Origin of the sequence: Neobacillus muris, from assembly GCF_943193175.1 — a bacterium.
GTDB classification, from domain to species: domain Bacteria; phylum Bacillota; class Bacilli; order Bacillales; family Cytobacillaceae; genus Neobacillus; species Neobacillus muris.
The window spans coordinates 1-54,450 of record NZ_CALPDF010000031.1; the positions used below are offsets into that span (position 1 = coordinate 1).

A 54,450-nucleotide genomic window follows, 5' to 3' on the forward strand; every position below is an offset into this window, starting at 1 on the left:
TTACTCCAAAATGAGCTCCATTCTGCAGATAACAGGAAAATGTCCCCTTATTTTATTCCGTTGGTTACTTAATTAGAGCAAGTATTCTTTTTTAAAGGAAGTTAGATGAAAAGCATTGGTGCTTTAATTTTTATTTTCCCTCATTTAGATACATTACCCTTTTTAGAGAAAAACAAAGTTAAAGCAATTCATGTGATACTTATTTAGGTTATAATAGAATTTTAAAGGGGGGTGCTTACAGATGGAGAATCACAGAAGATTGTCTGGTACTTCTTACACTCATGCAAAGCCTATTATTGGAAAGGCGATACTTTGCATGGGGCGAAACATTTAATTTATCGCTAAAAAGGCTTTTCTGATATTTTGGCTTTGCACCTTATTTTATAAAAATCAAAATAAGGGGCGGGCATAATGAAATATATTAATGCAAACAAAGTTTTACCTGAGAGTCTAATTCTGGAAATTCAAAAGTATGTCCAGGGGGAAACTGTTTATATTCCTAAGCAGGAAACGGAGTATCGAAAATGGGGAACTTCAAGCGGAGCTAGACAGCTGCTTGACCGCCGCAATGCCTCCATTAGACATTCTTTTATCAACGGAAGCAGTATCCAGCAACTGGCTGAGGAATACTACCTTTCTATTGAAACAATTAAGAAAATCGTTTATTCACATAAAAAGTAGGAGAACAGCACTGGTGAAAATTTATCATCAGTGCTGTTGTTATGTAAAAAACGTTTCTAAGTCATTCTCCCCATTTTAGAGGTTCGCTGCACTGTTTAATATAAGTATAGGAGATAGCATCAAATTGATTGGAGATAGACGTCATGACAGAAAAATTTATGAAAAATGAACAGCTGAATTTTATAAAAAAACAGATTGCTTTAATTAAGGACAGCCAAAAAAAGAATGTACCCCAAACCGTTTTAGCTGCTGTGATTGACTTAGCCAATGCCAAAATCCTTGACCTCTTTCCAAATATACCATTGGAGCAACAAGAAATGCTGGATCTTTCCAAACTGAAAACGGATAAAGAATATGATCAATATATCGGCCATCTTTCAGAATTTATGCTGTCTTTTCCTACTATATCTGAGCCGCAGCTGAAAAAAATGTTTCCGAAACATAAAAAATTAAAGCTGCCTGATTTATCAAATATAGATCACAGCAAGCTGACTTATTTGAGTTGGAATGACCTCAGATCTAATAAAAAATTTATTGTCTATGGGCTGGATGGAAAAATGGCTGGAATAGAATGCGAATTTACGCCGGCTAGCAAAAAGAATTTTTGTTCCTTCTGTCATTGTTTTGGAGAAGTTGTCTATGTCTCCACTGTAACAAAAGCGAAAAAGGCAAAAAATCCGGATTATTATAAATCCATCGGGAATCTTATTTGCGCCGACAGCAGCGAATGCAATAAAAAAATAACGAATGTCGAATATTTAACAACTTTTTTAAGAGAATCACTGGGGATTGAAAAATAAATATAGGACTGAAGAAGAAATAGAGTATCTAAAATCATGATACATTTGTCTTAGAAATTGCTGAGAAAGGGTTATCTTCCTCAATAGGAATTTTTTTGGAATAAGCCGCCATTAAGACCTCTATTATAAAGAAAAACACATTGAATTGGGAATTCAGTGTGTTTTTCGGCAGCTTCTCAAATGGTTCACTGAGGCTTAACAGCTATAAATTCGTCAATAGTTTCAGGGGTGTGTTTACCTTCTTTTCCTCGGAAAAGGTCGATATTAACGGTCACATCCATACAACCAAGATAAGTTCCGTTCTTATCCCGTACAGCCATGAATTTTTGGTAAATTTGACCGGATTCACCAGATCGTTTTGGGAACCAAAATTCCCATTCATCGCGTGTTCCTGAATGAAAATCATTCAACATTTTTTCAACGTGATGAGCCACTTTTGGGTGAAGCTCAAGCACATGGCGGCCAATTGCTTCTTTACGGCGGCCATGGATACGGTTTGGATTATTTGAATACCAGCGAAAAATATCGTTAGCATCGCAAAAACCCATTTCAAACGGTAAAAGATTAATAATTGAATCCAAAGTGCTTGCTTTAATTGCACCAGTTTCAAAACTAATGACAGCTTCAGGACTAATGAATTCTGACAATGTATCTCTAGACATTTAAAAGCCTCCTTTATGGAATCTCCCTTTATGTGAAGAATATAATCGTTCAACTATTAGTGAGAAAAAACCCGCTAATTTTAGGTGCTTATTACCTAACCTCATTAATAATGATAGCATTAATAATAATTGCGAATTGTGATATATCTCACAAGGATTTTTTTAAAATTGGCCCCTTCCTCTAGGTTGGGGCCTTTAAAATTGTTCATATTGTAATAGTGATGATTGAAGATATAAATTAATTATTTTAATATAATAAAATATAGTAGAAACCAATTTCAACATTTACTTCCTTTCGTTGAAAAACCCAGTTAGTTGAATCAATTTGCTTTCCTTAAAATGTTGTTATATTATTTTAAAATACTTTTTAAATTTGATAACATCTCCCTTTTTTCTAATATATTAAACTGGTAGTATTTTCCTCTTTAATCAAATTTGCCTTGCTGAAACGAAGATTTTTAAAAAACATTATAAAAAATAAGAGTATACATTCATGTTGAATGTATATGATAACTACAATTAGGGGGGAAATGTGTGGCAAACACAAACATAACCAAAAAGTTAACTCTAGTATCCCTAGTATTAATGATTTTTACTTCTGTTTATGGATTCAACAACATTCCAAGATCATTTTATAAGATGGGTTATGCCGCTATTCCTTGGTTCATATTCGCAGCTATAACCTTCTTTGTTCCTTTTGCATTAATGGTTGCTGAATTTGGTTCCGCCTTTAAAGAGGAAAAGGGCGGTATTTACTCATGGATGGAAAAATCCATCGGTCCTAAATTTGCATTTATTGGAACGTTCATGTGGTATTTTTCTTATATCACTTGGATGGTTAATGTTGCTTCCAGTATGTGGGTTCCAGTGTCGAATGCAATTTTTGGAGAAGATACAACGCAAAGCTGGACTGTATTTACTCTTCACGGGCCTCAGGTTCTGGGGGTCTTAGGAATTGTATGGATTGTTATCGTCACCTATACATCGACAAAGGGTCTGGATAAGATTAAGAAAGTAACTTCTTTAGGCGGAACTGCAGTCTTGCTGCTGAACGTATTTCTTTGGATTGGTGCAATAGCAGTGCTTATAGGTAATCATGGACATTTGGCACAGCCGATTACAGGCCTCCATTCATTTACTCAAACACCGAATCCGATATACGCAGGAGATATTATTGCCTCATTAGCGTTTGTAGTATATGCCCTCTTCGCTTATGGCGGACTGGAAGCAGTAGGAGGTTTAGTGGACGTAACAGAAAAGCCAGAAAAAACGTTTCCGAAAGGAATTCTTTTATCTGCAGCTATCATCTCTGTAGGGTATTCATTAGGAATTCTATTAATTGGAATATTTACAAACTGGGTATCCGTTATGGGGATTAAGAATGTAAACCTTGGAAATGCAAGTTATATCGTTATGGCTAATTTAGGTTACTCACTAGGTACCGCGTTTGGAGCAAGCCATGCTGCAGCTGCAGCTCTAGGCGCAGGGGTTGCAAGATTTATTGGAGTTTCAATGTTCCTGGCACTGTCCGGTGCGTTCTTTACTTTGATGTTTTCACCGTTAAAACAGCTGATTGAAGGAACTCCCAAGAAATTATGGCCAGGAAAGATTAGCGAAACAAAGAATGGGATGCCTGTTTATGCTATGTGGATTCAAGCTGCCATTGTTTGTGTAATAATCGCATTAATCGCTTTCGGTGGAAGTACAATGGCTACATTCTTTAACATACTCGTTTCGATGACGAACGTGGCAATGACAATACCGTATATTTTTATCACACTTGCATTCCCGTATTTTAAGAAAAAGGTGGAAATTAATAAGCCGTTTATCGTTTATAAAACGCCATTGAGCGCAAATATTTGGACATGGATTGTTGTTCTAACAGTTGGACTTGCCAATTTCTTTAGTATCATACAGCCAGCTTTAGAAGGAGATAGGCAAACAACCATATGGAGTGTGGCTGGACCAATTATTTTCTCAGCTGCTGCATGGTTCATGTATAGCAGATATGAAAAAAAACAATATATAGAGAAGCCAAGGCAAAAGAAAATAAGTTAGTCAAAATTCAATGGAAGCCATCTAGTCAAGACCCGTCAATCTTAAATAGATGGCTTCCATTATTCCTCTTATTGATTAAGCTTACATTCAATCGTCAAACCGGATAATATACATCGCTGAATCTTTGCCCTCGCCATTTAGTAAAAGTGTTCCTTCCGAAGTAAATCGCGGCTTCACTAGACGTTCCTTTATTGAGGGGAAGCTTGAAAGTAAGGTTAGCTTTTCTTTTTTCTTCATAAATAATTGCACTGTATCGCTTTCTTCATCGGCAGCAGACAGTGCAAAATGTGTGCCATCTGTTGCATAGGCATTTGCTGCCGCTGGCTGTTTCAAAATAGTAAGCTTGCCTGTATTCATATCTATTCCGCCAACTGCGCCTGTTTCTTTCCCATTCCACAGATAAGCGAATACAGTGTCCTTTTTCAATAGAATGTTCTCTGCTATTTTATAAGGGAATGTATAAGAGCCTATTTGCTTATGCAAATTCAGATCATACACATAAACAACCGTTTCTGACTTATGGTTAGTTGTAAGAGTTTCTGGAATCACGATTAGGTTTTTATCAATGGAAGGCTGACTATTACTGCTTTCCCCGTTTATTTCATGCAGCACATTTTCCTTTAATGTATCTAGTGCTATCGTATAGTAACTAGGCTTCCCTTGATCTATCCCCATGTAAATGAGCGTATCTCTATACAAATATAAGCCATTAAAATATTGATTTTCCGCCATTTTTAATTCATGGGTCTGCCGATTTAAGATGTGGATTACTTGTTTGTTATTTTCAGGAGATGCCCATATAAGCCATTTGGAAGATGCGGCCAACTCTAATACTCTGCCGACTTCCCTTGTATCGATTAGTTGTTTAGATTCATTTTTTTCTAGGTTAAATGAATAGATTCCTTGTTCTGTACTATAAATCAGCTCGCTGGACGTATCGATGTAAAAGGATTTAATCAAGGAATCATATGGCACATTTGGAATAACCACTTTCTTAATAGAAAAATGATTCGTATTCCCTTGAAAAGTATGCTCTAAATAAGGAGATGCGATGATGATACAAAGGAAACAGGCCAAAATGGTGATGAAGGCAGGTCTCCGGAAATTCCTTTGAGGCTTTGCTTCCATCTGCTTCATTCGGTTTCTGGTTTTCTCGATAATACGGTTTCTATTCACGTCTATATTTTTTAATGGATTCAATCGGTAATTACTCATGTAAAAGCACCTCCCAATCTTCATGTACAAGCTTCTTTTTTAAAAGCTCCTTACCACTCTTTAATCTAGATTTCACTGTACTTTCTGGGCTATTGACCATTTGCGAAACCTCTTTAATCGTTAAATTCTCTAAATAATAATAGACGATTGCTTCACGCTGTTTTAAAGGTAATGATAAAATGGCTGAATCTAATGTGGTCAATTCATCCGTTTCAACGAGGGAATCCTTATGTATAGTGGTTTCCTTTAGAAACAATTTATTTTGAATGAGGATTTTTTTATAGGACCAGCTTTTCAAATAATCTTTACAAGTATTAGCGGTCATTTTTGATAAATAGGCTTTCAACTCTCCATGCTCTTGATAGTTCGAACAGTAAAATTTAATAAAGACTTCTTGAACAATATCTTCAGATAATTGTTTATCTTTTAGGTAATAATAGGCTATTCGGAACAGTAACTCTGTGTATTCCAGCATTGCTTTTTCTACAAGCATAGGATTCTGCATTTTCAGTAAAAACCTCCCTTCAAGACATAAACGATTGTGACCTTTGGAAAGACGATATTAATTTCAATAAATATGAATTCGAGTATATGAAAGTTTAGATGATAATATTGAGTACACAAAGGATAAAGACTTTGATGAAATACAGGTTAAAACAATGATTATTGATTATTTGAATAAATGTGGAAGGTTATGTGGCATTTCATCTACAAGTAGTAAACGTATTTACAAAGTTTATTGGAAGTAGAAACGATAGTTTTAGAAGGCAAGAGCAAGATTTATAAGACTAAAATAGTATTTATTTTACTAGTATTAAAAAAAATGGAGTGATGTCACCAAGTTTGGACCGATAAATGGACTGATATAATAAAAGCTTCAACAATTAATGGGTCGATTAATAGATTGATTGTTCCGTAAAAGTAAGTTTGTATTTTTGTTTTAGTAACTACTCATATAGAGGAGGTTCGTTGAAATTATCATAAGTAAATGAGGCTATCCAACTCCTAAACAAATATAACATTTTATAGGGACGCTATATAAATCGAAGATCTACACTACAATAAATAATTAATATAGATCTTAAACTTAAAGAAAAATTACCGATAATATATTTGAACACCATTTGTTATTGCTATCAAATATTGTATAAATTATTTTAAGGATATTCAATTTAAGGGTAATGGCGATTTCTTCATTGTTATAAATTTGAAACGAGAATTCAATTTCAAATTAATTTATAAGAAGAGAAAATTATAGAATCAAACTAAGAATATATTTTTTAGAAATATATTAACTCAGATTAATATCATCTTAAGGGAGAATCAATTTGTGCATTATAATATTATCGATTTTGATCAAACATTGTTTAATACGAGAGAGGCATTACTTGGGGTTTATCAAGAAGCATTCACTAAATATGGTTATGAATTAAGGATAGATGACTTCAGAAAATATGAGGGGGAAAGTATAGATGGACTTTTAGAACATTATAATGTCTTAAATGAGCATAGAATCCTGATAAAAAGTTACAAAAAAAGCGAATATAAAAGATTCTTTAAGTATATAATCCCCAACTACTCATTACTAAATCTTACAAATAAAATTATAGTATCTAACGCACATTCAAAAGATATATTGGACATACTAAATTACTATAAAATTAATGATGTTTTAGAAGTTATAGGGAGAGACAAAATAACTTTATTAAAGCCAAATCCTGAATGCTATATTAGTACGATGATGAAATACGGTTTGGAGAATTCATATACGATATATGAAGATTCAGATTCGGGAATGGCAGCTGCTAAAAAGGCCATCAGGTTTTTAAAAAACAATCAGAGGGCAAACATAATCCATATATATTTAAAAACAAATATTTTAAAAGGTGGCAGTGGAGAAAAAGTCAGATTACAAGAAAATATAGTAGATAAGGTAAGTTGTAGTAACTTTGGATTAGTCGAAATGAGGAAAGCTGGTATAAAAACTCCAAATATTATTTTTTATAATGAAGAGAAAATAATTATGGAATATATTAATGGTACGACACTATATAGTAAATATAATCATGAAATTCACTCTAAGAAATTAATAAATTTAATTGAAAATATAAAATCTATTCCTCAAAAGAAAAGTTATGATTTTGATACGTATATTGAGAGAGTTCTTTACCATAAACTACAATTTGAGTATGAAAAAGAGTTAGTGGATATTTTTGACAGAGCAATCGATTTATTAAGAAGCAATATTGAATTTTTTAGTTCCAATAAATCATATTGTCATGGTGATTTAACTTTAAATAACATTGTAGTTAAATCAAATGATTTTTATCTAATCGACCCTAATAATTCTAAAAGGATGTACTCTTCTTGGTTATTGGATGTATCTAAATTGATGCAGTCATCAAGAAATTATGAGTTTATTTTTGGATTATCTTATAAAAATAATAAAGTTCAAGTTGGGAAAATTAGAGAACTCATATTTTTAAGATATCATAAAATATATGGGAAATTATTGTTATTAGAATTAACGCATTGGTTAAGAATGCTTAAGTATAAACAAAAAAATAATGAACATTTCAAACAATGTAAAAATATATGTATTGAAATAATAAAAGAGATGGATTTATATGATCATAATAATAGACATGAGGAACTAAAGGTAGATTAAAACCAGGGTTTATATAATAGAAATTTAATACAGAGTGCAGGTGCTTAAATTGATTAATTCAGCAATAATTCTTGCAGGTGGTCTAAGTCAAAGATATGGAAAAAATAAATTATTGGAAACCTTTAATGGAAAGACATTAATAGAGTATAATATTGACTTTTGTTATTTTAATAACATTACTGATATCCATATTGTTTATTATGATGAGAAAGTTTATGCATATTTAAAAAATAAATTCTCTAAAGAAATAATAATGAAAAATATTACTCTGCATAAACGGCCAGACGAGCCCGTTGGAACAGGAATGTCACTTTTGACTCCAATAAATTTAATATCTGATCGATTTATTATTTTGTTTGGAGATAACTTTTATAAAGGTAGAATTGAGGATAATACTGATTCTTATAATGTAGCAACCTATAAATATTTTTCTTATGACTCATCAAATTTAAGATTTGCTGCTATTCAGGGTGATAGTATAATTGAAAAGCCTCATTCCGTTTTTGAGGGGAAATATTTTGTTGGTTACATGATTCTCAATAGAAAAGATATTTTAAGTATCCCTTATTCTATTTCGGGGAGAGGGGAAGTTGAGATAACAGAAATATTTAATAGATGTCCGAGAAAACAATTTAGACCATTGAATATTGATTGGGAAGAAATAACGTATGTGGAAGATTATAATAAAATGCTTAAATTAATTATGATGAATGGGGACTAATTGTTTTTTTGATTAGCTTCTAGGTTCCATTTAGGTCAAGCAGAGGGAAGTTGTTTTTTAGAATTTCATTAGCATGTTGGATTAAAGGGTGTCTTGGTATACAAAATTACAAATACTAAAATAAATATTGTTTGGATTGTATCCCATGTTTTTCTATTTTTAAAGAATAGTTTTATAAATTTAATAAAAATTAATGGAGTGTGGTTTTTTATGCTTCTTTCTCTTTGTATTCCAAATTTTAATGGGGAACAAAATATAGCAAGAGCAATCCAATCATGTAAAAATATCAATTTAGCAGCATCTGATTTCGAAATATTAGTCATTGACAATTGTTCAAATGACGATTCTGTAAATATAGTACGTTCCTTAAAAAATGAATTCCCTAATTTAAGACTTGTTATTAACGAGCAAAATATCGGTAGGGTGGAAAATTGGAACCGATGTTTTGAGTTAGCAAAAGGAAAGTATGTTACTTTTCTTTCAACCAATGATGAAGTTCATCCATATACTAATGTAATGAAATATCTTAACACCCTCGAACAATATCCAGAAGTGTCCTTACTAATGACAGATGTTTATTATAATCACACTGATCACCAATGGATTTATCCAAATTACAAAATGGAAGCTATTATTGATGTCAAAAGTTATATTCAAAAAACTTTTTTTGAAAATTTAGAATTTTTTTCGCTAGGCATTTTAGAACAGTGCTTTTTTAAAGTGGATATCATTCGAAAAAATCATTTAAGATTATCAGATGAGATACCAAGGACGACTGATAGAGTTTTTATTCACCAGGTTATAAAACATGGGAATGGATCTTTCATATATATATCTGAATTATTTTGTAAATGGAATCTAGATGGTAGTCGTTTCCATTACAATGCTCATAATAAAGCACCGGATTTTGACCTATTTTGGGGGAATGAGTTTAAAGCAAATATGAAAATTTTATTGGCAGAAGGATATAACGAAAAAGAGATATTTGAAATATTTTTGGCTCACCGATACTATTATGAGTTCAGGAAAAATAGTGGCGATCAGGTTCCTGAAACGAGGCAATTAGAACGTTATGAATATTTTCTTAAGAATGAAATAGAAAAGCGGGGAATTAATATTTCTTACGAAAATGTAATTCACCGATTAATCCAGAAATTATAAAGTCTACACGGAGTAAGATGAATGATCTTATACAAACGATTGTGATATGAAAAACATTTATATACTCTTTTGAAAAGAGAAATAACATCATTTTTGTGTTTTGCGGGGAACCTTACCATAATTAGGGACAGTCCTTAATTTTAAAAACTATTAGATAATTGAAGGAGAAAGCGAACATAAGTGATAAACATAACCATTCCAAAACCAACTGTTACTATTACCAAACAGATTAGTCCTGAACAGAGTAATATTTATGGATTTACTGATTTTCATCTTATCCCTAGAAATAATGGCGGTATTTTTATGTTTTATAACCATAATCAAGAGCTATTATTCGTTGGTAAAGCAAGGAAGTTGCGGCAAAGAATAAAAAAACATTTCGAGGATGCTGTATCACCGATTAAAATGCATAGAGATGAAATCACTAAGATTGCAGTTTGTGTAATCGAGGACCCTGTCCATAGAGAAATTTACGAAACATATATTATTAATGAACTGAAGTCGAAGTACAATATAGATAAGGTATTTTTTAGATGAAATTTTTGTATAAAGGCAATGGGTTGTGCGAATAAGCCAAACCTATTGCCTTTATTAATTGAATCTTAAAGGATGGAACACAATTTGGAAACGAAACACTCAAAACCAATAAAGTATATATATACCTATGCTTGTTATGAAGAGGAACGGAATTTATGTGCTTTGGAAATGCGCTCATTCTTTGGGGAGGATTCACAATCGGCCATTTTGGAAAGCCAGATCAAAATTAATCCTAGCCGCAGTCCGTTTATTAAAGGAAGAATGGCGGTCATTTATGAAGGGCAAAGCTTTGAAAATCTCCTCCAACAAGCAGCGTCCATACAAGTAACGGGGGAAACATTTAAAGTGGTTTATGTAAAAACGGGCGGATCAGTAGAAGCAGGCTTTGAGAAGCGGCGGGCTATTGAGAAAGAAATCGGGTTACATATCAATGGTATAGCTGATATATATGAGCCAAAACGCTTATTTGGTGTCATGTATATTAATGGAAGATGGATATTCGGTGACTATGTAAAAAGTGAATCTGTGTGGTTTCGCCATCAACAGAAGCCGCATAGTTACTCCACTGCTCTTAGCACACGTGTCGCAAGAGCTATTGTGAATATTGCTATTCCAGATCCAAGAGGGATAAAGGCAATTGACCCTTGTTGTGGTATTGGTACCGTACTAGTGGAGGCCTTATCCATGGGAATTGATATAGTTGGAAGTGACAGAAACCCTCTTATTCTTGGTGGTGCCAGAGAGAATATCTCCCATTTTGGATATTCCGGAGAAGTGAAATTAGCTGATATAAACAATGTCACCAATCAATACGACGTAGCAATTATTGATTTACCCTATAATTTGTGTTCTGTAATATCTCCGGAGGAGCAGCTCAAAATTCTTCAAAGTGCCCGCAGGATTGCTAAGAAAGTCCTAGTAGTGACTGTTGAACAAATTGATGAAGTTCTGAAAACCGCTGGATTTGGCATTATTGACCGTGCTGTTGTTAAGAAAGGATCATTTGATCGTGAAGTGATTGTCTGCAGGTAAATCCTTTGATCAAATGTTCCTTTTCATCACAAAATATGCTCTCTAGTAATTAACTGCAAGTTATCTTCTGTTGCTTCATCTCATTTGCAGATAAAAGGTCCCGCACATCAGCAATCAAATAATCATAAATCGCTAAAAAGTGAGGCATAATAGATCCAAACTGACTGGAAGGAATTGGGCGTTTATTGAAGACATTTATCAAGCGATCCAGAAGAGAAATGTCCTCAATAGCCCTTCTTGAGGACATAGGTCTAACGAAATAAAGGTGAAATGTCTTAAATAGCCCCTTGCTAATTCCATTTAAATTTTCGTGGCTGCAGCGTTCTTTCGCGTGAACAGGATCCCCAGAATAATCGCTAAGACCGTTAAAATGATGGTTAACAGCAATGTTTTCAAATAATATTCATTATTTGTTTCAGCAATCAACTGAACGCTGTAATCAGCTAGTTTCCACGGTGAAATATGCCAGTATTGGCCAATCAGGGATTCAATCATGATGGCAACTGGAAGGGCGATAATCGTGCAGGCCGTAGCTAACGCGGTCTTAAACATAGCGCTAAACATAAGAGCAACCGCTGATGCAAATAAAATCCATACACAATAAGACATGACCATTTCCATAAAGACAATAAATTTTACTGAACCATATAAAATGGATGTATAATACAGGCTGCCTGCGTAGCCTAAAATGGCACTGATCATTCCAAGTGCGCTTGCGGCCGTCCATTTGCTCATAAACAATGCCATAAAGGAAATCGGCCTCACATAGATAAGGGTGGCGGTACCGCTTTGCCGTTCGCGATTAATCATCCCGGCGACCGTAATGACGAGTACAATAAGGCCTAAAGATTGGAATTGTCCAGTGGAAGCCTTCAGAATATCGATTGGCGCATACTCCGGCAATGTAACGGAGAAACCTTCTGGCAAATTGCCGACAGCATTTAAAATGTCTTCCATATAATAATTCGTTAACGGATCGGAAATGCCTAGGAAAATAAATAGCAGCGGCATCCACAAAAATTTAAAACTGCGCCAGCTTTCACGAAATTCCTTTTGAAGCAGTATAGTGAAAGTCCTCATTGTCCCACCACCTTCATAAAAATCTCTTCCAGTGTCATCGTGACTCGTTCCACTTTTTCTATTGAAAATGGCAAACCAATAAGCTGGGACATTAATTGCTGCATCGTAGGAACGTTCTCGTTTATTTCGATAAAGACATCACAGTCTTCCACGGCGGTTGGCCATGGTGATTGTGAAGCAAAGTGCAATGCCTCGCCCTTGCTTGAAAATTGAACCTTATAGCGGAATGAGTCAAATTTTGCACGTATATCCTTTAAAGAACCTTGCTCTACCAATCTCCCTTTTTGTAAAAAGAGCAGCTGGCCGGTCATTTCTTCAGCATCATTTAAAATGTGTGTCGAATAAAGAATGGTTGATTGCTGCTGCAATTGTTTTAATAGAATCATCATTTCCCGTCTGCCGACTGGATCAAGCGCGGAAACGGGTTCATCTAACACAAGCAGCTTTGGTTTGTGGACAATGGCTTGAGCTATACCAAGCCGCTGTTTCATTCCACCTGAAAAGGCGGCGGTTTTTTTAAATTTATCGTTCTTTAATCCAACAAAATCCAGCACGCTTTCGGCTTGTTTTTTGGCATGCCTGCTTGGTACACCATTTAGCTTTGCCGCCATTTCGGTAAATTCCAAGGCTGTTAACCAAGGATAAAAATGAGGGTATTGGGGCAAAAATCCAATTTCCCTCCGAATATCTTGGACATTTTCCATCCTGACGGATCCATTTGTAGGTTTTAACAAACCGGTCAGCATCGATAAAGCAGTTGTTTTTCCGGCGCCATTAGGCCCAATTAAGGCAGTGGAAGTACCCGCTTCAAGCGTGAAGGACAAATCTGCTACTGCCTTTTCTGTACCATAAACCTTCGAGAGATGCTCCACGGTTATCATGAGGTTTTTCTCCCAAAAATGAAGTAAACAATCGGTCCGATGATATTGACGAGTATGATCACAATCGCCCAAACCCATTTTGGGCCGTTTGTTGCATGAATACGAATTAGATCGATGAGGGCAACAATAAGCAAAATCGCTTGGATAACAAGTAAAGGGGCAATTAAAGCCCAATTGATAGCTGCCATTATAAAGTCACCTCAATTTTTAAATAATCGGCTAAATGACGAATCATCGCTTGATAGCTTGGTTGTTCTTTTAAAGGATCAAATACCGGATTTTGTGCAATCGTATGAACTAGATCCCGTTTGATCGATTGCTCATCACGAGGGGCTTCGCTGCTTAGCTGGGATGTATTTTCAATCCATTGTGATAATAAATAGAAGTAGGAATTTCCCTTTAGCTTAATGGGAAACTGAATTTTTTTACAAAGCTTTACATAACTCTGCAGCATCTTTATTGCCTGGTCCCATTGGCCCTTCATCGTATAAACGGTTGCAGCTCTGTAGTAGAAAATAAGGACAGCATTAAAATGTAGATTTTCTAAATCATATAGACGGATGAGACCTTGAATTTTATCGATCGTTTCATCTATATAATCAGTATTCTCCAATTCGAGCATTAAAGCTTCCGTTGCATTTGACAGGAGCTGCATTACATTTTGATAATAGCTGATTTGAATAATTTCTTTTGCTTTTTCTGTATGTCCGAGCATGGAATGGGCTGTGGCAATCAGATGGTCTGCACCGAATTGTATTTGAACATCCTTCCCTAGCAGGGACAATACCTTTTCTGGCTTCCCTAGTTGTAAATAGGCGAGGGCTTCCAGCATCGTTGCTTCATTAGCTAATGCGAAATCCCCGCTTAACGTTTTGACTCGTTCACAAAGCTGCAGGACACGGTCCAGAATAGATTGGTGGTCAGGAGACTTTGGAAAGTAGTTTATATACAGTTGTGCCATTTTAAGCACAAATGGAAAACAGGAGTAATATTCACTTAATAGATCTTCTATTGATTGTTCCACTTCGTCAAATTCTTTTTCAGAAAACTGCTCTGCCAGCTGGGAATATATTCGGGTGATTTGTTCCTTTGTCAATTGAGGCTGGTAGCCTAATAATTTGTCGATGGAAATGTTAAAGTAGGCTGCCAATTTTGGCAATAACGTAATATCAGGATAGCTTTGGCCCTTTTCCCATTTGGAAACGGCTGCCCTCGATACGCCCACATATTCAGCAATTTGTTCTTGGGTGACCTTTAGTTCTTTTCGACAATTCGCAAACATGATTGAAAATTGAAAGTGTTCCATCATAGTCATCTCCTCTTGCCTTAACTATAATGGAAAAAAAGTTGATTTAGTAGCGAATGTAAGTTACATTTTGGTGCATTTGTCAACCATAAGTTGATTTTTGCAAAAGATCGCTGGTCCGATACGGTTACAATGGGCGGTTTCGACAAGGAACAATTTGCTAAACGTTTTAATCTTCCAGAAAACGTCTTTCCTATTACACTGATTGCCATTGGCAAAGCCCTTGCACCGGCATTTGGCACTTCACGCCTGCAAATTAATTCGTTCATCGCTTTTTATGAGTAAGCCCTGTATCTGATTGGTGAGCCATATATAAAGCAAACAAAGTCAACAGAAATTGTTGGCTTTTTTGTTTGGATCTATGCATCCATAATGGAATAAATGTGGTGAAGAACAAGGCTTGTATTTTTCATTGCCAGTCCCCCTGAAGAGATTGAGAAATTAATAAGTTCTTACTAATTTTAACAGGCAAGACGACTATTACCTGATAATACCCATTCTAATGTATCCAGGTACGTAAAGTAATTCCTGCCTAAAAGCTGTAAGATATTTTATTTTATAAAATATTCAAAAATGAAATGGCTTTCTTTTTTGGATGGTGATATAATCTAGCTAAATTAATCTAAATAATAAAATGATGTTTTATAATATAAAACAAAATGTCTGAAAAGGAACATAAAAGAGTGCTTTCTGAATTAAACGCGGGAGGATCATGGAAGATGGCCAAAATACAAAATCCAGTATTAAAAGGTTTTAATCCTGACCCGAGCATTTGCCGGGCGGGTGACGATTATTATATTGCTGTTTCAACATTTGAATGGTTCCCTGGAGTTCAAATCCATCATTCGAAGGATTTGATCCATTGGCATCTCATCTCACGTCCGTTAAATCGGATTTCATTAATCGATATGAAGGGAAACCCCAATTCCGGCGGCGTTTGGGCACCGTGCTTAACCTACGCTGACGGGAAATTCTGGCTGATTTATTCCGATGTGAAAATGCATTCCGGTGCATGGAAGGATACGCACAACTACTTGACCACCTGTGAAACGATTGATGGGGAGTGGAGCGACCCCATTTATTTAAATAGTTCAGGCTTTGACCCTTCCCTTTTCCACGATGTGGACGGAAGGAAATATATCATCAATATGCTATGGGACCAAAGAACCTATAAGCATTCCTTTGGGGGCATTGTCCTGCAGGAATACTCCCATGCGGAAAAACGGTTAATCGGCAAGCCAAAAGTTATTTTTGAAGGAACGGACATTAGACTGACAGAGGGTCCGCATTTATATCATATTGACGGTTACTACTATCTGTTGACTGCAGAAGGCGGTACAAGATATGCGCATGCTGCCACGCTGGCAAGATCCAAGAGTATTGAAGGGCCATATGAGCTGCATCCTGACCATCCTCTCCTTACTTCTTGGCACGATCCCAGAAACCCGCTGCAAAAATGCGGGCATGCCTCCATCGTCCAAACCCAAACAAATGAATGGTATTTAGCCCATTTAACTGGCAGGCCGCTTGCTCACGAAGATAAGCCAGTTCTGGATTATCGCGGTTTTTGCCCGCTTGGAAGGGAGACTGCCATTCAAAAACTTGAGTGGAGAGATGGCTGGCCGTATGTGGTAGGAGGAAAACAGGGATCAGTTGAAGTGGAAGCTCCTAAAATGGCAGAGGTGAAATGGGAGCGGGATTATGAAGCAGTGGATCATTTTGACAGTCCAACGTTAAACCATCATTTCCAGTCATTGCGAATTCCATTAGCGGAAGAGATCATGTCCCTGACAGACAGGCCGGGAAATTTGCGCCTTTATGGAAAGGAATCATTAACCTCTTGCTTTACCCAAGCGCTGGTGGCAAGGCGCTGGCAGTCCTTGCATTTTGATGCAGCCACAGCGGTTTCGTTCCAGCCGGAGACATTCCAGCAGTCAGCAGGCTTGATCTGCTACTACAATACCGAGAACTGGACATCGGTCCAAATTACCTGGGACGAAGAAAAAGGCAGGATAATTGACATTGTGAGATGCGATAACTTTGCTTTCTCCCAGCCGCTTCAAGGTTCAGAAATCCAAATTCCGGAATCGGTGGAGTACGTCCATTTCAAAGTGAAAGTCAGGGAACATGCCTATCAATTCTCGTATTCTTTTGACAACGAAACATGGAACGACATTTCTGCAATCTTCGAATCTTATAAACTGTCAGATGAGTATGTCCGGCTTAACGGATTTACCGGCGCGTTTGTAGGCATGCATTGCCAGGATACAAGAGGAACAAGCCGGCCGGCTGATTTTGATTATTTTGCCTATCAAGAACAATAATACATTTCTTTGAAAGGAAGGGAATCAAGATGGAATGGCTTCAGGTGAAAAATAATCGAATTGCGGATTCAATAGGGAATCCCATCCAACTTAGAGGCACGTGCATTGGCGGCTGGATGAATATGGAGGACTTCATTAACTGCTACACTGGAACCATATCATATTCCTCTATGGGTCGGGGAATTTGGCTCTGTTTATAATGGGCCAGAAAATGAAATTCCAGACCGCTTAAGCGTAATGGACGATCAAATTGGCATTTTTGAAGATTTTGGCGCTCATTGGACAACTTGGACGTATAAAGATGTTGGTGTTATGGGATTGGTGACACTTGTTCCGAAATCGGAGTATATCGAAAGGCTTTCCTCCATTTTTATAATGAAACATGCCTTAAATACCGACGATTGGATGATTTGGCTGCCAGGCTATAAGGCAAGGCAGTCAGTGGAGGACCTGGCTTACCATTTGGAAGCGGTGGTTAATCCGGAAATGTCGAACGCCGCTAATCTTTCCAGCCTTTCGCAAGCTATTCTCACGGTTTATGCTGGGGCGTTGATCCAGCCTGAATATGCAAAGATTTTTAAAGATTTATCTGAAGAGGAAATCGATGTGATCAAGCAGTCGTTTGCCTTTAAAAACTGCAAGATCAATGAAGGGCTGCTAAACATACTGAAAAAATACACAAACGCAAAAGTTCGGTTGGGAAAAAATGACTAGGATGAAGGCTGATTTCAAATGTTTTTTTTCAGGATCATTTGAAATCAGCTTTTGCGATGATTAGCATTCAAACTATTGGATTTGCTTAAAAGCTAAAGGAGGATGACGATGGCGATTAACTCCATTTATGGCGATAGCCAATCAATCTATGATATAAGGACACATGCAGCTGGGCCTGAGGGTTCACTGCCATTGACTCCTGAAATGTTAAGAGAACGGCCCAGCGGCGATATTTTTGGGATGACCATGAATGCTGGCATGGGCTGGGATCCAGCCAAGCTCCTTGGAAAAGAGGTGCTGATCATTGGCACATTGGGCGGCATTCGCGATCAGGATGGGACACCGATTGCCTTAGGCTTCCATACCGGGAATTATGAATTAGGACTGCAAATGAGGGCGGCTGCAGAAGAAGTTGCCAAATGGGGCGGAGTTCCCTTTGCATCCTTTGTAAGTGATCCATGTGATGGCCGCTCTCAAGGGACACCAGGCATGTTTGACTCGCTTCCCTATCGAAATGATGCTGCGATTGTCATGCGGCGCTTGATTCGCTCCCTGCCAACTGGACGCACGGTCATAGGTGTGGCAACCTGCGATAAAGGCTTGCCGGCGACGATGATCGCACTCGCTTCAATGCATAATCGGACAACGATCCTCGTCCCAGGCGGATCTACTCTTCCGCCCACTGAAGGGGAGGATACCGGCAAGGTTCAAACGATTGGGGCAAGGTTTGCCAATCATGAGCTTTCATTGGAGGAAGCCGCAAGACTAGGCTGTGTGGCGTGCGGGTCTTCTGGAGGAGGGTGCCAGTTCTTAGGAACAGCCGGAACAGCTCAAGTGGTTGCAGAGGCATTGGGCATGGCCCTGCCTCACTCAGCGCTGGCGCCATCTGGCCAGACAGTTTGGGAAGAAATAGCGAAACAGTCGGCACGTGCAGCGCTGGAAATGGAAAAGAAGGGAATCACCACGAAGGAGATTCTGACAGATCAAGCGATTGAGAATGCCATGGTACTTCACGCTGCCTTTGGGGGATCGACAAACTTGCTGCTGCATCTCCCTGCTATAGCACATGCAGCTGGCTGCAAGGTACCAACGGTGGATGATTGGGAGAGAATCAATAAAAAAGTGCCTCGTCTTGTAAGCGTGCTGCCAAATGGGCCGGCAAACCATCCAACCGTTCGAGTATTCTTGGCTGGGGGCGTGCCAGAAGTGATGCTTCATTTAAGAAAATTAGGTCTTCTGCATGAAGACGTTCTTACCGCGACAGGGGAAACGCTGCGGACAAACCTTGAATGGTGGGAAACTTCTGAACGCCGCCATAAATTTAGGCAGCTATTAGTGGAACATGATGGAGTCCAGCCAGACGAAGTCATCATGAGTCCGGCCCAAGCAAAAGCACGAGGTTTAACGTCCACTGTAACCTTCCCAAAGGGAAACTTAGCGCCAGAGGGCTCCGTTATCAAATCAACTTCCATTGACCCATCTGTAGCCGGTGAGGACGGGGTTTATCGGCATACGGGGCCGGCGAAGGTATTTACCTCTGAAAAAGCAGCCATCAGGGCTATCAAGATCGGTGATATTAAAGCCGGGGACATCATGGTTGTCATGGGCGGCGGACCGTTAGGAACCGGAATGGAAGAAACCTATCAATTAACATCTGCCTTAAAACACTTGTCGTATGGAAAACACGTATCGTTGATTACAGATGCCCGCTTTTCAGGCGTCTCAACGGGAGCATGTATTGGCCATATTGGACCAGAGGCATTAGCTGGCGGGCCCATTGGCAAATTGCGTGATGGCGACATCATTGAGATTATTGTCGATCGGGAAAATTTGGCCGGCTCTGTTAACTTCATTGGCACAAATGAGAAGAGATTGCCAATGGAAGAGGCCGCGAGAGTATTAGAGGAACGTGACAGGCATCCAGAACTTAGGCCAGATCCTGGGCTGCCGGATGATACCCGTTTATGGGCTGCGCTTCAATCTGTCAGTGGAGGAACCTGGAGGGGCAGCGTTTATGATACAGACCGAATTATTGAAGTATTAAATGCTGGCATGGAAGCATTGACGAAAAAGAAAGAATCAGAGGCAGTTAAATCATTTTTATAGCTGGCACAAGGAGAGGAATTTATGAAAAAAGCGAGTTTTTTAACCCCTGTTGTTACTGCCTTTGATGCTGAGGGAAATTTGGACCAACAGGCAAACAAAAGGATTTATGACTTTTTAATGAATAATGGTATTGACGGTTTAGTCATTATGGGCAGCACGGGTGAGTTTTTCTCGATGCAGGATGCCCAAAGGAAAGAATTAATTGATCTTGCAGTCAGCCATGTCAATCATCGGGCAAAAGTGTATATTGGAACAGCCTGCATGTCAGTGGAGGAGACGATTATTCTTTCGAACTATGCAGTGGCTGCTGGCGCGGATGGTGTCATGATTATCAGTCCCTATTATTTTGCGCTTTCGGATGAAAGTGTCGAATATTATTATGATCAAGTGGCACAGGCGGTGAACGGAGATGTTTATCTATACAATTTTCCTGCCAGAACTGGCCATGATTTGTCACCAGAAGTCACGCTTAACCTGTTAAGAAAACATAAAAATATTAAAGGGTATAAAGATACGGTTACGGAAATGGCACATACCCGAAAGTTAATTCAAACTGTACAGAACGAATTCCCTGACTTTATCATTTACTCAGGGTTTGATGAAAATTTTGCCCATAATCTTCTTAGCGGTGGAAATGGCTGTATCGGGGGACTTTCTAATATATTTCCAGAGGTATTTTCCGAATGGGTGAGGGCCATCAATGAAAAAGATCTTGAAAAAGTCGCTGCAGTCCAGAAAATAGTGGACAAAATGATGAAGCTATATGATATTGGCACACCATTTATACCGATTACGAAAAATGCGATGATCCAGAGGGGGATCCCATTGCAAGGATTTTGTCAAAAACCGTTACTCCCTCCTGATCAAAAACAAACAGATGCCATTCAGGCACTTTTGCAAGAAATCGATGCTTTAATGGCTGCTGTTCTGCCAGATGTAACAATGGTGCTTTAGCCAGCCTTTAATCACATAAAAAAACGGCGTGATAAACTGGTCCCAGCTTACACGCCGTTTTTTTGCGCAAAATTCTCTTCCATAAACTAGGAAAGAATTTATCCCTTTTCCGCTGCCTAATAAAAAATAGTGTACATTCAGTTGTTTCTTTCCTAGAATATATCTGAAACAAATTTATCAGATGAGTATCATAGTTTGATTACTTAAAAATCATCGAGCGTATTACAATTGCTTCTGCCAACTCAAAGTGCAATAATTTTATCAAACTAATACTCCATGGGATAATAGAGAAGACAGAAGTTTTCCTGATAGCTATTTTGAAAGGGAGGAACACGCAATATGTCAGAAGAGTATCGCTCTCGTACAGAGCGAAGAAAAATACAAGAACAAAAGCAAAGAGCTTCAAAACAACAAGGGAACAAGAAACCTGGAAAAAGTGTCTGGAAAAAAATATTCTATATTTGTCTGACCCTAGGGCTTGTCTTGCTCCTAGCGGGTGCCGGCGCTTTTCTATGGATTATTAAAGATGTGCCGAAGTTTGATGAAACGTTATTAAAAGATCCGTTATCATCTGAGGTATATGCTGCTGATGAGAAAACTTTAATCGCCGAGATCGGTACTGAAAAGCGGGATGATATATCGATTGATCAAATACCGGATGTCCTCAAAAATGCGGTGTTGGCGACAGAGGATGCCCGTTTTTATGAGCATCATGGAATTGATGTGAAGCGGACACTTGTTGCCGTTTTTACGAATATCACTTCTGGTACTTCTCAAGGCGGAAGCACAATTACCCAGCAAATTGTGAAAAATTCACTTTTATCGACCGAGAAAACCGTGACACGTAAGGTGAAGGAATGGTATTTGGCCATCCAATTAGAACGAAAATTTACAAAAGATCAAATTCTAGAAATGTATTTTAATAAAAATTTGTATGGCAGTGATGTGTATGGGGTCGCAAAAGCAGCAGAACGCTTCTTCGGATTGGGTCCGGATGAGCTGGATCAATTGACGCTTGAACAAGCGGCCTTGCTGGCAGGGATTCCGCAAAGCCCAAACAACTATATTCCTACTGTGGAAAGCAATCTTCCGAATGCAGAAAAACGAAGAAATATGGTTCTTCAGTATATGGAAAGACATGGCTATATTTCTGAATCAGAAATGAAACGGGCACAAAGCACGCCGATTGCAGATACGTTAAATATTCAGCAAAAACAGACCAATAAATACCAGGCATTTGTAGATACGGTGATTCAAGAAGTTCAGACCAAAACAAATGCGAATATCTTTGAAGACGGGTTGAAAATTTATACAACCATTGACCCGGAAATCCAGCAAATAACCGAAGATGTGCTATCTACCGATGAGTATATTAGCTATCCAGAAAATGATAAATTGCAATCAGCAGTTGTCATTTTGGATACACAAACGGGTGCCATCAAAGCGATCGGCGGCGGGAGAAATTATCAAACCGGCGGCTATAACTATGCCACAAAGATTAAGCGCCATCCCGGTTCAACGATTAAACCGATTCTGGATTACGGCCCAGCCATTGAAAAATTCCAATGGTCGACGGGACATATTTTAAAGGATGAACCGTATGAATACTCTAATGGGACCCCGATCCGCAATGCCGGCCGGTCTTATGCTGGAGATAGAACCATCAGGGATCATCTGGCACAGTCGAGAAATATTCCGGCTTTAAAAACGTATCAAGAAGTAGGAGCAGACTATGCAACGGATTTTGCCAATAGTCTAGGTTTCCCTATTACAGATGCACAAAAGGCAAATGAATCGAATGCTATTGGTGCCATTGATGCCGCATCCCCGCTGATTATGGCGGGTGCATATGCCGCATTTGGAAATGGCGGTTACTATATTGAACCATATACGGTTTCAAAAATTATCCATGCAGATGGAACAGAAGAGAAATTAGCTTCTAGCAAAAAGAAAGTGATGGAGGATTATACGGCCTTCCTCATCACGGATATGCTGCGGACAGTTGTGGATTCCGGCACAGGGACCATGGCAAATATTCCCAGCCTTGATTTAGCGGGCAAAACGGGGACCACCAGCTTCGATCAATCGGCCATAGAGAAATATGGGTTACCAAATAATGCAACGCGGGACGCCTGGTTTGTCGGATATACGCCGCAATACACCGGAGCGGTTTGGACAGGCTACACCGAAACGAAATCGAAGGATGACTATTTAGGAACCAATAGTGCGAATTTTTCTAAGCAGGTGTTTAAAGCAATCCTGTCCCGGACAGATGCAAGCAAGGAAAAATTTAAACAGCCAAGCAGTGTGGCGAAATCTGGGAATGAATACTATGTAAAAGGCGGGGAAAAACCGAAACCGCCGAAGCCGGATAAACCGACAGATGTGAAGGCAGCCTATGATGAAGCTTCAGACAGCATTTTATTAACCTGGAATCACACATCTGAAAATGGTTCCGAAACCACCTTTGAAGTTTCTTACACCGTGGATGGAAAAACAACCAGCTTGCCGGCTGCGAGTGACAGGCAAGCAGTTCTGCAAAGCCCTGAAAAAGGAAAGACCTATGTATTCAATGTGGTTGCGGTTACGGATGGCGCCAAGAGTGATGCTGCCTCAGCTTCCTTAACGGTTGAAGGGCAAGAAGAAGTGCTAAAAGGTCCAAGTGAATTGCAAGCTAAATATGATAAAAATTCGAATCAAATTGTGATCACTTGGAAAAACAATAATGCCAATGCCCAAAATGTAAGCTATACAGTTACATATTCGGTAAATGGCAATACCCAAACATTAGCGACAACATCAGGTACAAATGCAACATTGAGCAGCCCGCAGCCAGGCCAAAAGTATGTCATTTCGGTTGTGGCTTCCAATGATGCAGGAACCAGTGAGCCGGCTTCAACCTCTATTACAGTAGAGTTTAAAGAGAAAAATGAAAACAACAACAATGGGAATGTTGGAGAGGCAGAAACAGGGAATGAAGATGCGAGAAAAGCCCATCCTTAGTGTGCTAAGTGAAGAAGGGGCTGTCCATTAAGGGGTCTGACCCCTTGCTTTTTGGACAGCCCCTTCTTTTTCAGTGTCAAATGGAGTTCTCTATTTGAGAGAAAAGTATTGCTTGTGGCAGAAAATATGATAGGATTTTTTTAAATATATAAACAAATAAAAAAATCAATAAGGTCTTGAATGGAAACCAACTTTAAAAGTAATTGAAGAATATGCCGCAGCTTGGGAAGGCTGGCAGGCGTATGCTGTATTTTATCTATGGAGGTCCTTATATGAACAGCAGAGTATATAAACTAGATTACGAATCGCCGATTGGGGTTTTAGAAATAATCGGAACAGAAGAAGCAATTGGTTCAATCCTATTCACTGAGCGGGACAAAGCAGTCAACCTCCTTCAAGAGGAAACGCCAAAGGTTTTAAAACTTTGCTTTCAGCAGCTGGATGAATACTTTAAAGGCATTCGCCATGAATTCACATTCCCCTATCAAATGGAAGGGACCGACTTTCAAAAAACAGTATGGAACGCCTTAAAGGCCATCCCTTACGCCGAAACGGGGTCCTATAAAGATATTGCTGTTTCCATTGGCAATGAAAAAGCCATCAGGGCGGTCGGCAGTGCAAACGGCAAAAACAAGTTAAGCATTGTCATCCCTTGTCATCGAATTATCGGCTCAAATGGAAAATTAACCGGTTATGCAGGAGGGTTATGGAGAAAAGAATGGCTTCTGCAGCATGAGAGGACGTTTAAAGATGCTCCGAAATAAGAAAAGCCCTGCCTAATGATTAGTGCAGGGCTTTTCTTATTTTACATGGCGATGATAAAGGAAAATATGGAGTTTTATTGAATTAATATATATACGAGAATGGAATTTGATGGTGGCAGAGATCATTATAAAATGATTATTACGGGGTGATTATAGTGAAGGCTGCTGTTAATAAAGATTGGCTGATTGAACAATTGAAAAACAAGGATGTCAAAGTTGTGGATTGCCGGTTTGAATTAGGAAAACCGGATAAAGGGGAAAAGCTTTATCAAGAAAGCCATATCCCGGGTGCCATCAACAAATTTTGGGCCGAAGGATTGGAGCAAGGCAGATTTAAACATAGCGAAGAACAGAAAAAAAGATTTGCCGAGCTGGACCAGGCTGAGCCTATTATTGTTTACTGCGGATCAGGCGTAACAGCCACCCCCAATTACATTGCCTTCAAAATGGCAGGTTTTCAAAATGTAAAACTATATGCAGGAAGCTACAGTGATTGGGTTTCTTATAACGAGAATCCAGTGGCAAAAGGGAAAGAATCCTACTAGGTCTTTTAAGAATTAGTGGAGGATCAGGTGACGCTTTCCTGCAACTTAAGTATAATTTATATAAAAAGGGAAACGGGACGTGAGTATAGGGTGAAAAAAATAACAGTGGAAGACTTGGTCCAGAAGTTTTCATTGAAAGTCCTGGCTGGTGAGGGTCAACTGCAAAAACCAATTACACAGCCGCGGGTGCATCGGCCGGGCCTCGAATTTGTCGGCCACTTTGACTTTTTTCCAACGGAGCAAGTCCAAATTCTAGGCAAAAAAGAAATTACCTATCTACATAAGTTAACGAAAGAGGAACGGAAAATTCGAATTGGAAATATTGTCCACTATCATCCGCCCTGTTTTATTGTAACAGCCGGTCAAGAGGGGCTGACCTATTTGATTCACCATTGTACAGAGCAGGGCATCCCCTTATTAGTAACAAATAAACCTGAGACAACCTCAGAGTTCATTCCCAAATTGGATGCGTTTTTGGTGAAGGGGTTAGCACCAGAGATGGCGGTGCATGGAGTTTGCATGAATGTGTCTGGAATTGGGATCTTGATTCGGGGAGGCTCTGGTGTAGGAAAAAGCGAGACCGCTCACACTTTAATTCGCCGGGGGCATCGGTTGGTGGCAGATGATATCGTTGTTTTAAAGAAACTAAGTACGCAAACTATTTTAGGAACCCATAATGAGAAAAATAAGGAGTTTTTGGCACTCCGGAGCATTGGGCTGTTAAATGTCGTCCGCTTATACGGCCGCAAGGCTTTTCAAGATGAGACCCGAATTGCGCTTGATATTCATTTGACTAAGTGGGAAAAAGATGCCTTGTATAATGATTTAGAACAGGAAATTCATGACACCGATTATATGGGTGTTAAAATTCCTTCAATCGAAATCCAGCTCCAGCCTGGACGTGATGTGGCAGGGCTAATTGAGGCAGCAGCCAATAACTTTTACTTGAAGCAGCAGGGCTACAGCGCTGCCGAAGAGTTTATGAGCCGAATTGAGGCAGATATGGCCAAATCTGGTATGGAATAACTATTTTAAAAAATGGAAGAACACTGATCCTCTTCTGAATGTGGCACCGTTTATCGGTGCTTTTTCATGTTTGCCAAGTTTAAGGATTCCATGGAAAGACTTTTCACTTTTTTAAATGCTTTAAATAGTTTATAATTATCAGATAATAGCAGTATAATAATTTTATACTTTGAATCGTTTTACTTGAGACAAAAAAGGTATGTTTTGAAGGGTTATCTAGCTTTTTTGAGCAGAAGCCATATCTTTTTTGCCAATATAGGGGATAAGGAAGGATATCATGAGCAGCATACAGGGGAAAACAGATGTTATCTTAATCGGTGCAGGAATCATGAGTGCAACATTGGGGTCATTGTTGAAAGAGCTGGCACCGGAATGGGAAATCAAAGTGTTTGAGAAACTTGAAAAACCAGGAGAGGAAAGCTCGAACGAATGGAATAATGCGGGAACAGGGCATTCGGCTCTGTGTGAGTTGAACTATACGGTTGAAAAGCCGGATGGATCCATTGATATTGGCAAAGCGATCAAAATAAATGAACAGTTTCAGCTTTCAAGGCAGTTTTGGTCCTATCTTGTAAACAGCAATCTTATCCAGAATCCGCAGGACTTCATCAGGCCGCTGCCCCATATGAGTCTAGTGCAAGGGGAAACGGATGTTACTTTTTTGAAAAAACGTTTTAAAGCGCTTTCGGATCATCCGCTGTTTCAGGGAATGGAGTTTTCTGATGACCCTAAAAAGCTAAAGGAATGGGTTCCGCTCATTATGGAAGGCCGCACGTCGAATGAACCGATCGCGGCAACAAAAATCGACTCTGGAACGGATGTCAACTTTGGTGCGTTAACACGGATGCTGTTTAACCACTTGAAGAGCCAAAATGTCGAAATTAACTATAAGCATAATGTGGAGGACATTAAACGCACGGAGGATGGCTTATGGGAATTGAAAATTTGGAACATGGCTACAGGCAACATTGAACGCCATACAGCCAAATTTGTCTTTATCGGTGCTGGCGGCGGAAGTCTGCCTTTACTGCAAAAAACCGGCATCCCTGAGTCAAAGCATGTAGGTGGATTCCCGGTAAGCGGACTATTTATGGTTTGCAGCAATCCGAAAGTGATCGAGCAGCATCATGCCAAGGTTTACGGCAAAGCGAAGGTTGGCGCGCCGCCGATGTCTGTTCCGCATCTTGATACAAGATTTATCGATAACAAGAAATCCTTGCTGTTCGGGCCGTTTGCCGGATTCTCGCCAAAGTTTTTAAAAACTGGCTCCAATTTAGATTTGATTGGCTCCGTAAAACCGAACAACGTGCTCACAATGCTGGCGGCAGGCGTCAAAGAGTTATCATTGACCAAATACTTGATCCAGCAAGTGATGCTATCAAAAGAACAGCGCATGGAAGAATTACGGGAGTTTATTCCGAATGCCAAAGCTGAGGATTGGGATATCGTGGTGGCCGGCCAGCGGGTGCAGGTGATCAAGGATACAGAGGCAGGCAAAGGAACCCTTCAATTTGGCACGGAAGTCATTACGGCTGCTGACGGCTCGATCGCCGCCTTGCTCGGCGCTTCTCCGGGAGCCTCTACTGCCGTTCACGTGATGCTCCAGGTAATAGAAAAATGCTTCCCGCAGCAAATCGAAGCGTGGGAAGAGAAAATTGTCGAAATGATCCCTTCTTATGGGGTTTCCTTAGCGGACAATCCTGTGCTGCTTGAAAAAGTTCATGCCTCTACAGCAAAGGCACTTGACCTAACCGAAAAAGAATTGGTTTACCATTAATTCCCTTCGAACCTTTGATCCATCTGCGGATTGAAGGTTCTTTTCATAAAAAGGGGCTGTCCTTTTTGGTTTTTGGACAGCCCCGGGCATTTTCCGGCGTTTAATCGCAGATGACCGGTTCTAATGGGTCTCTTTCAGTGTTAACCGGGTTATTATATTTAATTCAAAGCGGCAACTTCCTTTTTATTATCCGATTTAAGATAAACAAGCGCAAGCAGCATCGATGGAATCGAGCAGGCAATCATGCCGATGAAGGCATATCTTGGCTCTATTTCAAACAAATAACCGCCGAAGAATGTGAACACTGCCGTTCCCCAGCTAAGCGCCAATGCTGAATACAAGCCCTGTGCTTTCGGCACTTGTTCATATGGAATGTTTTGAATTAAATATTTCATAAACGCATAATGTCCCATGGCAAATGAGAAGGAGTGCAAGGCTTGTGCGAAACTAAAAACAATAACATTCGGAAAAGCAAATACCACTATCCAGCGTACGGTCGAACCAAGCGCTGCCAGGGCAAGCAAGGCGCCTGCCGAAAAATGCTGGAACAGCCTGTCTGCGATTGAGAAGAATATGATTTCCGCCAGCACCGCTATGTTAATGATCATGCCAATGAAATAACGGGGTGCATCGATATCCTGCAAAAAGAGGTAGCCATAGCTGTAATAAGAGGCGTGGGCTGATTGCAGCAAGATCACAATCACAAGCACCAAGCCAAAGTGTTTAATCTTAAATAGCTTCAGCATGCCAGCCTCTTTTGTTTGAAGCTTTTGCGGCTTTTTCGATAAAACCAATGGCGCACCCATGAACCCAAGACCCACAACTGCCAAAATGCCAATTAACAGTGCCCATAAGATCACTTCATCGCCAAGCCATCCAGTAAAGACAGTTAAAATGATTCCGGCCGCGACAAACCCGATGGACCCCCAAGATCTGCTTTTTCCATAATGCTTTAATTGATTGCTTTGAACAAGGACTCCAGCTGCGCTGTCCAATGCCGGCATCAAGGTTGGGTAAAAAATATTTATCAGCAGGGTAACGAAAAGCAGGGCAGAAAACGAATCGGCAGGGATATAACACAGAATGGCGAGCAGCGTGCCAATGGCCATTCCATTCAATAAGGCCTTGCTGCTAAACTTACCCGAAAAATAAGGGAAGGCAAATAAGGTGGAAAGTCCGCGGACTATCATCCCCAGGCTCATAATTAAGCTCGCTTGTGCAACCGAAACCCCTTTTGTCTCGACCATCCATCCCGTCCAGTAGGGCAAAAAGACGCCCCAGGTCATATAAAAACTAAAAAATTGTTTGCTCATCCAACGTTGCGTATTCATTTCTGTATCCCTCCATTGATTGCATGATATCATGGAGACAGGTACGATAATAGGAGATATCTCATACTTTGGGGTGAAAGATGGAAATTTATAAAGGTGAAAAAAGGCATCGTTATTTGGAAAGGCACCCGATTTCCCAGTTGTTTTCCTGTCCGATTGAGGAATTTATTGAGGTGCATGAATATAAGCGGGATGAATGGATTATTCGCGAAGGCATGCGGCCGGATTTTTTATTTTATGTGATGGGGGGAAAAGCAAAAATATATGTGACGCATCAAAACGGGAAGGTTTCCCTGATTAATTTTATTAATCCCCATGATTATATTGGAGAGATGGAATTATTAAATGATGTGTACTATACAAAAGGGATTCAGGCCTCCACGAAAACCATTTGCTATGCCATCCCCTTTTCCTGCTGCCGTGACCAGTTGTTGGAGGATGTGAAATTTCTTCGTGAGCTGACCAGGGTATTAAGTGTGAAATCGACTGCCATGTCTGCGAAGTATGCGCAAAGCCTTGCTTTTCCGCTTGAAAACCGGCTGGCCGATTTTATTTTGCAAACGGCTGATGGCCCAATTTATAAGGAAAAGCATGTGATGGTTTGCGATTTTTTAGGTGTTTCCTATCGCCACTTATTGCATGTTATACGGCAATTTTGTGAGAAAGGGTATCTGCAAAAGGAAGGCCGGCACTATCGGATCCGTCTGCCAGACGCGCTGCAGGGGCTCGCTGAAATGCTGAAGCATGAATAACATTATGCCATTTAAAAAAAGAAAAAGGCCTGGCATCCAATTCCAGGTCTTTTTTGATGATGGGGGTGAGATTAATAAACGGTTTCCCTTTGAGCTCGCAGCATTCTGTATAAAAATATGGAGCAGAACGAACAGAGGAGGGCCATCGCTGCAATAAATCCATAGCCTGCCTGTAGGCCAATCAGTTCATTTCCAAAGCTTTTTCCAAAAAACTCATTTACACAATCAATAATAAAGCCGATAAGCAAATTTCCGATCACACTGGCTATTCCCATTAGCGTGACAGTAAACGTAATCGCGGTCCCAACCCCTTTTGCATGACGTTTGGCAAGCAGGGCCATAACGGTAGGATAGATCGGGGCAATGCCGATTCCGGCAATAGCAAAAAGAATGGCTCCGATTTCTCCGATGAAAATGGCTGCCAAACTGCACAAACCTGAAAAAGCAGAAAACAGCGTAATGGAGAGAGAGTAGCCAATTTTGTCTGTCATCGGACCCGCGAACAAACGAGAGAGGGTAAAAAATAAGAAAAATAGTGAAAGCATACCGGATGCCCGTGTTAACGGCCAATCATAGGCGTGTTCTAAATAATAGACAAGCCAGCTTCCAACAGCCAATTCAGAAATCACTCCAAACGATAGCACCGCCACAATCAACCAGGCAATCGGGTCCCGCAATAATCCGCGAAACGATGCTGCTTCTCCATCGCTTTGATGTTCCCCGGGAAACCTCCCAATAAGCGAGGGAATAATCGGCAAAACCGATAAGGAAAGAAGGATCAAGTACATCCCGCGCCATCCAAGCTCACCGCCCGCTAAATCCCAGCCCATCATCGAGGCACCGATGATGGGAGCCCCAATCGAACTGAGGCCATAAAAAAAGTGAGCCAGATTCATCATGGTCCCTGTATTTTTGGTGAAGATCCGGGCTGCCATGATGCCCAGGCCAATCTCGAGGATTCCGTTCCCTACGTACAGCAGGAAGTAGGACGCTGTTAAGGAGGGATATCCTTTAGACAGGTACATAAAGACTCCCGCCAAGGTCATCGAAACAAAAGCCAGAATTCCTGTAAAGCGGATGCCAATTTTATCAGCAAGGACAGAGGTAAACGAGCATGCCAGCAAATATCCCAAGGAATTCAAGGCAAGCAGGACACCAAGCTGGGACTCATTCAGGGAAAATTCAGCCTGCATACTTGGCAGGGCGGGCCCCTTAATATTTTCTGATAGGCCGAAAATAAGGAAACCGCCGAAAACAACAAATAATAAAATCCAACGATTGATTCTAGGATTCTTCAACCAAGCATTCCTCCATCAGATGACTTCATCTCTTTTTATATGTATGACTCTATTTTAAAGTAAAAGGGAGGATTTGTTTAATAAAATGATAGAGAGATTGGAGGAGGAGACAGCAAAAAAGCCGCAGGATGCTGCCAGTTAGACAGCGCTGCGGCTTTTTATTAATTCCGGATGAGGTAATCGAAAGCGCCTAATGCGGCATTCGCACCTGATCCCATTGAAATAATGATTTGTTTATAAGGGCTGTTTGTACAGTCACCTGCAGCGAACACACCAGGGATGGTGGTTGCCCCGCGATTATCGACCACAATTTCACCCATTCTCGTACGTTCAAGCGTGTCAGCTAACCATTCTGTATTTGGCACAAGACCAATTTGAACAAACACACCTTGCAATTCAATATGGTGTTCTTCGCCTGTTTCACGGTCAATATAGGTAAGTCCGTTTACTTTGTCAGTACCGGTGATTTCCTTTGTTTGGGCGTTCTTGATGACCGTTGCATTAGGCAGGCTGTTCAGACGTTCCTGCAGAACAGAGTCAGCTTTCAATTCTGAAGAAAATTCAATGACAGTGACATGCTTAACAATGCCTGCAAGGTCAATGGCTGCTTCAACACCAGAGTTGCCTCCGCCGATAACAGCTACATCTTTTCCGGCAAATAATGGGCCATCACAGTGAGGGCAGTATGCCACACCTTTGTTCTTGAATTCCGCTTCCCCTGGGACATTTACATTGCGCCAGCGCGCACCAGTGGATAGAATGACCGTCTTGCTTTTTAGAACAGCGCCGTTTTCAAGTTCGACTTCAATCAAGTCTTTCTTTTCCAAACGGGCAGCACGCTGTGAACTCATGATATCCACATCGTATTCTTTCACATGCTCTTCAAGACTTGCTGCAAGCTTAGGGCCTTCTGTATATTTTGTGCCAATAAAGTTCTCAATGCCAAGGGTATCGAGGATTTGGCCGCCAAAGCGCTCAGCCACAATACCAGTGCGGATGCCCTTGCGTGCTGCATAGATTGCTGCACTGGCACCGGCAGGACCGCCGCCGACAACAAGCACATCATATGGCTCTTTATCAGCAAGCTCTGAAGCATCTGGACCATTGCCCATCTTAGCAAGAATATCCTCCAGAGTCATTCGGCCGCTGCCAAAGGGTTCCCCGTTAAGGAATACAGTCGGCACTGCCAAAATGTCTTTGCTTTCAACTTCTTCTTTGAACGCAGCGCCATCAATCATGGTATGGGAAATGCCAGGGTTGAGGACACTCATTGCGTTCAATGCCTGCACCACATCTGGACAGTTGTGGCAGCTTAGGGATACGTAAGTTTCAAAGTGGTATTCACCTTTGATAGCCTTCACACGATCAATTATGCTTTGGTCAACCTTCGGTGCTCTGCCGCCCACTTGAAGGAGAGCCAACACGAATGAAGTGAACTCATGTCCAAATGGAAGGCCGGCAAACGCAATGCCAGTGTCTTCGCCAGGGCGGTTGACACTAAAGCTTGGCGTTCTTTGAAGGGTTGTGTTTTCTACTTTTATTTTAGAAGACATGGTTGAAAGCTCATCCATCAGCGCCAGCATGTCGTTTGATAACTTATCTGAGCCGGCACTGATTTTAAGCAGCACATCGTTTTCTAACAGTTGTAAATACTGATTTAATTGTGCCTTAATATCTGCTTCAAGTATCATTTAGAGCACTTCCTTAAATTTTACCTACAAGGTCAAGGCTTGGTTTAAGAGTTTCAGAACCCTCTTTCCATTTTGCAGGGCAAACTTCGCCAGGATTGTTGCGGACATATTGTGCGGCTTTGATTTTGTCAATTAATGTGCTGGCATCACGGCCAATGCCATCTGCATTGATTTCAACAGCTTGAATCACGCCGTCTGGATCAATGATGAATGTGCCGCGGTCTGCAGCGCCTTCTTCTTCTCTTAATACATCGAATTGGCGGGAAAGGACATGGGCAGGGTCACCGATCATGCCATATGTAACCTTGCCGATTGCTTCTGAAGTTTCGTGCCATGCTTTATGTGTGAAATGAGAATCTCTTGATACAGAGAATACTTCAACGCCTAGTTGCTGCAATGCTGGGTACTGCTCTTGAAGGTCTTCAAGCTCAGTAGGGCAAACAAATGTAAAGTCAGCTGGGTAGAAGCAAACCACTGTCCAATGACCTTTGAAATCCGCATCCGATACTTCGATAAATTCACCATTTTTGAAAGCTTGTGCTTTGAAAGGTTCTACTGCTTTTCCAATTAGAGACATAATAATATTCCTCCTAAAATGATTTATTAACATTATAGACTGTTTTTTCATAAGTTAATCTATAATTATTATTAATTTATATTAGTTATTATAGCGATGTCTTATTATTTTTGTCAAATAAAAATAATAATGATTTTAATTAGATATCAACTATAAAAAACATCATTTCGTTTGTAAACGCTTTAAAAATATTGTTATCCTTAAATAATATTAGCACTTAGAGCCAATCTTATTAGTAAAAAAAATAAATTCTATAAGAATGCTATCGACTGGTTCATCGCAAACTATTTCAATAATGTAAATGAGAATTTATTATGTAAATGAAAAAAGCTGAAAGATAAACCATTGGAAATGGCTATCTATTTCAGCTTTTAGTTTATTGCCAGTTGGTATGGAAAACCCCGTCCAGATCTGTACGTTCATATGTATGCGCGCCAAAATAATCACGTTGTGCCTGCAGAAGGCTGGCATTGGAACGCCCTGCCCGATAACTATCGTAATAGGATAGTGAGGCACTTAAACATGGAAACGCGATGCCTGAAAGGATTCCCTCACAAACCACTTTTCGCAGCCCCAATTGATAGGCTTTGGCTTTCTCTGCAAAATAAGGGGCCGTTAATAAATTTGCCAGATTTGGCTGGGTTCGATAGGCTTCACTGATGACATTTAAAAATTCAGCGCGTATGATGCAGCCGCCGCGGAAAATTAGCGCAATCTCTTCTAAAGGAAGATTCCAGCCAAATAGTTCTGAGGTCATTTTATACTGTGTAAATCCTTGGGCATAGGCACAGACCTTCCCCATATATAAAGCTTGGCGGATGTGCTCAATCCATTCAGCTTTATCCAATTCCTGCGCCTCAATCTCCGGCCCGGACAGGATATTTGCGGCAGCCTCCCGTTCCTCCTTTAACGCAGACAAGTACCGGGCAAATAAAGATTCTGTAATAATCGAGGAAGGAATGCCGTTATCAATGGCTTGAATGCTCGTCCATTTACCTGTCCCTTTCTGTCCGACTTTATCCAAAATCACCTCAATTAATGGCAAACCGGTTATTTCATCCTTTTTTCTCAAAATTTCTGCAGTGATCTCTATTAAATAGCTTTTTAGTTCACCCTGATTCCATTTATCAAAGATATCTGCTATTTCCTCCATGGTTAAGTCTAACTTTTGATGTAAAAACGTATAGGCTTCCGCAATCAGTTGCATATCCGCATATTCAATCCCGTTGTGAACCATTTTGGTAAAGTGGCCTGCTCCCTTGGGCCCAATGTAAACGCAGCAAGGGCCGCCCTCCACTTGGGCGGCTATTTTTGTAAAAATGGGCGCCACCTGATCATAAGCCTCTTTATCGCCGCCTGGCATGATGGAAGGGCCTGTTAATGCCCCGGCTTCGCCTCCGGAAATGCCGATCCCTAAATAGCGGATTCCCTTATTCTTTAGCACATCATATCTCCGTTCAGTATCAAGATAATGAGAATTGCCGCCGTCCATGATGATATCGCCTTCGTCAAGAAATGGCACTAAGGAGCCGATGACGGAATCTACTGGCTTGCCCGCTGTGACCATCAGAAAGATTTTTCTAGGGGTATTTAAGGACTTAACAAATTCTGATAGTTCATAAAAGGGAAAAATGGAGTGCCCTTCTGATTTTTGGGCAAGCTGGTCGGTTAAATCTCTAGTGTAATTATAAACGGCTACTCTTTCACCCTTGCTTGCCATGTTTAAAGCGAGATTGCTCCCCATTACGCCTAAACCTATAACACCAATCGAATGATACATTTGTCTCGACTCCTTCGTTTCTTAAATGAATAGGCAGTAACCCCTTTCATAAAACCTTAGAGGATTCTAAGAAATAAACAGGGGATACTGCTTTTAAAATATATGGGGTATTGCCCCTCTATGAATCTATCAATTTTGTTAAACCATTAAACTTAGCAATAAGATAAATCCTAAACCAGCTACCGAAATGATGGTTTCAAGCAATGTCCATGTAGCAAAGGTTTCTTTCATGCTGAGGCCGAAATACTCTTTAAACATCCAGAAGCCGGCATCGTTGACATGGGAGGCGATTAAGCTTCCTGCACCAGTCGCAAGCACCACCAAGGCAAGGTTCGCATCGGATTGGCCCATCATGGGGATTACCAAACCGGAAGTTGTCAAGGCTGCAACAGTGGCAGAACCAAGTGAGATACGCAGGATCGCTGCAATGATCCAGGCAAGCAAGATCGGTGATAGCGAGGTGCCTTTGAATAACTCAGCTACATAGTCACCTACACCGCCATTGATTAGCACTTGTTTGAAAGCGCCGCCGCCGCCGATAATCAACAGCATCATGCCAATATGTGTAATGGCAGTTGAACAGGAATCCATCACGGTTTTCATAGGGATTTTTCTAGCGATTCCCATTGTATAAATGGCCACGATTAAAGAGATGACCATGGCAGGTGATGCGCCGCCGATAAACCGAATAATTGCAAGGAAGGTATTGTCGGCAAAACCGATCGTCTTTTGAAGCAGCGTAATAATCGTCGCAATTGACATTAAGATTACTGGAAGCATCGCGGTAAACACGCTGATGCCAAAGCCGGGTGTTTCTTCAAGTTTAAATACTTTTTGCTCCCCTAAAGAAGCGATATTGCCCTGTCTCGTAAATGAATCCGGTACCAATTTTTTGGCGATTTTTGTAAAGATCGGGCCGGCGATAATGACGGTTGGCACCGCAATGATAAAACCGTAGAGCAATACTTCGCCAAGGTTGGCGCCAAATTCTCCTGCAATGGCAGTAGGACCTGGATGAGGCGGCAGGAAACCGTGTGTGACGGATAAGGCCGCTGTCATCGGAATGCCCAGATAAAGAATCGAAACCTTTAATTGCTTAGAAATGGCAAACACGATAGGAATTAATAAAACAAGCCCAACTTCAAAAAATAACGCAATCCCGATAATAAAGGAAGCAGCGACAACTGCCCACTGAATATTTTTCTCCCCGAATTTGTTCACAAGTGTCATGGCAATCCGCTGTGCACCGCCTGAATCAGCGATTAGCTTGCCAAGCATTGCACCAAGGCCGAAGATTAAGGCAATATGGCCAAGTGTCCCGCCTAAACCTGCTTCAATGGTAGTAATAACATCATCTAATTTCATCCCTAGTGCAATCGCTACCCCGAAAGAGACGATAATCAGTGACACAAACGTGTTTAATTTGAAGCCCATGATTAAGATTAATAAGGCTAAAATTCCAATTGCTACAATAATTAATGGCATTTTTTTGTTCCCCCTTGTTGATTAAGTGTTTATGCGTTTAAGCTTCTTTGGTAATCGGCAATTCTTCTGTAGTCATCTTCTAATAATCTGGATAGATTAATAAAAATCGGCAATAATTTTCTGTATTCGTTCACGGCATCTTCGTTTGGCTTATGTTTATAGGTGCTGCCAATCATGTCGGAAACGATATCAAAGGAATCAATTTTGCCTGTTGAATAGAGACCTAGTATACAAGCGCCCAGGCAGGAGCTTTCATAGCTTTCCGGAACAATCACTTCAGAGTCAAATATATCGGACATCATTTGCCGCCAAAGTTCAGACCTGGCAAAGCCCCCAGTTGCTTGAATACGGCTGACAGGCCCATCCATGCATTCGGTTAATGCTAAAAATACGGTGTATAAGTTGTAAATAACGCCCTCTAAAGCGGCGCGGATCATATGCTCTTTTTTATGTGACATCGTCAGCCCGAAGAAGGAACCCCTGACGTCCGGATTCCATAATGGCGCCCGTTCGCCTGCAAGATAAGGATGAAATAACAATCCATCCGCTCCCGGCCTAACCCGTTCCGCAATTTTAGTCAATACGTCGTATGGGTCAATTCCCAGCCTTTTGGCCGTTTCGATTTCGGAGGACGCAAATTCATCGCGAATCCAGCGAAGGACCATTCCGCCATTATTGACCGGCCCGCCAATAACCCAATGGTTTTCCGTCAGGCAATAGCAGAAGATCCGTCCCTTTTCGTCGGTTTGCGGCTTGTCAATAATCGTCCGAATCGCACCGCTTGTCCCAATTGTAACCGCAATTTCCCCTTTTCCAATTGCGTTCACCCCTAAATTGGAAAGCACTCCATCACTTGCTCCAATCACAAAAGGAGTATCGGGATCAATTCCGATTTGTTTGGCTAAATCGGGGTCGCAGCCGCGAAAGATCTCAGTTGTTGGTACGAGCTTGGACAATTGCTCTCGTGTAATCCCGGCAGCTTTTAATGCTTCTTCATCCCAATCCAGTGTCCGCAGATTCATCATGCCCATAGCGGAGGCAATGGAATAATCGACTGCATATTGATGGAAGAATTTCTTAAAGATAAATTCTTTAATCCCAATATATTTTTTTGCCTTAGCAGCGATTTCAGGCCGTTCATTCACAATCCAGGTAATTTTGCTTAAGGGTGACATCGGGTGGACCGGTGTTCCTGTCCGCCTGTAGATTTGATGCCCATTCCACTCATCTTTTATTTTATGGGCCCAGGCTTCGCTGCGATTGTCGGCCCAGGTAATAACCGGCGTAAGCGGACGGTCGTCTTCATCCATGGCAATTAGACTGTGCATGGCACTGCTGAAAGAAATAAACGAGATCTTTTTTTCAGCATGGTGATGGGCAATGCTTGAAATCGCTTTTAAGACTGCTTGAAAAATTTCTTCAGGATCCTGTTCGGCAGTCGTGATATCAGGTGTATAAAGCGGATAGCCAATGTTCTCCTGCTGAATGACTTCTCCTGCTTCACTGAATAAAACTGCTTTCGTACTTGTGGTGCCTATATCAATACCTAACATGTAGTTTGTCATCTTGTTGTTTTGCCCCTTTCGAAAGCATTTGCTGTGACATCCATAAGTCTTCCACTTTTCCTTGGACATCATCAAAGTTTTGATGCAAGCTCTTGATCATCAGATTCCTGTCTTTTGTCCGGATCGCATCAATATATAAGGCATGGTTATCAATAATTCGGGTAAAGTCGTCGTGCTTTTCCTTGAAGCGCGCCCGCATGGATAAAAGAATGAAGCTTTCCATAACAGGTTTTAAATTATTCCAGATCATCAGCATATAAGAATGCCCGCTGGAACGGATAATGGTTTCATGAAACAGGACATCCTGATAGGAAAATTCGTCTGCGTCATCATACTTGATGGCAACTTTCATCATTTCTAGTATTTTACTAAGTTCCTTTACTAGTTCAGCAGTATCCATTCTTGCTAATCTTTCAAAAACGAACGTTTCAATCAGTAAACGGACATCATATATTTCTTCTATTTCCTTTTCCGTTAACCCGATCACAACAGCACCCATTCTTTCTAAGCGGATCATGTTTTCGGATGCTAATATTTTTAACGCTTCGCGGACGGGTGACCGGCTTACGCCAAAATCTGCTGCCAATTTATTTTCGGACAGGATGGTTCCGCTTTCAATTATGCCGGAAATAATCCGCATTCTTAGTTCGGATGTTACTCGGTCACCAGCGGAAGCCTTAGTAAGCCACTTTTCAGGATATAGGGAATCCATAGACTCGGACATCTATTCACCTTCTCATTGTTAATCAAGTGTACTTGTATACAAGTATTATAACTAAGATTCACTAAAATGCAAGCGCTTTTATTCATAAAAATGAGAGGTTTGAGCTGGAAAGATATTCAGGCTGAAGAAAAAGGCAAACTGTTCGGTTTAGTAAAATCCAATGAGCCTGATGATTTTTATCAATATTTGATTAAGCCCGATTACCTTGAATCCTAGAATATTCAATTCACTTAAAACAAAGGCTAATCCAAGGATGCTGGAGTATACGATTTTTGCGGCCATTCCTTTTCTTTTCCACACTTTGGGGAAATCCAGCACCAGCAAAGCGGCAAAGATTAAAATCAAACCAAATGTAGTCATTTTTCACCCATTTCCTTTTGCCTTACGGTTGTTGGTTCCATAATAAGGCCTGACCTTCTGATATTGACATTAAACTGATAGCGGAAGCTTACGTGGCTAAGATAATCCTTTGATTTGCCGACATGGTCCCAGAATTTAGGGTGGTATCGCTTTAGCTCCCTGCCGATTCCAAAGATATCAGCCTGCCACTCCTTTGCCTGATCAAATTCTGTTTGGACATATTTTTTTATATTCGCGCTTAATTGCTGTTCGATGTCCTTTAAGTTTTGGCTGTCTATTAAATCGACCGGGCATGTCTGGTCAGACAAATTCCCCTCCATCGTTATGTTCATATGTATTTGGATGTCTCCTTGATGAACCTTTGGCGTAACTTTATTACGAAAATCAGTGATTTGAAAAATGAAATAGCCCTTTTTTGATTTTGGGCACACGCCTTTGATGATGGAGTTTTTAAATTGGCCAAAAGCGATCTCTGTTCCGACTGAGCTCGGGTCTTTGATAAATCCCACCATTTTATCATCTTTAAACACAGAAATGCCCGTTAATTGATAGGTTTCATATTTGCCCCGAATCTTTTTGGGATCAATCACATCCAATACGGGATCAATGCCAGGTGTGATCAGCTGGGTAGATAAAACCCTAAGTTTAAGCTGACTGGCTGTAATTTGCCGCAGCTTGGCCCGATCCAGCAAATCAACCATTGATTTGGAAGAAATATTACCTAACTCCACTTTTTTATTTAACAGGCTCTCGGCGGATCCCCTGGTGACGACAACATAGGAGCCCGCCCGGCTGTCTTTGTCACGTTCAAACCATGAAAGCAAGGGGGCAACCCCTTCCCTGGCTGTAGCTTCACTAAAAATAATGATTTGCAGGTGGGCCCAATATAACTGCCGGGGGGAAATTTTGTTCAAATTATTAATCGCCTCCATGATCGTGTCCCCTTTGGCAGAAAGGGACCATGTAGGTATCTCCGAACCGGAACTCTTTTGCTGTCCTCCGCCCGGCGTCGGCTTAATCACTTGGGCTGTCACTTTGTAGGCCCCGTCAGGCTCATTGTCAATCCCTACCCCGACGATGACCGCGACCTCATTTAATTCTTTTTTATCCCAGCATCCGGACAATAGCATGATGCAGATGAGGATTAGACTGAACCTGAGCATCCTTACTTTCTCCTTCTCATATGAGGATTGTTGCTTTCTTCTGGCATGCGTCTCTGATTGCTTCCTGCAATTTCATTCGGTCTTGTTTCCATCGACCACCAAGGGTGCCGGAAAAAGAAATCCATCCAGCTTTTTTTATGATAGGGAACAAAGGGCGACAGGAACGGAGAGCCGAAAGAACGAAGCTTGTTCAAATGAGTAAACAGCACGATTAAACAGAAAAACAGGCCGAAAATTCCTAATATGGCGCATAAAAAAATGACTGCAAATCGTAAAATCCGGGCGGCAATCGCCAAATTATACGATGGGGTGGTAAAGGCGCAAATTGCTGTAAAGGAGACAACGATAACGGTAGCCTGCCCCACCAGTCCGGCCTCTACTGCGGCTTGGCCCAATACTAAACCGCCCACGATGGATACAGCGGCACCAATCGTTTTCGGCAGCCTGAGACTGGCTTCCCGCAAAATTTCGAAGGTGAGCTCCATCAGGACAATTTCAACGGCGACTCCATAAGGCACCCCCTCCCTTTGCCCTGTGAGGGCAATGAGCAGTGGTGTCGGAATCATTTCTTGGTGATACGTTAAGATCGAAACATAAAATCCTGGCAGGACAAAGGAAAGTAAGTAAGCAAACGCCCTTAGCATTTTCATAAAGCTGCCAAAATCATAGCGCTGGTAATAGTCCTCATTTGAGGTTAAAAATAACCCGATGGTGGCCGGCACGAGCAAGGCCGCAGGTGTCCCGTCCACCAAAATGGCAATTCTCCCTTCTAATAATCCTGCGGTAATCCGGTCCGGGCGCTCCGAATTAAAGATCGTGGGGAAAGGCGTGTATCCATTCGGATCTTCAATCATTTCTTCCACATATAGGGATTCTAAAATTCCATCAATTTCAATTTTTTCAATCCGGGATTTCACTTCTTGAAAATTCTCGTCTTTCGCGGCTCCCTCAATATATAAAATAGCCACGGCTGTCTTTGACAATGTTCCAATTTTGCACTTATAAATCTTCAGTTTTTCCGTATGGATTCTTTTTCTGATCAATCCGATGTTCGTCATTAACGATTCATTAAAGGCATCCCTTGGCCCGCGGACAACCGATTCATTTGTAGATTCTGAAACGGGCCGTTTGTCCCCGCCGGATGTTTCAGCGGCAATGGCAATTCTCTCTCCGTCCTTCAGAATAACGGTATAGCCCTGCAGCAGCTGCTCCTTAAGCTGCTGGGAGGTTTCGATTTGGATTACTTTTTTGACGGAAAGCGATATCTCCTTTAAAGGGGTTGCACCCAGTTTCGCCTTTTGGTTGTTAAGTTCCTCGATCACATGTGTCTGAATGGTTTCGTTATCTACAAGACTTTCGATATAGACGACAGCCATTTTCATCTCTTCAAAAAATCGGATGGCAAGATCTGATTTTTTTCCAAATTGTTCTTGAATTTCATCCGTATTGGTTTGTAAATCATAAGCTAATTTCTCAGTGGCCGCTTCCTGCTTCACTGGTGCCTGCTTCGTTAACTTACGGTTTTTTTTGAACATTAATGATGTTCTCCTTTAATTGGACTAATGTTCTTTCGGAACAGACTGACGATTAACAAAATAAGAGGGAGGACGAGTCCGACAAGTGTGGAATAATACGGGTAGATATCTCTCTCAAACCGGTAGATTCCAATGAAATCTTCGCTATTCAAAAACGAGACAATGACGATTAAAGCGGCAATTGGGAGTACGAAAATGGTATAATCGTCAATCTTAAACAATTGCGCAACTCCAACGGCAAGGGCATACAAAAGCAGAGACACTTTTGCAAAGGAACCAAGCGACCACAGTAGAACGCCAATGACATCGAGCCGCTCTAACGTTCCGATTTCAATATCGCGCAGGAGCTGAAAGGTGGGGAAGTACATGCCGACTGCCCGTTCTTCTCCGAAAACAGCAATCACCCCTGTGACCGGCCCGATAAACATGGCTGTTTGAATGACCATGGCCATGACAGTGTATTTTTTTAAATGTTTCGCAGAAGAGACATCGGATAAAATCATGCTTAGAACAAAAATAGAACAGTAGACGGCAGTGATGCTTAATGTTCCAAGCAAAATAGAATCCCATCCATTATTCATTACAGGAAGAAAATTTTTATAGTCTTTATCCTTTTGCGTAAGAATAGAGGCAAGAACACCGATGGGAATCAAAAATAACAGGAAGGCCTGATTGGTTCTCGCTAATACCTCCAAACCGCTGCGGACCGCATAAACCGCCATGATAAAAATGGCGGTCATATAAATGAGAATCGGCGTCTGCGGGGTAATGGCGGAAGTATAGAATTCGCCAAATCCTCTAATATCAAGCGTTATTTCATGAAAAAAGTAACCGAGAAAGATAATTGCCAAGAGTTTTCCTGCCCATTTTCCTAAAATGAGCTGCGAGTATTCAACAAGAGTCTGTCCCTTAAAGCGTTGAGCCAAAAAGGAAATCGTAAATCCAATCAAAATGGCGGGAATGGTGGCGAGCAATAAGGAAATCCAGCTGTCTCTGCCTGCATAATAGATAATGACGGGTATATAAAACAAGTGCCCTGTCACCGTTACACTGGAGATCCCCAGCATTAATGCCTGAATCTTGCTGATTTTAACAGTTACCATCTTCCTATTCTCCTCGGATAACGAATCTTTATCGATAGAGTTTTCCAATATAGGGTTTTTATTCACGTGAAGGAGGGATCTCCCTGCATCATTTCTTAATGAATACAAGAAGCATCCCTTTTTTTAATCAAAGTAGCGGCGAAGCAGGTAGGAGATCCACTTGCAATGGGGGTGGTCTTGAATATTTTTTATAAGCCCAGTTACGATGGCTGCAGTCAGCGAAGGTTCGATCAGCTGTTGTCTTAATAGGGTCAGAGATTCTTTTTCAATGGGACTGTCTATTTCCTTTATTTTTTTATCGATTAATTCCAGAATCCGTTCCTTCGTCATTTCTTCCTTGAACGGCTGATTGATGATTTCGATGAATTCCTCGGATAAAAATGGTTTTTTCATTTGTTTGGCTAATATATTTGTTTTTTCTACAAGTGATTGGGACAGGACGTTCAAATCTATCGGCACCGTGTGGAAAAGCAGAAGATGTGGAAACGTATTCAAGAATCCTTTAATGCACCATATTAAATCATACTTGGTCTGTTGGACTTCATTGCCGTACAAGCGATTGATCATCTTTAAAATAACGTTTTCCAGTAATCTGTCATAGTCATGCATTTTTTGAAACAGTTCTTGATTAAGTGTATGGGACTGCTCTTTCATGAGGATTTTGGCAAAGTCAGAATGTTTATGAAAGGAATAGAACGCTTTGTAAAAAAATTGGTATAATAGCTCCTCCTTATCCGCAGTACTGACCATGTAGTCAATATCGGAAACAAATCCACTCATAAAATGATCAATTAAGGAAAAAATAAGCTCATCCTTAGACTTGAAGGCTAAGTAAAATGCCCCCTTGGAAATCCCGCAATAATCGGTGATCTGCTGAACGGAAGTGGCTTCAAACCCTTTCTTGGCAAATAGTTCCAGGGACTTCTCCATGATTAATTGTTTTTTCATCATTGCTATTGATCGCTCCTATAGTTTTTCGTTGACAAATGACCGGCTAGTCAGTATTATAGGTAATTGAGTTTGATAAGTCAAATAAGGCAGGTGTAATAGTGAAAGGGTTAGTCAATTTTGTCTTAAAAAATAAACTAGCAGTCTGGCTGCTTACGATTATTATTACCGTATCTGGAATTTATTCAGGAACACGAATGAACATGGAGACGATTCCGAACATTTCCATTCCCTATTTAATGGTCATGGATGTGTACCCCGGAGCTACTCCTGAAAATGTAATGGAAGAAGTCTCGATGCCGATTGAGAAGGCGGTTGAAGGACTTGAAGATGTCAAAGCCGTCTATTCCAACTCCTATTCCAATATGTCCAGCCTGCAGGTGGAATATGAATATGGAATTGACATGGATGAAGCAAAACGTGCATTAGAATCCGCTCTTGATACAGTAAAATTGCCTGAGGGCGCCGAAGAGCCGCAAATTACCGCCATCAGCATGAACATGATGCCGGTTGTTGCCCTTAGTGCCAGCAGCTCGAAAGAGGATATTGTGGAACTGACGTCTACTGTGGAAGATGTCCTGCTTCCTAAAATTGAAAAAATTGATGGCGTAGCATCCGCCACCATTACTGGCCAGCATATCGAAGAAGTGGACCTTACGTATGACGAGGCAAAGATGGCTCAGTATGGCCTGACAGAAGATAAAGTGAAGCAAATGATTCAAGCGAGCAACATGGCGGTTTCCTTAGGACTTTATGAATTTGAAGAAGGCGAACAGGCCGTGTCGATTGATGGCAAGTTTATGACGGTGGATGAATTGAAGAACATGCTCATTCCTGTTACCCCGTCTGCAGCAAACCCATCACCGTTTATCAAGTTAAGCGACATTGCCAAAATTGAAACAGTCGGTAAAGTACAGTCTGTTTCACGGACAAACGGCAAAGATGCCATTGCCATTCAAATTGTGAAAGGGCAGGAAGCAAACACCGTTGATGTGGTCAATGAAGTAAAAGAATTGGTGAAAGACCAGCAGGCGAAAATCGATGGTTTAAAAATTGATGTTACCCTTGATCAAGGAAAACCAATCGAAGATTCTGTATCAACAATGGTTGAGAAGGCCGTATTCGGCGGCTTGATTGCCGTGCTGATCATCCTGCTGTTTTTACGGGATGTTAAATCAACGATTATTTCGATTATCTCGATTCCGGTCTCCGTTTTCATGGCCTTCCTGCTGCTGCACTGGCTGGAAATAACGTTAAATATTATGACACTTGGAGCGGTTACCGTCGCCATTGGGCGGGTCATTGATGACTCGATCGTTGTAGTGGAAAATATTTATCGCCGCATGCACTTAAAAGGAGAAAAATTATCTGGACGGGCATTGATTCGTGAAGCCACAATTGAGATGTTCAAGCCGATTTTGGCGTCGACATTAGTAACAGTTGCGGTTTTTGCTCCATTGATTTTCGTTGGCGGTATGGTAGGAGAGCTTTTCGCACCATTTGCCTTGACCATGACGTTTGCGCTGGGGGCTTCGCTTCTTGTGGCGATTACGATTGTGCCTGCCTTGGCGCACGGATTATTTAAGAAAAAGTTATACAGTGAGAAAACAGAATCCAGCCATAAAGAGGCCGGCAAATTAGCAAATTGGTATAAAGGGATTCTGGAAAAAGTTCTTAATCATAAAGTGATCACATCTATTATTGCGATTGTTTTATTAGCAGGAAGTTTAGCCTTAACGCCAATTATTGGATTCAGTTTCATGGGCAGTGAAGAAGAAAAAGTCATGTACTTGACCTATACTCCGGGAACCGGCGAACTGAAGGAAGATACGTTAAAAAATGTTCAATCGGTTGAAGAGAAGATGTTAAAACGTGACGATATCGATATTGTCCAATTATCGGTTACAGAAAGCGGCGACCCGATGGCTGCGATGATGGGCGGAGGCGGAGATGGCGCGTTAATGTACCTTATCTTTGATCCGGACATGAAGAATTTCCCTGAGGTTCGCGATGAAATCGAAGACTATGTAACCAACCTGGGACAATCTGGCGAGTGGAAGAGCCAAAACTTCTCGTCGATGTCGATGAATCAAAATGAAGTCAGCTATACCTTATATAGTGAGGACTTAGATAAACTGACAGCATCGGTCAAAAAGGCTGAAAATATATTGAAGAACAATGACGGGTTAGAAAAAGTAACCTCTAGTCTTGAGGATCCTTATGTGGAGTATACCTTCAGGACCGAACAAGCTGAATTAATGAAATACGGGTTAACAACCGGACAATTAGTCATGATGCTGCGTCCTGACAATACGACAGATGTCTTAACAACTGTTGAAAAAGATGGTGACGCACTGGATGTCATTGTTCAGCAGAAACAATCGGCACAGCCGAAATCCATTGATGAAATTTTAGCGACTCCGGTACCAACTGCGCTTGGCAATACGATGCCGCTTTCTGAATTGGTGACAGTGAAGAAGGGGACAACATTGAACACATTGGCCCGCAGTAAAGGTGAATACTATGCCAGCGTTTCAGGTACGGTCATCGGTGACGATATTTCGAAAGTAACGGCTGAAGTAGGCAAAAAGATCGATAAATTAGACTTGCCGAAAGGTGTGACCGTCGGTGTTGCCGGCGTCCAGGCCGATATGACGGAAACATTTACACAGCTGGGCTTGGCGATGCTTGCGGCGATTGCAATTGTCTACTTTATCCTTGTGGTGACATTTGGTGAAGGTCTTGCGCCGTTTGCTATTCTATTCTCGCTTCCGTTTGCGGTAATCGGCTCATTTGTCGGCTTGTTAATTGCTGGCGAAACGATTTCGGTATCGGTGATGATGGGTCTATTAATGTTAATTGGTATTGTCGTAACCAATGCGATTGTCTTAGTTGACCGGATTATTCATATGGAACGTGAAGGCATGGGGATGCGTGAAGCGATTCTCGAAGCTGGCGCAACACGTCTGCGCCCAATCCTGATGACGGCCATTGCAACGATTGGAGCGTTGATTCCATTAGCATTAGGCAGCGGCGGCAGCGGCTTGATTTCCAAAGGGTTAGGCATCACCGTCATCGGCGGCTTGACCAGCTCTACCTTGTTAACACTCATTATTGTGCCAATCGTTTACGAAATACTATCCAAACTATTTAAGAAAAATCGCAAAGACATCCAAGAAAACTAATGTACGTTTTCCAAATGAAAAGATCTGCTTGAAAGAGGCTGAGTCGAAACTCAGCCTCTTTTTTACTTTAGGGATTTTGTCATACAAATAAAAAAGCAGTAGTTGGGAATAGTAATAAATTTTATGTAGATAAAGCGTACCAGGATTCATCCCCGGCCGCCGCAATTTCAGTTTTTTTTACGTAAAGATTAAAAATATAAAATGTAAAATAAAAAAATACAAAAAGAAAACAATTTTACGATAAAATATGACAAAATATTCCTCTGATAAATGTTATTTTTATTAATAACAACATAATTGGGGAGATCAATATGAAGAGATTATCAGCCATTATCATTCTGTTATTCGGCTTCTTTATTTATGCAGGCCAAACTGAGGCCAATGGTAGTTCCCAAATGATTATTATTAATAAAAAAACAAACACTCTAGCATTCTATGACAGTGGGAAATTAGTCAAAACCTTCAGAGTAGCAACAGGCAAATCAAGGTCATTGACGCCGGAAGGAACATTCAGGATCGTCACCATGATCAAGAACCGGCCTTATTATAAGCAAAATATTCCTGGGGGCGACCCGCGCAACCCATTAGGGGACCGCTGGCTGGGGCTGGAAGTCGGCGGGACTTATGGCACGACATATGCCATCCATGGCAACAGCAATGAAAGTTCAATCGGAAAATATGTAAGTGCCGGCTGTGTCAGAATGCACAATCAAGAAGTCCGCTGGCTGTTTGACCAGGTGCAAAAGTTTACGCCAGTCGTGATCACTTATTCCGCAAGCGGTTTCGATGAAATAGCGCTGGCAAACGGCTATGGAGTAACGGTTCCTTCTTCCGGCGTTGCCGGGGTTTCCACTCCGGCAGATGGCTGGATGCAGGCAGGAGGCAAAAAGTTCTATTATAAAAATGGCACCCCCGCCACAGGCTGGCAATCCATTGAGGGCAAAAGGTATTACTTTGATAAACAGGGAGCGATGAAAACCGGCTGGGTCACCAGCGACGGGAAAAAATATTACCTGGATACCAAAGGCGTGATGAAGACGGGCTGGATTGATGCTGATGGAAAGCGCTTTTATTTGGATCGGGATGGCGTGATGAAAACGGGCTGGCTCGAAGACGGGGGCCAAAAGTATTATCTTGATCAAGAAGGAGCCATGAAAATCGGCTGGCTCGAAGAAAATGGCCAAAGGTATTACTTTGACGGTGCAGGCGCTATGAAAACCGGCTGGGTGGAAGACAACGGAATGAAGTACTATCTCGATAGCCATGGCGTGATGAAGACAGGCTGGTTAATGGATGGCGGCAGCAAGTACTATTTGGATACAACGGGAGCCATGAAGATCGGATGGCTGGAGGAAAACAGCCGGAAGTATTATTTTGACTCCAATGGTGCGGTCAAAACGGGATGGCTGGCACAGGACGGACAATGGCATTATTTTGATAGTACCGGAGCTATGAAAACCGGCTGGGTCAATGACTCGGGAAAATGGTATTATATCCAGTCCAGCGGAGCTCTCAAAACAGCATTTTCTCCGGTGGACGCAGGAGAGGCCGGCAGCCCTGTTCAGGACGGACTCCAAACAGGCTGGATTGACCTGTCTGGTGAATCGTATTACTTAGGCACTAATAAGGCTATTGTGCCTGGCTGGGTTTACTATCAAAATTACTGGTACTATCTTAACGTTAGTGCGGACATGGCGTCCAGCTCCATGAATGATCTCGCGGTTGCGGGACTGTGAGTCCTATTTCATCAAAACAAGGGCACCTTATAGTGAGGTGTCTTTTTCAATTGGGAAGAAGGCGTAAACGGCAACTTGCCGTTTTATTTTTTGAAAAAAAACAACCGGTCCGACTATGTAAACAAATTCGTATACACGTTTACCATTTGTCTTCATTTTGTTTACAAATCTGTTTACATGTAAACAAAGTCGTGTACAGCGCATGAGACTGCGATGTATACAAAACTGTGCCGGATGTTTACAAATCTGTTTACATTATTATCAAGGTTTACATATTGTTTACAATTTTACACTTGTGTTTCTTTTCATTTGGAATGATTGAACAATCTAGCATTCTCCTATACCGTTAATAGAAGACAGAGCCTTTTTACATAAATCTATTAAACGGGAAGGAATGAAGAAATTGACTAAATCTAGAATTGCCGCTGTTGATGTTGGTAACGACTCCATAAAAGCCATTTTCGGAGAATTAGAATATGAATTAAATATCCCTAACATTACGGCCAGGGATACAGAGGACAGGCCCGTCATCGGGATTGAAGAGCTGGACACAAAAAATCCTTTAGAGGGGATCCATATTAAGGTCCACTCCCCTGCTTTAAAAGAGAATAATGTGATTTACCGTGTTGGCCAGTTAGCCGCCAAGAGTGATAATGCGACAGAATTAGATCCGGGGAGCAGCAAGTCAGAAGAAGATCAAACCCTGGTGATGCTGTTTGCCTCCCTGGCCTTAGATGCTGTGAAGGAAGAGAATGCGCAGCTTTTTCCGCGGACCAAAAATGTCATTGACGCCCAATATACACTTGGAACGGGTCTCCCCCTCCGCGAGGTAAAGGAAGGAAAAGACGCGGGATACCGCTCCAAATTAGTCAGCTCGGTGCATCAGGTGGAATTCTTGGTCACGCCAAAATATCAGGGATTAAAAGTAAATATTAAATTTCAGGAAGTGAAGGTTTACCCAGAAGGATTTGCCGCCTATATTAATTTGGTCATGGACAATAATCTGAAAATCATCAATAAGGATCTGATTGATAAACGGATTTTAATCCAGGACATCGGCGGCTTATCGACCGATATTGCGGTTATCAAAAATCGCAATGTTGATGATGACAAGGCCCAAGGATTCAATTTGGGCGTTTCTGAATCACTGGAGGCAATCCGTGAGGAAATCAGAAAGAAGCACGGGGTGGAGCTCGACAGCCGCCGGGATGTTGTGGAAATCATTACCCGAAAAAATGACCGCAACCATATCATGGTCAAAGGCAGCCGCACCAGCGTCCACGATATTACCGACCGGATTTTGTTAGAGCTGGCCAAAAAGCAATACCGCCTGCTGCGCAATGTCTGGCAAAAGAACTCGCAGACGGAGATCTGCTATTTTGTCGGCGGCGGGGCCCATGTGTTAAAGGATTATCTTAAAACGATAAACAATAATCTGGATGGGTACAATATTGAATTTTTCGAAGACGATAAAGAAAGCATATGGATGATGGCGAATGCCTACTATAAGTTGATCATGGATTATGTCCGCAAGTCAGAGAAATCAAAAGCGGACAAGCAGCCTGTGAAAAATTAATAAGGTGATGCTATGAAAAAAGCTGCTGCTAATGAAATTAAGAGGGGGCAGGCGATTTCCTTCCGGGTCCCCTCCGATACGCCTGATCATTTATTAAAACAGCTACAAAAAATAAAGGAAACAGAGCGGCGGAATTTCTCCAGCACGATTGCAGAATTTGTCATGCAAGGGGTCAGCCAGTCTTTTTCACGGGAAAAAGAATCGATCACTATCCCCCTTCCGAGAAAGCTAACCAAGATCCAACGGGACTGGCTCAAGCATGAGCACTCTGAAGCGCTGCTGGGGAGCATTATTTACCAGCTGATCGCTGACCCTGTCCGTTCCGCCGCCTTGCTTGCCTCATTAACCAGCAATTCTCTGGATTTGGATGAAGCATTGTATCTGCAGGAGAACCTTGTTGCTGGAACGCCAATGACAAATGAACCGGCAGAAGAGGCGGCTGCTGGCATAGAGGAGCCTCCCTCCCCTTCTGACTTGGATATAATGGAAGATGATCTGAGCCTATTTGATTGGGAAAAGGCCGTCAAAGAGCCGGCGCCGGGTGAAGAAAAGGAAGAAGAAGAATTGGATGCAGCTGACCTGCTTGGCGGGTTTTTGGCCAATATGAACAAATAATGATGGAAGCAGCTAAGAAAAGCCCCGCTCATTTTCGATGCGGGGCTTATTAGTTAGGAATCTGGCAGATTAGTGCTGCTTATTTGGCAGCTGTTTGCTGGGCTTATTGGTCCCCTGCTGCTGACGGTTCTTTTGGTCCTTTGCTTGTTTTTCATGAATTTTTTCGACAAATTCATGTGTGTTTTCCTGATTCATTCAGCAACCCCTCCTTATCCATTGGACAATGGTTAATGTATCCAAAGAGTGCAGGAAACATGCAGGCATTGGAGAAAAGGAAGTATGATATAAATAGTGTATAACGACAAATCGGAATAGGTTGTGGTGCGAATGCTGCCTGATGATATCGTGCTGGATAATGGGGATTTAAATGGCGTGCATGTTTGGAAAAGGGAAAAACTGTATAGAGGGCTGAATGGCAGGTTTGTGGAAAGATTCTATTTAAATGCGGGTGAATCCTATATTTTCAAACCCTTAACAAATGATACTCAATTTGGGAAGGAGGTATGGGTTCATCGGAAAATTCTATCCCAATTTCCTTCGATTTATCCAAAAATCATTTCTTGTTCCACCACCCGTAAACCAGAGATAAGTTGGATGATTGTGGAGGATCTAGGCCCCCTTTCCCATGATTTTAATGAAGATAGCGTTATTAGATTGGCCAAAATCATGGCATGGTGGCACTCCCTGCCGATTGGGCCATTTTTGGACATTCCGCGGGCGGGTCAGAAACCGCGCTTTGAGGATATTGCGGCTGATATTCGGTTAAATAAGGATGGCCTGCTTCAGCAATTGCCTTTAGCTGGGATTGAAGGAGACGATATTCATCGGTTTTTTTTCATAATTGATAGTTTCATATTTTCAAAGAAACAGGTTCTTTCCCATGGAGATTTGCATTTGGGCAATTTTGCTGTTGTCGGGGAGCGGCTGGTAGTTCTGGATTGGGAGCATGCTCATCTTAACTCCCCCTTTTGGGATTTGTTTCATCTGCTCGATTTGTCCCATCCTCTGTTTCCGAAAAAAATCACCAGAGAATTTCGGGATCAAGTGCTGAGTCTTTATCTGGATGAGGTGGAGTTTGAAGTGGCAGACCCAGATGCCTTTATGTATGAATATCATTTATATTCTGCTGTGTTTTCAATGTGGATGGTGTGGCTGATTCAGCAGGATCTTGCGGCAGATGATAGAAAATGGCCAAGGGAGCGGCTGGAAAACCAGCTGGAGGAGACGACGGCGGTCTTAAAGCAGTGTCTGGAGCGTCTTTTTTAAACAAATAAGCTAACCCGGACAGAGCCGGGTTAGCTTATTTGTTATGCTTTTTGCTCATAAAGCTTGATGATTTCGATGATCGTTTGGGTGGCTTTGACCATATTATCCACGGAAATAAATTCGTATTTGCCGTGGAAGTTTTCGCCGCCGGTAAAAATATTAGGCGTTGGCAGCCCCATGAAGGATAGCTGGGAGCCGTCTGTGCCGCCGCGGATTGGCTGGATGATCGGTGTAATATCCAAATTCTCCATTGCCTGCTGGGCAATATCGACGATTTCCTTCACTGGTTCAATTTTTTCCCGCATGTTGTAATATTGATCCTTTAAATCAAGCTGGATGGTGTCTTCGCCATATTTTTGATTCAGCTCATTTACGATGCCTTCAATAGTGGCTTTCCGTTTATTGAAGCTGTCCCTGTCATGGTCCCGGATAATATAGTAGAGCTTGGTTTGTTCGACTTCGCCATTAAACGAGATCAGGTGGTAGAAGCCTTCATAGTTTTCGGTATGCTCCGGTGCTTCTGCGGCAGGGAGCTTGCTATGTAATTCCATGCCGATTTTCATGGAGTTGATCATTTTGTTTTTGGCTGAGCCTGGATGGATATTGTTTCCTTTGATGGTAATTTTGGCTGCAGCGGCATTGAAGCTTTCGTATTCGAGCTCTCCTAATGGGCCGCCGTCGACGGTGTAAGCGTATTTGGCGTTGAAGGCATTGACATCGAATTTATGCGGCCCTCTGCCGATTTCTTCATCCGGCGTGAAGGCGACACGGATTTTCCCGTGCTTGATTTCGGGATGCTGAATCAGGTACGCCATGGCGGTCATGATTTCGGTTACCCCCGATTTGTCGTCTGCCCCCAGCAAGGTGGTTCCGTCGGTTGTGATTAAGGTGTGTCCCTTGTAGTTTTGCAGGTTGGGAAAATCGGCTGGCGACATGACCACTTTTAGTTCTTCGTTTAAAATGATATTTCCGCTATCGTAGTTTTCGACGATTTGCGGGTTGACATTTTTTCCTGTGAAGTCGGTCGCGGTGTCAACGTGGGCAAGGAAGCCGATGGTTGGCACGTCTTTGTTTGTATTGGCAGGCAGTGTCGCCATGACGTAGCCATTGTCATCAATGGTTACTTCCTCCATGCCAATTTCCTTTAATTCGTCGACCAGCATGCGAAGCAGTGTCCACTGCCCTTCTGTTGATGGACAGGTTTCGCTGTTTTCATTGGATTGGGTATCGACTTTTACATAGGAAGTAAATCTCTTGATCAGTTCATCCTTCACTCTGGGTACACTCCCCTTTTTTCTGATTTTTACATCATTATCATATCACTTTATAATGAAGGCTACACTTTTTTAGTAGCGGCTAACTGCCGTATGAAGTATGGAAGCTGTCGGATAGGTGAGCGCAACTGTCGGAAAAGCCGAGCTAACTGTCGGGAGAGAAGCCTCCACTGTCGGAAAAGCCGAGCTAACTGTCGAAAAGGAATGCCACTGTCGGATAGGCGAGCGCAACTGTCGGGAGAGAAGCCGCCACTGTCGGAAAAGCCGAGCTAACTGTCGAAAAGGAATGCCACTGTCGGATAGGCGAGCGCAACTGTCGGGAGAGGAGCCTCCACTGTCGGAAAAGCCGAGCTAACTGTCGAAAAGGAATGCCACTGTCGGATAGGCGAGCGCAACTGTCGGATAGGCGAGCGCAACTGTCGGGAGAGAAGCCGCCACTGTCGGAAAAGCCGAGCTAACTGTCGAAAAGGA

The 54,450-nt window shown here is 41.3% G+C and carries 46 protein-coding genes; 24 read left to right on the top strand and 22 right to left on the bottom strand.

Going from position 1 to position 54,450, the window contains the following annotated elements; genetic code table 11:
- The first annotated feature begins 411 nt into the window (after positions 1-411).
- Positions 412-681, top strand: a complete 270-nt coding sequence (locus NFS43_RS17365; RefSeq protein WP_251554017.1) for a CD3324 family protein — start codon at positions 412-414, stop codon at positions 679-681.
- Between the two features lie 143 nt (positions 682-824).
- Positions 825-1,481: a FusB/FusC family EF-G-binding protein gene (locus tag NFS43_RS17370; RefSeq protein WP_251554018.1), complete on the top strand. Its 657-nt coding sequence runs from the start codon at positions 825-827 to the stop codon at positions 1,479-1,481.
- Between the two features lie 185 nt (positions 1,482-1,666).
- Here NFS43_RS17370 and NFS43_RS17375 read toward each other — a convergent pair whose 3' ends face one another.
- Complete coding sequence (locus tag NFS43_RS17375; protein ID WP_251554019.1) at positions 1,667-2,143, bottom strand: PAS domain-containing protein; 477 nt, start codon at positions 2,141-2,143, stop codon at positions 1,667-1,669.
- 534 nt (positions 2,144-2,677) lie between these two features.
- Here NFS43_RS17375 and yjeM point away from each other — a divergent pair.
- Complete coding sequence (yjeM, locus tag NFS43_RS17380) at positions 2,678-4,201, top strand: glutamate/gamma-aminobutyrate family transporter YjeM (RefSeq protein WP_251554020.1); 1,524 nt, start codon at positions 2,678-2,680, stop codon at positions 4,199-4,201.
- An 87-nt stretch (positions 4,202-4,288) separates the two neighbouring features.
- On the opposite strand, the gene NFS43_RS17385 is transcribed toward yjeM, so the two are convergent.
- Positions 4,289-5,416, bottom strand: a complete 1,128-nt coding sequence (locus tag NFS43_RS17385) for a hypothetical protein (protein WP_251554021.1) — start codon at positions 5,414-5,416, stop codon at positions 4,289-4,291.
- Positions 5,409-5,921, bottom strand: coding sequence for a sigma-70 family RNA polymerase sigma factor (locus NFS43_RS17390; RefSeq protein WP_251554022.1), 513 nt, complete (start codon positions 5,919-5,921; stop codon positions 5,409-5,411). Before NFS43_RS17390 ends, NFS43_RS17385 begins: the two co-directional genes overlap by 8 nt.
- Positions 5,922-6,746: 825 nt before the next feature.
- Here NFS43_RS17390 and NFS43_RS17395 point away from each other — a divergent pair.
- From NFS43_RS17395 to NFS43_RS17415, 5 genes are all read left to right on the top strand, one after another.
- The gene (locus NFS43_RS17395; protein ID WP_251554023.1) at positions 6,747-8,084 is read left to right on the top strand and encodes an HAD hydrolase-like protein; all 1,338 of its coding nucleotides are present in this window, start codon (positions 6,747-6,749) and stop codon (positions 8,082-8,084) included.
- Between the two features lie 49 nt (positions 8,085-8,133).
- Positions 8,134-8,805, top strand: coding sequence for an NTP transferase domain-containing protein (locus NFS43_RS17400; RefSeq protein ID WP_251554024.1), 672 nt, complete (start codon positions 8,134-8,136; stop codon positions 8,803-8,805).
- Between the two features lie 210 nt (positions 8,806-9,015).
- Positions 9,016-9,966, top strand: coding sequence for a glycosyltransferase family 2 protein (locus NFS43_RS17405; RefSeq protein WP_251554025.1), 951 nt, complete (start codon positions 9,016-9,018; stop codon positions 9,964-9,966).
- A 180-nt stretch (positions 9,967-10,146) separates the two neighbouring features.
- Entirely contained in the window at positions 10,147-10,503 is a 357-nt protein-coding gene (locus tag NFS43_RS17410) for a nucleotide excision repair endonuclease (RefSeq protein WP_251554026.1), read from the top strand.
- Positions 10,504-10,575: 72 nt separating this feature from the next.
- The gene (locus tag NFS43_RS17415; protein WP_420910341.1) at positions 10,576-11,535 is read left to right on the top strand and encodes a TRM11 family SAM-dependent methyltransferase; all 960 of its coding nucleotides are present in this window, start codon (positions 10,576-10,578) and stop codon (positions 11,533-11,535) included.
- Positions 11,536-11,835: 300 nt separating this feature from the next.
- Here the strand turns inward: NFS43_RS17415 and NFS43_RS17420 are convergent, their stop codons facing one another.
- Genes NFS43_RS17420 through NFS43_RS17435 form a run of 4 tightly spaced genes read right to left on the bottom strand, consistent with a single transcriptional unit; the run spans position 11,836 to position 14,802 of the window.
- Entirely contained in the window at positions 11,836-12,615 is a 780-nt protein-coding gene (locus tag NFS43_RS17420) for an ABC transporter permease (protein ID WP_251554028.1), read from the bottom strand.
- Complete coding sequence (locus NFS43_RS17425) at positions 12,612-13,496, bottom strand: ABC transporter ATP-binding protein (RefSeq protein WP_251554029.1); 885 nt, start codon at positions 13,494-13,496, stop codon at positions 12,612-12,614. Before NFS43_RS17425 ends, NFS43_RS17420 begins: the two co-directional genes overlap by 4 nt.
- The gene (locus tag NFS43_RS17430; protein WP_251554030.1) at positions 13,493-13,684 is read right to left on the bottom strand and encodes a PLD nuclease N-terminal domain-containing protein; all 192 of its coding nucleotides are present in this window, start codon (positions 13,682-13,684) and stop codon (positions 13,493-13,495) included. Before NFS43_RS17430 ends, NFS43_RS17425 begins: the two co-directional genes overlap by 4 nt.
- On the bottom strand, positions 13,684-14,802 hold the full coding sequence (locus tag NFS43_RS17435; protein ID WP_251554031.1) for a helix-turn-helix domain-containing protein: 1,119 nt from the start codon (positions 14,800-14,802) through the stop codon (positions 13,684-13,686). Before NFS43_RS17435 ends, NFS43_RS17430 begins: the two co-directional genes overlap by 1 nt.
- 93 nt (positions 14,803-14,895) lie before the next feature.
- On the opposite strand from NFS43_RS17435, the gene NFS43_RS17440 reads away from it, so the two are divergent.
- The 10 genes from NFS43_RS17440 to NFS43_RS17490 all read left to right on the top strand — a co-directional run bounded on the left by NFS43_RS17440 (position 14,896) and on the right by NFS43_RS17490 (position 28,015).
- Positions 14,896-15,087, top strand: coding sequence for a nitroreductase family protein (locus NFS43_RS17440; protein WP_251554032.1), 192 nt, complete (start codon positions 14,896-14,898; stop codon positions 15,085-15,087).
- Between the two features lie 434 nt (positions 15,088-15,521).
- Positions 15,522-17,126, top strand: a complete 1,605-nt coding sequence (locus tag NFS43_RS17445) for a glycoside hydrolase family 43 protein (RefSeq protein WP_251554033.1) — start codon at positions 15,522-15,524, stop codon at positions 17,124-17,126.
- A gap of 237 nt (positions 17,127-17,363) precedes the next feature.
- The gene (locus NFS43_RS17450) at positions 17,364-17,840 is read left to right on the top strand and encodes a hypothetical protein (protein ID WP_251554034.1); all 477 of its coding nucleotides are present in this window, start codon (positions 17,364-17,366) and stop codon (positions 17,838-17,840) included.
- A 102-nt stretch (positions 17,841-17,942) separates the two neighbouring features.
- Positions 17,943-19,946: a YjhG/YagF family D-xylonate dehydratase gene (locus NFS43_RS17455; protein ID WP_277613966.1), complete on the top strand. Its 2,004-nt coding sequence runs from the start codon at positions 17,943-17,945 to the stop codon at positions 19,944-19,946.
- Between the two features lie 21 nt (positions 19,947-19,967).
- Positions 19,968-20,900 carry a dihydrodipicolinate synthase family protein gene (locus NFS43_RS17460; RefSeq protein WP_251554037.1) on the top strand — a complete coding sequence of 311 codons (933 nt, stop codon included), beginning with the start codon at positions 19,968-19,970 and terminating at the stop codon, positions 20,898-20,900.
- Positions 20,901-21,239: 339 nt separating this feature from the next.
- Positions 21,240-23,903 carry a penicillin-binding protein 1A gene (locus NFS43_RS17465; protein WP_251554039.1) on the top strand — a complete coding sequence of 888 codons (2,664 nt, stop codon included), beginning with the start codon at positions 21,240-21,242 and terminating at the stop codon, positions 23,901-23,903.
- A 272-nt stretch (positions 23,904-24,175) separates the two neighbouring features.
- Positions 24,176-24,667, top strand: a complete 492-nt coding sequence (locus tag NFS43_RS17475; protein WP_251554041.1) for a methylated-DNA--[protein]-cysteine S-methyltransferase — start codon at positions 24,176-24,178, stop codon at positions 24,665-24,667.
- A gap of 146 nt (positions 24,668-24,813) precedes the next feature.
- Positions 24,814-25,212 (top strand): sulfurtransferase, encoded by a 399-nt coding sequence (locus tag NFS43_RS17480; RefSeq protein WP_338150619.1) that lies wholly within the window; start codon positions 24,814-24,816, stop codon positions 25,210-25,212.
- A 90-nt stretch (positions 25,213-25,302) separates the two neighbouring features.
- Positions 25,303-26,238: an HPr(Ser) kinase/phosphatase gene (gene hprK, locus NFS43_RS17485; protein ID WP_251554043.1), complete on the top strand. Its 936-nt coding sequence runs from the start codon at positions 25,303-25,305 to the stop codon at positions 26,236-26,238.
- A gap of 277 nt (positions 26,239-26,515) precedes the next feature.
- A complete protein-coding gene (locus tag NFS43_RS17490) occupies positions 26,516-28,015 on the top strand; it encodes a malate:quinone oxidoreductase (protein WP_251554044.1) in 1,500 nt (499 codons plus the stop codon).
- 158 nt (positions 28,016-28,173) lie between these two features.
- Here NFS43_RS17490 and NFS43_RS17495 read toward each other — a convergent pair whose 3' ends face one another.
- Positions 28,174-29,346, bottom strand: coding sequence for an MFS transporter (locus NFS43_RS17495; protein ID WP_251554045.1), 1,173 nt, complete (start codon positions 29,344-29,346; stop codon positions 28,174-28,176).
- Between the two features lie 80 nt (positions 29,347-29,426).
- Here NFS43_RS17495 and yeiL point away from each other — a divergent pair, with 80 nt between their 5' ends.
- Positions 29,427-30,098, top strand: coding sequence for a transcriptional regulator YeiL (gene yeiL / locus NFS43_RS17500; RefSeq protein WP_251554046.1), 672 nt, complete (start codon positions 29,427-29,429; stop codon positions 30,096-30,098).
- Between the two features lie 71 nt (positions 30,099-30,169).
- Here the strand turns inward: yeiL and NFS43_RS17505 are convergent, their stop codons facing one another.
- From NFS43_RS17505 to NFS43_RS17560, 12 genes are all read right to left on the bottom strand, one after another.
- Positions 30,170-31,396: an MFS transporter gene (locus tag NFS43_RS17505; RefSeq protein ID WP_251554047.1), complete on the bottom strand. Its 1,227-nt coding sequence runs from the start codon at positions 31,394-31,396 to the stop codon at positions 30,170-30,172.
- Positions 31,397-31,557: 161 nt separating this feature from the next.
- The gene (gene ahpF / locus NFS43_RS17510) at positions 31,558-33,087 is read right to left on the bottom strand and encodes an alkyl hydroperoxide reductase subunit F (protein WP_251554048.1); all 1,530 of its coding nucleotides are present in this window, start codon (positions 33,085-33,087) and stop codon (positions 31,558-31,560) included.
- A 13-nt stretch (positions 33,088-33,100) separates the two neighbouring features.
- A complete protein-coding gene (gene ahpC, locus NFS43_RS17515) occupies positions 33,101-33,664 on the bottom strand; it encodes an alkyl hydroperoxide reductase subunit C (protein WP_251554049.1) in 564 nt (187 codons plus the stop codon).
- Between the two features lie 376 nt (positions 33,665-34,040).
- Positions 34,041-35,444, bottom strand: coding sequence for a decarboxylating NADP(+)-dependent phosphogluconate dehydrogenase (gene gnd / locus NFS43_RS17520; RefSeq protein ID WP_251554051.1), 1,404 nt, complete (start codon positions 35,442-35,444; stop codon positions 34,041-34,043).
- 138 nt (positions 35,445-35,582) lie between these two features.
- Positions 35,583-36,929 carry a GntP family permease gene (locus NFS43_RS17525; protein ID WP_251554053.1) on the bottom strand — a complete coding sequence of 449 codons (1,347 nt, stop codon included), beginning with the start codon at positions 36,927-36,929 and terminating at the stop codon, positions 35,583-35,585.
- A 29-nt stretch (positions 36,930-36,958) separates the two neighbouring features.
- The gene (gntK, locus tag NFS43_RS17530; protein WP_251554055.1) at positions 36,959-38,494 is read right to left on the bottom strand and encodes a gluconokinase; all 1,536 of its coding nucleotides are present in this window, start codon (positions 38,492-38,494) and stop codon (positions 36,959-36,961) included.
- Positions 38,469-39,218, bottom strand: a complete 750-nt coding sequence (locus NFS43_RS17535; protein WP_251554056.1) for a GntR family transcriptional regulator — start codon at positions 39,216-39,218, stop codon at positions 38,469-38,471. The genes gntK and NFS43_RS17535 overlap by 26 nt, the downstream gene beginning before the upstream one ends.
- Before the next feature lie 147 nt (positions 39,219-39,365).
- Positions 39,366-39,578 (bottom strand): hypothetical protein, encoded by a 213-nt coding sequence (locus NFS43_RS17540; RefSeq protein WP_251554057.1) that lies wholly within the window; start codon positions 39,576-39,578, stop codon positions 39,366-39,368.
- Complete coding sequence (locus NFS43_RS17545) at positions 39,575-40,741, bottom strand: Ger(x)C family spore germination protein (RefSeq protein ID WP_251554058.1); 1,167 nt, start codon at positions 40,739-40,741, stop codon at positions 39,575-39,577. The genes NFS43_RS17540 and NFS43_RS17545 overlap by 4 nt, the downstream gene beginning before the upstream one ends.
- Before the next feature lie 2 nt (positions 40,742-40,743).
- Entirely contained in the window at positions 40,744-42,276 is a 1,533-nt protein-coding gene (locus tag NFS43_RS17550) for a spore germination protein (protein ID WP_251554059.1), read from the bottom strand.
- Positions 42,276-43,379: a GerAB/ArcD/ProY family transporter gene (locus NFS43_RS17555; protein ID WP_251554060.1), complete on the bottom strand. Its 1,104-nt coding sequence runs from the start codon at positions 43,377-43,379 to the stop codon at positions 42,276-42,278. Before NFS43_RS17555 ends, NFS43_RS17550 begins: the two co-directional genes overlap by 1 nt.
- A gap of 123 nt (positions 43,380-43,502) precedes the next feature.
- Positions 43,503-44,330 (bottom strand): TetR/AcrR family transcriptional regulator, encoded by an 828-nt coding sequence (locus tag NFS43_RS17560; protein WP_251554061.1) that lies wholly within the window; start codon positions 44,328-44,330, stop codon positions 43,503-43,505.
- Positions 44,331-44,428: 98 nt separating this feature from the next.
- On the opposite strand from NFS43_RS17560, the gene NFS43_RS17565 reads away from it, so the two are divergent.
- The 4 genes from NFS43_RS17565 (at position 44,429) to NFS43_RS17585 (ending at position 51,439) form a co-directional block, all read left to right on the top strand.
- Positions 44,429-47,512 carry an efflux RND transporter permease subunit gene (locus tag NFS43_RS17565; protein WP_251554062.1) on the top strand — a complete coding sequence of 1,028 codons (3,084 nt, stop codon included), beginning with the start codon at positions 44,429-44,431 and terminating at the stop codon, positions 47,510-47,512.
- Positions 47,513-47,823: 311 nt separating this feature from the next.
- Positions 47,824-49,248: a L,D-transpeptidase family protein gene (locus NFS43_RS24555; RefSeq protein WP_338150620.1), complete on the top strand. Its 1,425-nt coding sequence runs from the start codon at positions 47,824-47,826 to the stop codon at positions 49,246-49,248.
- Between the two features lie 403 nt (positions 49,249-49,651).
- A complete protein-coding gene (locus NFS43_RS17580) occupies positions 49,652-50,824 on the top strand; it encodes a ParM/StbA family protein (RefSeq protein WP_251554063.1) in 1,173 nt (390 codons plus the stop codon).
- 12 nt (positions 50,825-50,836) lie between these two features.
- A complete protein-coding gene (locus tag NFS43_RS17585) occupies positions 50,837-51,439 on the top strand; it encodes a hypothetical protein (RefSeq protein WP_251554065.1) in 603 nt (200 codons plus the stop codon).
- A 69-nt stretch (positions 51,440-51,508) separates the two neighbouring features.
- Here the strand turns inward: NFS43_RS17585 and NFS43_RS17590 are convergent, their stop codons facing one another.
- On the bottom strand, positions 51,509-51,634 hold the full coding sequence (locus tag NFS43_RS17590; protein WP_251554066.1) for a DUF4023 domain-containing protein: 126 nt from the start codon (positions 51,632-51,634) through the stop codon (positions 51,509-51,511).
- A gap of 132 nt (positions 51,635-51,766) precedes the next feature.
- Between NFS43_RS17590 and NFS43_RS17595 the strand changes: the two genes are divergently transcribed.
- Complete coding sequence (locus tag NFS43_RS17595) at positions 51,767-52,705, top strand: phosphotransferase family protein (RefSeq protein WP_251554067.1); 939 nt, start codon at positions 51,767-51,769, stop codon at positions 52,703-52,705.
- Positions 52,706-52,746: 41 nt separating this feature from the next.
- Here the strand turns inward: NFS43_RS17595 and pepT are convergent, their stop codons facing one another.
- Entirely contained in the window at positions 52,747-53,979 is a 1,233-nt protein-coding gene (gene pepT, locus NFS43_RS17600) for a peptidase T (protein ID WP_251554068.1), read from the bottom strand.
- Positions 53,980-54,450 lie beyond the last annotated feature (471 nt).

Bases quoted from the DNA above. Each gene is read 5' to 3' on its own strand.
- NFS43_RS17385 (WP_251554021.1), bottom strand. From the start codon at position 5,416: ATGAGTAATTACCGATTGAATCCATTAAAAAATATAGACGTGAATAGA.
- NFS43_RS17445 (WP_251554033.1), top strand. From the start codon at position 15,522: ATGGCCAAAATACAAAATCCAGTATTAAAAGGTTTTAATCCTGACCCG.
- NFS43_RS17465 (WP_251554039.1), top strand. From the start codon at position 21,240: ATGTCAGAAGAGTATCGCTCTCGTACAGAGCGAAGAAAAATACAAGAA.
- NFS43_RS17525 (WP_251554053.1), bottom strand. From the start codon at position 36,929: ATGCCATTAATTATTGTAGCAATTGGAATTTTAGCCTTATTAATCTTA.
- NFS43_RS17555 (WP_251554060.1), bottom strand. From the start codon at position 43,379: ATGGTAACTGTTAAAATCAGCAAGATTCAGGCATTAATGCTGGGGATC.
- gnd (WP_251554051.1), bottom strand. From the start codon at position 35,444: ATGTATCATTCGATTGGTGTTATAGGTTTAGGCGTAATGGGGAGCAAT.
- NFS43_RS17375 (WP_251554019.1), bottom strand. From the start codon at position 2,143: ATGTCTAGAGATACATTGTCAGAATTCATTAGTCCTGAAGCTGTCATT.
- NFS43_RS17430 (WP_251554030.1), bottom strand. From the start codon at position 13,684: ATGGCAGCTATCAATTGGGCTTTAATTGCCCCTTTACTTGTTATCCAA.
- NFS43_RS17545 (WP_251554058.1), bottom strand. From the start codon at position 40,741: ATGCTCAGGTTCAGTCTAATCCTCATCTGCATCATGCTATTGTCCGGA.
- NFS43_RS17435 (WP_251554031.1), bottom strand. From the start codon at position 14,802: ATGGAACACTTTCAATTTTCAATCATGTTTGCGAATTGTCGAAAAGAA.
- NFS43_RS17405 (WP_251554025.1), top strand. From the start codon at position 9,016: ATGCTTCTTTCTCTTTGTATTCCAAATTTTAATGGGGAACAAAATATA.
- NFS43_RS17460 (WP_251554037.1), top strand. From the start codon at position 19,968: ATGAAAAAAGCGAGTTTTTTAACCCCTGTTGTTACTGCCTTTGATGCT.
- NFS43_RS17495 (WP_251554045.1), bottom strand. From the start codon at position 29,346: ATGAATACGCAACGTTGGATGAGCAAACAATTTTTTAGTTTTTATATG.
- NFS43_RS24555 (WP_338150620.1), top strand. From the start codon at position 47,824: ATGAAGAGATTATCAGCCATTATCATTCTGTTATTCGGCTTCTTTATT.
- NFS43_RS17590 (WP_251554066.1), bottom strand. From the start codon at position 51,634: ATGAATCAGGAAAACACACATGAATTTGTCGAAAAAATTCATGAAAAA.
- NFS43_RS17490 (WP_251554044.1), top strand. From the start codon at position 26,516: ATGAGCAGCATACAGGGGAAAACAGATGTTATCTTAATCGGTGCAGGA.
- NFS43_RS17540 (WP_251554057.1), bottom strand. From the start codon at position 39,578: ATGACTACATTTGGTTTGATTTTAATCTTTGCCGCTTTGCTGGTGCTG.
- NFS43_RS17535 (WP_251554056.1), bottom strand. From the start codon at position 39,218: ATGTCCGAGTCTATGGATTCCCTATATCCTGAAAAGTGGCTTACTAAG.
- ahpC (WP_251554049.1), bottom strand. From the start codon at position 33,664: ATGTCTCTAATTGGAAAAGCAGTAGAACCTTTCAAAGCACAAGCTTTC.
- NFS43_RS17450 (WP_251554034.1), top strand. From the start codon at position 17,364: ATGGACGATCAAATTGGCATTTTTGAAGATTTTGGCGCTCATTGGACA.
- ahpF (WP_251554048.1), bottom strand. From the start codon at position 33,087: ATGATACTTGAAGCAGATATTAAGGCACAATTAAATCAGTATTTACAA.
- NFS43_RS17550 (WP_251554059.1), bottom strand. From the start codon at position 42,276: ATGTTCAAAAAAAACCGTAAGTTAACGAAGCAGGCACCAGTGAAGCAG.
- NFS43_RS17415 (WP_420910341.1), top strand. From the start codon at position 10,576: ATGGAACACAATTTGGAAACGAAACACTCAAAACCAATAAAGTATATA.
- NFS43_RS17370 (WP_251554018.1), top strand. From the start codon at position 825: ATGACAGAAAAATTTATGAAAAATGAACAGCTGAATTTTATAAAAAAA.
- NFS43_RS17585 (WP_251554065.1), top strand. From the start codon at position 50,837: ATGAAAAAAGCTGCTGCTAATGAAATTAAGAGGGGGCAGGCGATTTCC.
- yeiL (WP_251554046.1), top strand. From the start codon at position 29,427: ATGGAAATTTATAAAGGTGAAAAAAGGCATCGTTATTTGGAAAGGCAC.
- NFS43_RS17365 (WP_251554017.1), top strand. From the start codon at position 412: ATGAAATATATTAATGCAAACAAAGTTTTACCTGAGAGTCTAATTCTG.
- NFS43_RS17475 (WP_251554041.1), top strand. From the start codon at position 24,176: ATGAACAGCAGAGTATATAAACTAGATTACGAATCGCCGATTGGGGTT.
- gntK (WP_251554055.1), bottom strand. From the start codon at position 38,494: ATGACAAACTACATGTTAGGTATTGATATAGGCACCACAAGTACGAAA.
- NFS43_RS17425 (WP_251554029.1), bottom strand. From the start codon at position 13,496: ATGATAACCGTGGAGCATCTCTCGAAGGTTTATGGTACAGAAAAGGCA.
- NFS43_RS17595 (WP_251554067.1), top strand. From the start codon at position 51,767: ATGCTGCCTGATGATATCGTGCTGGATAATGGGGATTTAAATGGCGTG.
- NFS43_RS17420 (WP_251554028.1), bottom strand. From the start codon at position 12,615: ATGAGGACTTTCACTATACTGCTTCAAAAGGAATTTCGTGAAAGCTGG.
- NFS43_RS17390 (WP_251554022.1), bottom strand. From the start codon at position 5,921: ATGCAGAATCCTATGCTTGTAGAAAAAGCAATGCTGGAATACACAGAG.
- NFS43_RS17455 (WP_277613966.1), top strand. From the start codon at position 17,943: ATGACGATGGCGATTAACTCCATTTATGGCGATAGCCAATCAATCTAT.
- NFS43_RS17560 (WP_251554061.1), bottom strand. From the start codon at position 44,330: ATGATGAAAAAACAATTAATCATGGAGAAGTCCCTGGAACTATTTGCC.